This is a genomic window from Hymenobacter terrenus (assembly GCF_000972495.1).
Classification (GTDB): domain Bacteria; phylum Bacteroidota; class Bacteroidia; order Cytophagales; family Hymenobacteraceae; genus Hymenobacter; species Hymenobacter terrenus.
This window is the reverse complement of the sequence record NZ_LATM01000025.1, coordinates 1-57,354: the sequence shown is the minus strand read 5'-3', so window position 1 is coordinate 57,354 and position 57,354 is coordinate 1. Positions and strand designations below refer to the sequence as shown.

51 protein-coding genes, 2 pseudogenes and 2 riboswitches (1 of these 55 only partly in view) are annotated in these 57,354 nt (G+C 57.7%); of the genes and pseudogenes, 33 read left to right on the top strand and 20 right to left on the bottom strand.

Going from position 1 to position 57,354, the window contains the following annotated elements:
* Together aroC and WX88_RS21255 are read right to left on the bottom strand one after the other, a co-directional pair.
* A protein-coding gene (aroC, locus tag WX88_RS21260) for a chorismate synthase (RefSeq protein WP_046246429.1) crosses the window boundary here: on the bottom strand, positions 1-1,066 show its 5' portion. The gene continues 14 nt to the left of window position 1, outside the view; 1,066 of the gene's 1,080 nt are visible here — the first part of the coding sequence; its start codon is at positions 1,064-1,066; its stop codon lies off the left edge, out of view.
* A 95-nt stretch (positions 1,067-1,161) separates the two neighbouring features.
* Positions 1,162-1,518, bottom strand: a complete 357-nt coding sequence (locus tag WX88_RS21255) for a winged helix-turn-helix transcriptional regulator (RefSeq protein ID WP_197076887.1) — start codon at positions 1,516-1,518, stop codon at positions 1,162-1,164.
* Between the two features lie 395 nt (positions 1,519-1,913).
* Between WX88_RS21255 and WX88_RS21250 the strand changes: the two genes are divergently transcribed.
* Positions 1,914-4,661 carry a TonB-dependent receptor gene (locus WX88_RS21250; protein ID WP_046246428.1) on the top strand — a complete coding sequence of 916 codons (2,748 nt, stop codon included), beginning with the start codon at positions 1,914-1,916 and terminating at the stop codon, positions 4,659-4,661.
* 227 nt (positions 4,662-4,888) lie between these two features.
* A complete protein-coding gene (locus tag WX88_RS21245) occupies positions 4,889-5,443 on the top strand; it encodes a hypothetical protein (RefSeq protein WP_156176326.1) in 555 nt (184 codons plus the stop codon).
* On the opposite strand, the gene WX88_RS21240 is transcribed toward WX88_RS21245, so the two are convergent.
* Positions 5,440-6,888, bottom strand: a complete 1,449-nt coding sequence (locus WX88_RS21240; RefSeq protein ID WP_046246426.1) for a BatD family protein — start codon at positions 6,886-6,888, stop codon at positions 5,440-5,442. The two genes, WX88_RS21245 and WX88_RS21240, sit on opposite strands and share 4 nt — an antisense overlap.
* A gap of 336 nt (positions 6,889-7,224) precedes the next feature.
* Here WX88_RS21240 and WX88_RS21235 point away from each other — a divergent pair, with 336 nt between their 5' ends.
* The 7 genes from WX88_RS21235 (at position 7,225) to WX88_RS21205 (ending at position 13,176) form a co-directional block, all read left to right on the top strand.
* Positions 7,225-7,953: a ferritin-like domain-containing protein gene (locus WX88_RS21235; RefSeq protein ID WP_082116201.1), complete on the top strand. Its 729-nt coding sequence runs from the start codon at positions 7,225-7,227 to the stop codon at positions 7,951-7,953.
* 32 nt (positions 7,954-7,985) lie between these two features.
* The gene (locus WX88_RS21230; RefSeq protein ID WP_046246425.1) at positions 7,986-8,816 is read left to right on the top strand and encodes a ferritin-like domain-containing protein; all 831 of its coding nucleotides are present in this window, start codon (positions 7,986-7,988) and stop codon (positions 8,814-8,816) included.
* Between the two features lie 412 nt (positions 8,817-9,228).
* A complete protein-coding gene (locus tag WX88_RS21225; RefSeq protein WP_046246424.1) occupies positions 9,229-9,978 on the top strand; it encodes a ferritin-like domain-containing protein in 750 nt (249 codons plus the stop codon).
* Positions 9,979-10,004: 26 nt separating this feature from the next.
* On the top strand, positions 10,005-10,904 hold the full coding sequence (locus WX88_RS21220; RefSeq protein ID WP_046246423.1) for a ferritin-like domain-containing protein: 900 nt from the start codon (positions 10,005-10,007) through the stop codon (positions 10,902-10,904).
* A 269-nt stretch (positions 10,905-11,173) separates the two neighbouring features.
* On the top strand, positions 11,174-11,908 hold the full coding sequence (locus WX88_RS21215) for a ferritin-like domain-containing protein (protein ID WP_082116200.1): 735 nt from the start codon (positions 11,174-11,176) through the stop codon (positions 11,906-11,908).
* Complete coding sequence (locus WX88_RS21210) at positions 11,905-12,762, top strand: ferritin-like domain-containing protein (protein WP_052732943.1); 858 nt, start codon at positions 11,905-11,907, stop codon at positions 12,760-12,762. The genes WX88_RS21215 and WX88_RS21210 overlap by 4 nt, the downstream gene beginning before the upstream one ends.
* Before the next feature lie 159 nt (positions 12,763-12,921).
* Complete coding sequence (locus WX88_RS21205) at positions 12,922-13,176, top strand: hypothetical protein (RefSeq protein ID WP_316932341.1); 255 nt, start codon at positions 12,922-12,924, stop codon at positions 13,174-13,176.
* Positions 13,177-13,244: 68 nt separating this feature from the next.
* Here WX88_RS21205 and queG read toward each other — a convergent pair whose 3' ends face one another.
* The 4 genes from queG to WX88_RS21185 all read right to left on the bottom strand — a co-directional run bounded on the left by queG (position 13,245) and on the right by WX88_RS21185 (position 16,252).
* A complete protein-coding gene (gene queG, locus WX88_RS21200) occupies positions 13,245-14,177 on the bottom strand; it encodes a tRNA epoxyqueuosine(34) reductase QueG (protein ID WP_046246421.1) in 933 nt (310 codons plus the stop codon).
* Positions 14,178-14,195: 18 nt separating this feature from the next.
* Positions 14,196-14,678, bottom strand: a complete 483-nt coding sequence (locus WX88_RS21195; protein ID WP_046246420.1) for a YdeI/OmpD-associated family protein — start codon at positions 14,676-14,678, stop codon at positions 14,196-14,198.
* A 63-nt stretch (positions 14,679-14,741) separates the two neighbouring features.
* Positions 14,742-15,794 (bottom strand): Holliday junction branch migration DNA helicase RuvB, encoded by a 1,053-nt coding sequence (gene ruvB, locus WX88_RS21190; RefSeq protein WP_046246419.1) that lies wholly within the window; start codon positions 15,792-15,794, stop codon positions 14,742-14,744.
* Between the two features lie 98 nt (positions 15,795-15,892).
* A complete protein-coding gene (locus tag WX88_RS21185) occupies positions 15,893-16,252 on the bottom strand; it encodes an HIRAN domain-containing protein (RefSeq protein WP_046246418.1) in 360 nt (119 codons plus the stop codon).
* Between the two features lie 780 nt (positions 16,253-17,032).
* On the opposite strand from WX88_RS21185, the gene WX88_RS21175 reads away from it, so the two are divergent.
* From WX88_RS21175 to WX88_RS21165, 3 genes are all read left to right on the top strand, one after another.
* Positions 17,033-17,977, top strand: coding sequence for a hypothetical protein (locus tag WX88_RS21175; RefSeq protein ID WP_046246416.1), 945 nt, complete (start codon positions 17,033-17,035; stop codon positions 17,975-17,977).
* Between the two features lie 119 nt (positions 17,978-18,096).
* Positions 18,097-19,092, top strand: a complete 996-nt coding sequence (locus WX88_RS21170; RefSeq protein ID WP_046246415.1) for a hypothetical protein — start codon at positions 18,097-18,099, stop codon at positions 19,090-19,092.
* A gap of 79 nt (positions 19,093-19,171) precedes the next feature.
* Positions 19,172-19,492, top strand: a complete 321-nt coding sequence (locus tag WX88_RS21165) for a hypothetical protein (protein WP_046246414.1) — start codon at positions 19,172-19,174, stop codon at positions 19,490-19,492.
* Positions 19,493-19,593: 101 nt separating this feature from the next.
* Here WX88_RS21165 and WX88_RS30360 read toward each other — a convergent pair.
* From WX88_RS30360 to WX88_RS21145, 5 genes and pseudogenes are all read right to left on the bottom strand, one after another.
* Positions 19,594-19,746 (bottom strand): annotated as a pseudogene (locus WX88_RS30360) (acyl-CoA dehydrogenase family protein); the annotation flags it as partial.
* A 3-nt stretch (positions 19,747-19,749) separates the two neighbouring features.
* Positions 19,750-20,100 carry a type II toxin-antitoxin system RelE/ParE family toxin gene (locus WX88_RS21160; RefSeq protein WP_046246413.1) on the bottom strand — a complete coding sequence of 117 codons (351 nt, stop codon included), beginning with the start codon at positions 20,098-20,100 and terminating at the stop codon, positions 19,750-19,752.
* Entirely contained in the window at positions 20,100-20,324 is a 225-nt protein-coding gene (locus tag WX88_RS21155) for a hypothetical protein (protein ID WP_046246412.1), read from the bottom strand. The genes WX88_RS21160 and WX88_RS21155 overlap by 1 nt, the downstream gene beginning before the upstream one ends.
* A 62-nt stretch (positions 20,325-20,386) precedes the next feature.
* On the bottom strand, positions 20,387-20,659 hold the full coding sequence (locus WX88_RS21150) for a hypothetical protein (RefSeq protein ID WP_046246411.1): 273 nt from the start codon (positions 20,657-20,659) through the stop codon (positions 20,387-20,389).
* 66 nt (positions 20,660-20,725) lie between these two features.
* The gene (locus tag WX88_RS21145) at positions 20,726-21,961 is read right to left on the bottom strand and encodes an acyl-CoA dehydrogenase family protein (RefSeq protein ID WP_046246410.1); all 1,236 of its coding nucleotides are present in this window, start codon (positions 21,959-21,961) and stop codon (positions 20,726-20,728) included.
* Between the two features lie 206 nt (positions 21,962-22,167).
* Positions 22,168-22,284: riboswitch (SAM riboswitch) on the top strand.
* Positions 22,285-22,442: 158 nt separating this feature from the next.
* Between WX88_RS21145 and WX88_RS21140 the strand changes: the two genes are divergently transcribed.
* Together WX88_RS21140 and WX88_RS21135 are read left to right on the top strand one after the other, a co-directional pair.
* The gene (locus tag WX88_RS21140) at positions 22,443-23,636 is read left to right on the top strand and encodes a trans-sulfuration enzyme family protein (protein ID WP_046246409.1); all 1,194 of its coding nucleotides are present in this window, start codon (positions 22,443-22,445) and stop codon (positions 23,634-23,636) included.
* 90 nt (positions 23,637-23,726) lie between these two features.
* Positions 23,727-24,974 (top strand): homoserine dehydrogenase, encoded by a 1,248-nt coding sequence (locus tag WX88_RS21135; RefSeq protein WP_046246408.1) that lies wholly within the window; start codon positions 23,727-23,729, stop codon positions 24,972-24,974.
* Positions 24,975-25,127: 153 nt separating this feature from the next.
* On the opposite strand, the gene WX88_RS21130 is transcribed toward WX88_RS21135, so the two are convergent.
* Positions 25,128-27,611, bottom strand: coding sequence for a TonB-dependent receptor (locus WX88_RS21130; RefSeq protein ID WP_046246407.1), 2,484 nt, complete (start codon positions 27,609-27,611; stop codon positions 25,128-25,130).
* 60 nt (positions 27,612-27,671) lie between these two features.
* A riboswitch (TPP riboswitch) is annotated at positions 27,672-27,777 on the bottom strand.
* 174 nt (positions 27,778-27,951) lie between these two features.
* Here WX88_RS21130 and WX88_RS21125 point away from each other — a divergent pair.
* Positions 27,952-28,176, top strand: a complete 225-nt coding sequence (locus WX88_RS21125) for a hypothetical protein (RefSeq protein ID WP_156176325.1) — start codon at positions 27,952-27,954, stop codon at positions 28,174-28,176.
* Positions 28,177-28,194: 18 nt separating this feature from the next.
* Here the strand turns inward: WX88_RS21125 and WX88_RS21120 are convergent, their stop codons facing one another.
* From WX88_RS21120 to pnuC, 3 genes are all read right to left on the bottom strand, one after another.
* Positions 28,195-28,629: a GNAT family N-acetyltransferase gene (locus tag WX88_RS21120; protein ID WP_046246406.1), complete on the bottom strand. Its 435-nt coding sequence runs from the start codon at positions 28,627-28,629 to the stop codon at positions 28,195-28,197.
* A gap of 62 nt (positions 28,630-28,691) precedes the next feature.
* Positions 28,692-30,125, bottom strand: coding sequence for an aldose epimerase family protein (locus WX88_RS30975; RefSeq protein ID WP_231590763.1), 1,434 nt, complete (start codon positions 30,123-30,125; stop codon positions 28,692-28,694).
* 169 nt (positions 30,126-30,294) lie between these two features.
* Positions 30,295-30,954, bottom strand: a complete 660-nt coding sequence (pnuC, locus tag WX88_RS21110) for a nicotinamide riboside transporter PnuC (RefSeq protein ID WP_197076884.1) — start codon at positions 30,952-30,954, stop codon at positions 30,295-30,297.
* A 66-nt stretch (positions 30,955-31,020) separates the two neighbouring features.
* On the opposite strand from pnuC, the gene WX88_RS21105 reads away from it, so the two are divergent.
* From WX88_RS21105 to WX88_RS21085, 5 genes are all read left to right on the top strand, one after another.
* On the top strand, positions 31,021-31,353 hold the full coding sequence (locus WX88_RS21105; protein ID WP_072053070.1) for a rhodanese-like domain-containing protein: 333 nt from the start codon (positions 31,021-31,023) through the stop codon (positions 31,351-31,353).
* A 96-nt stretch (positions 31,354-31,449) separates the two neighbouring features.
* On the top strand, positions 31,450-32,238 hold the full coding sequence (locus tag WX88_RS21100) for a YqjF family protein (RefSeq protein ID WP_197076883.1): 789 nt from the start codon (positions 31,450-31,452) through the stop codon (positions 32,236-32,238).
* 9 nt (positions 32,239-32,247) lie between these two features.
* Positions 32,248-34,956 carry an ATP-dependent helicase HrpB gene (hrpB, locus tag WX88_RS21095; protein WP_231590762.1) on the top strand — a complete coding sequence of 903 codons (2,709 nt, stop codon included), beginning with the start codon at positions 32,248-32,250 and terminating at the stop codon, positions 34,954-34,956.
* 109 nt (positions 34,957-35,065) lie between these two features.
* Entirely contained in the window at positions 35,066-35,797 is a 732-nt protein-coding gene (locus WX88_RS21090) for a DUF2490 domain-containing protein (RefSeq protein WP_046246405.1), read from the top strand.
* 96 nt (positions 35,798-35,893) lie between these two features.
* Entirely contained in the window at positions 35,894-36,805 is a 912-nt protein-coding gene (locus tag WX88_RS21085) for a fatty acid desaturase (protein ID WP_052732939.1), read from the top strand.
* Between the two features lie 14 nt (positions 36,806-36,819).
* Here WX88_RS21085 and WX88_RS21080 read toward each other — a convergent pair whose 3' ends face one another.
* Together WX88_RS21080 and WX88_RS21075 are read right to left on the bottom strand one after the other, a co-directional pair.
* On the bottom strand, positions 36,820-37,659 hold the full coding sequence (locus tag WX88_RS21080; RefSeq protein WP_046246404.1) for an FRG domain-containing protein: 840 nt from the start codon (positions 37,657-37,659) through the stop codon (positions 36,820-36,822).
* 220 nt (positions 37,660-37,879) lie between these two features.
* Positions 37,880-38,731: an oxidoreductase gene (locus tag WX88_RS21075; protein ID WP_046246403.1), complete on the bottom strand. Its 852-nt coding sequence runs from the start codon at positions 38,729-38,731 to the stop codon at positions 37,880-37,882.
* Positions 38,732-39,374: 643 nt separating this feature from the next.
* On the opposite strand from WX88_RS21075, the gene guaB reads away from it, so the two are divergent.
* The 8 genes from guaB to WX88_RS21035 all read left to right on the top strand — a co-directional run bounded on the left by guaB (position 39,375) and on the right by WX88_RS21035 (position 49,796).
* Positions 39,375-40,853, top strand: coding sequence for an IMP dehydrogenase (gene guaB, locus WX88_RS21070; RefSeq protein WP_046246402.1), 1,479 nt, complete (start codon positions 39,375-39,377; stop codon positions 40,851-40,853).
* Positions 40,854-41,035: 182 nt separating this feature from the next.
* The gene (locus tag WX88_RS21065) at positions 41,036-43,135 is read left to right on the top strand and encodes a PP2C family protein-serine/threonine phosphatase (RefSeq protein ID WP_156176324.1); all 2,100 of its coding nucleotides are present in this window, start codon (positions 41,036-41,038) and stop codon (positions 43,133-43,135) included.
* A gap of 15 nt (positions 43,136-43,150) precedes the next feature.
* The gene (locus tag WX88_RS21060; RefSeq protein ID WP_052732937.1) at positions 43,151-43,480 is read left to right on the top strand and encodes an STAS domain-containing protein; all 330 of its coding nucleotides are present in this window, start codon (positions 43,151-43,153) and stop codon (positions 43,478-43,480) included.
* Between the two features lie 81 nt (positions 43,481-43,561).
* The gene (locus WX88_RS21055) at positions 43,562-43,975 is read left to right on the top strand and encodes an ATP-binding protein (protein WP_046246400.1); all 414 of its coding nucleotides are present in this window, start codon (positions 43,562-43,564) and stop codon (positions 43,973-43,975) included.
* A gap of 292 nt (positions 43,976-44,267) precedes the next feature.
* Positions 44,268-46,583 carry a peptidylprolyl isomerase gene (locus WX88_RS21050; protein WP_046246399.1) on the top strand — a complete coding sequence of 772 codons (2,316 nt, stop codon included), beginning with the start codon at positions 44,268-44,270 and terminating at the stop codon, positions 46,581-46,583.
* 235 nt (positions 46,584-46,818) lie between these two features.
* Positions 46,819-48,210, top strand: coding sequence for a peptidylprolyl isomerase (locus WX88_RS21045; protein WP_046246398.1), 1,392 nt, complete (start codon positions 46,819-46,821; stop codon positions 48,208-48,210).
* 127 nt (positions 48,211-48,337) lie between these two features.
* Positions 48,338-49,294, top strand: a complete 957-nt coding sequence (locus WX88_RS21040) for an AAA family ATPase (protein ID WP_046246397.1) — start codon at positions 48,338-48,340, stop codon at positions 49,292-49,294.
* Positions 49,295-49,328: 34 nt separating this feature from the next.
* Entirely contained in the window at positions 49,329-49,796 is a 468-nt protein-coding gene (locus tag WX88_RS21035) for a hypothetical protein (RefSeq protein WP_156176323.1), read from the top strand.
* Positions 49,797-49,936: 140 nt separating this feature from the next.
* On the opposite strand, the pseudogene WX88_RS21030 reads toward WX88_RS21035, so the two are convergent.
* Positions 49,937-50,836 (bottom strand): annotated as a pseudogene (locus WX88_RS21030) (SDR family NAD(P)-dependent oxidoreductase).
* A gap of 174 nt (positions 50,837-51,010) precedes the next feature.
* Between WX88_RS21030 and WX88_RS21025 the strand changes: the two are divergent.
* Positions 51,011-51,565 carry a GNAT family N-acetyltransferase gene (locus WX88_RS21025; RefSeq protein WP_156176322.1) on the top strand — a complete coding sequence of 185 codons (555 nt, stop codon included), beginning with the start codon at positions 51,011-51,013 and terminating at the stop codon, positions 51,563-51,565.
* 69 nt (positions 51,566-51,634) lie between these two features.
* Here WX88_RS21025 and WX88_RS30970 read toward each other — a convergent pair whose 3' ends face one another.
* Positions 51,635-52,744 carry a hypothetical protein gene (locus WX88_RS30970; protein WP_197076882.1) on the bottom strand — a complete coding sequence of 370 codons (1,110 nt, stop codon included), beginning with the start codon at positions 52,742-52,744 and terminating at the stop codon, positions 51,635-51,637.
* Between the two features lie 318 nt (positions 52,745-53,062).
* Between WX88_RS30970 and recA the strand changes: the two genes are divergently transcribed.
* The 4 genes from recA (at position 53,063) to WX88_RS21000 (ending at position 57,317) form a co-directional block, all read left to right on the top strand.
* The gene (gene recA / locus WX88_RS21015; protein WP_046246394.1) at positions 53,063-54,160 is read left to right on the top strand and encodes a recombinase RecA; all 1,098 of its coding nucleotides are present in this window, start codon (positions 53,063-53,065) and stop codon (positions 54,158-54,160) included.
* A 188-nt stretch (positions 54,161-54,348) separates the two neighbouring features.
* The gene (locus tag WX88_RS21010; RefSeq protein ID WP_072053069.1) at positions 54,349-55,167 is read left to right on the top strand and encodes a DUF3108 domain-containing protein; all 819 of its coding nucleotides are present in this window, start codon (positions 54,349-54,351) and stop codon (positions 55,165-55,167) included.
* Positions 55,168-55,443: 276 nt separating this feature from the next.
* Positions 55,444-56,139 (top strand): response regulator transcription factor, encoded by a 696-nt coding sequence (locus WX88_RS21005; protein ID WP_197076881.1) that lies wholly within the window; start codon positions 55,444-55,446, stop codon positions 56,137-56,139.
* A gap of 122 nt (positions 56,140-56,261) precedes the next feature.
* Positions 56,262-57,317 carry a sensor histidine kinase gene (locus WX88_RS21000; RefSeq protein WP_046246393.1) on the top strand — a complete coding sequence of 352 codons (1,056 nt, stop codon included), beginning with the start codon at positions 56,262-56,264 and terminating at the stop codon, positions 57,315-57,317.
* Positions 57,318-57,354 lie beyond the last annotated feature (37 nt).

Here is a 57,354-nt window from a genome sequence, read left to right as displayed (position 1 = left end):
CCCGGCCACGCAGCAACAAATCAGCCAGCACCAGTTGGGTCATGGCTTCCACGATGGGTACGGCGCGGGGCAGTACACAAGGGTCGTGGCGGCCCCGGCCCACCAGTATCACAGCCTCGCCTTGGTCATTAATGGTTTGCTGGGGCTGGAGCAGCGTGGCCACCGGCTTGAACGCGACCCGGAAATAAATATCCTGACCGTTGCTGATGCCGCCCTGGCTGCCGCCGCTGTGGTTGGTGCGGGTGCGCACGGTGCCGGCTTCGTCGGTATAAAATTCGTCGTTGTGCACCGAGCCCGGCAGCTTGGTGCCGGCAAAGCCCGAACCGAATTCAAAGCCTTTCACAGCGTTGATACTCAGCAAGGCATGACCCAGCACGGCTGGCAGCTTATCAAATACCGGCTCACCAAGCCCGGCAGGCACGTGGCGTGCCACCCCGGTTATCACGCCACCTACCGTGTCGTGCGCCGCCTGGGCCGCGCGGATGCGGGCCTCCATTTTAGCAGCGGTTGCTGAATGGGGGCAGCGAACAAGGTTGCTGTCAATGATGCTCAGATCCAACTCCTCATAGCCAACGGGCACTTCTACCTCCCCCACTGCGGAGACATAGGCGGCTACTTCAACTCCAAAATGACCTAATAGTCGCGCTGCTACGGCGCCGGCTGCCACACGGGCCGCCGTTTCGCGGGCCGAACTGCGGCCGCCTCCGCGGTAGTCGCGGCGGCCGTACTTGGCATCGTAGGTATAGTCGGCGTGGCTGGCGCGGTAGGCGTGGGCAACGTGCGAGTAGTCATCGGAGCGCTGGTCGGCGTTGGGGATGAACAGGCTGATGGGCGTACCGGTGGTGATTCCTTCGAACAGGCCCGACTGGATTTGCACGGTGTCGGCTTCCTTGCGGGGCGTGGTGAGGTCCGACTGCCCGGGTCGGCGCCGGTCAAGGGCAGTCTGAATGTAGGCCGCCTCGACCGCTACGCCCGCCGGGCAGCCGTCGATGATGACGCCAATGCCCGCCCCGTGCGATTCGCCAAACGTGGTAATGCGAAAGAGAGAACCAAAAGTATTAGACATAAAAGACGGAGAAAGTGGGCGCAGGCCGAAACCCGAATAAGCCACAAAGGTCGGTACAGTGCCCGGCTTATGCACCCATTAATTTCATCCTGCCACTAACCCGGCTGAGCAGCGGCTGGCCCCATCTTCTCGCCCCATTCTTTCAGGCCAAAGAGAATCGGTTTTACTTCCATACCATAGGCAGTCAGAGCGTAATCAACCCGGGGCGGCACTTGCGGTAATACGGTGCGCGTCACGATGCCATCAGCTTCCAAGGCTCGTAGCTCCCGCGAAAGCGTGTTTTCAGTAGCTTCCGGGATAAGAGCGCGAAGCTCGCTGTAGCGCTTGCCCCCACCCAGCAAATAGGCAATGATAAGCAGCTTCCACTTGCCCGCAATAGCATCAACGGTGCGCCGGATGGTGCAGTAATTAACCGTCTGCCCGACGTTAGAAGAGGAGTCGGGCAGAACCACATTGCGAGGGGAGATTGGATTATGTTTTTTCTTCATTCTTTTTTTATGCTGCTATTTTTCAGTGAATCTATCACAAATGATAGGTGCTACCTTATAGCATAGGGGTGGTTTCGTCACCTTGATAAGTTGCAAATTTGCCCATGTACCTCGGATCCTTAAACCAGAAAATCCCGTAGGTTGTCCGCCATTAGCCAAGATTGAGCTAATATATGCGGCCTACTGGGCATTCAATCCGTTATTTCGCCCACTTCTAAGTCAGCTGTGTTTAGTGAAAATTTGTTTTCGCTATAACCATCATCGCTGGCAATGTTGCCACAAGTGAGATAATCTCTTACCTCAGTAAATGGGGTCCAGGATTAGGAGAGTACTATTTTTCTATAAGTTTCCTTTCTGTTATGAAAAAAAATTACCTGCTAGCGGCATCAGTCGCCGGGCTATTGGCTGGGCACACCGTCCGAGCCCAAAGTGCTTTCAACATTACCGGCACCGTGCACACCGACATTGGCGACCCACTACCGGGTGCCACCGTGCTACTAAAGGGCTCCTATGTAGGGGCAGGCACTAATAGCGAGGGTCAGTTTATCTTGGTAGCCCCACCGACGACAAAGTCTGAACAGGTGCTCAGTGTGAGCTATGCGGGGTTCGAAACGCTGGAAGTAGCCCTGCCCGAAGGCCCCAACACTCCGCTTGACATTACGCTGGTGCCCGCCCTGGCGCCCCTCACGCAGGTGGTATCGGCAGCGTCGAGGGTTGAGGAGCGGATTTTGCAGGCTCCCGTCACGGTAGAGCGGCTCGGAACCGAACCCGTACTACGCTTGCCCGTACCAGATTTGGAGCGTAGCCTGTCCCTGCTCAAAGGCATTGATGTCAGTTCGACGGGGCTGCTCTCCACCAGTCTCAGCACGCGGGGCTTCAATTCGCCTACCTCCGAGCGCCTCATTCAGCTCACCGACTATTATGATACCCAGCTGCCCAGCCTGAGCACCAGTATTGGCAACCTGCTGCTGGGCCTACCCGAGCTAGATGTAGAAAGCGTGGAGGTACTGCAGGGCCCGGCTTCGGCCCTGTACGGCGCCAACGCCTTCAATGGCGTGGTGCAGCTCGCGTCGCAGGACCCGTTCACGCGGCAGGGACTGACGGTGCGGCTACGCGGCGGAACGCGCAGCCTGCTCGACGGCCAGCTCCGCTTTGCCCAGAAACTATCGGAGCGAATAGCTTTCAAAGTGGTCGGTTCGTACGTCGTGGGCCGCGAATTCGAAGTCAATAACTACGAGCCTACCAACTCACAGATAAATCTGGTGAACAACCCAGCTGGCTCGGTGCTGGGCTACGAGGCTGTGAACCGCTACGGCAGCGCGTTTTTGACCCTTTCCCCAGCCGTGGCAGCAGCCATTCCGAGCGGCGTCAACCGCGAGCTATATGGTAAAACCATCTACCAGACCGGTTTTACGGAGGAGCAGCTATTAGCCGACGATACCCGCGCCCGCACCTACCGCGTACTACCCACACTGTCCTATCTGCTCACTAGCCAGGTAAAGCTGACCTTGGGCGCCAACCTAAGCTGGGCCGATGGCAACTACCAGAGCAGCAGCAGCCGCTACCGCCTGCAAAACTTCGCCGCCCAGCAGTACCGAGCCGAATTGGCCAGCCAGAAATGGTTTGTGCGGGCCTCCACCACGCGTGATGCTGGCAACGACTCCTACAACCTGAACTTCCTGGGTAATTACCTTCAGAACATACCCGCCGTGGGCTCGCCAATACCCGGCCTAACCTATAACCGAGCCTACATCGGCACGTTTATCAACACCTACGGCAGGCTGCGTGACTCTAGAAACCCGCAGATGCTGCCCCCCGATATGGCGTTGCAAGCCGCCGCCCAGGCAGCTCGCTCCACTGAACTGGAACCCGGCTCGCCCACTTTCAACGAGCTGCGCCAACAGGTAATTGCCAATGCTGCCCCCGGCCAGGGCGCGCGTTTCAACCCCAGCTCGCTGCGCCACGACCTCACCACGCAGTATACTCTGCCCCTCTCCAGGCATACCGACCTAGTGGTGGGTGGGGCGTACCGTCAGTACCGGCTGGGCTCACCCGACAACAACCTGTTTGCCGAAACCGATGCGCGACGCATCGTCAATTATGAATACGGGGGCTATGGCCAGCTCATTCAGCGGCTACTGCCTCAGGAGCGCCTGAAACTGGCAGCTGCCGTACGGGTTGATGATTTTCGGAACTTTAAGCCAGCGGTTTCGCCCCGGCTCTCGGCAGTGTATTCGCTCGGAGGCAAGTTGGAGCACAACTTCCGCGTAAGCTACGGCCGCGCCTTTCGCTCACCCACGCAGCTCGACCAATATGCCTACCTCGAACAGGGTACGGTGCTGCAACTGGGTAACATCGGGAACGGCTATCGGGGCTTTCTGGCCGACTTCACCCGGCCTACCCCGGCTGGCACTCCTACGCTCATACCTGTTAGTTTTGATGCGCTGCGCCCCGAACAAGTCAGTACCTACGAAGTTGGCTACAAGGGGGTAATAGCTAACAAGCTGTTTGTGGACCTGAACTACTATCGGAGCTATTACAACGACTTCATTGGCACGCGCCGCCTGATTAGCAACGTTGACGGTACTGCTCCCAGTGAGGACCAGCTCAGCACCCTCAACCTGGCCGTGCCTGGTGCAGGCCAATTCACGCGCATCGTCCAAATTCAAACCAATGCTGACCAGGAAGTACGTACGCAAGGTGTCACTGGTGGCCTAAGCTACTCCCTGGTTCCGGCCCTGACCATCAGCGGCAACTACAGCTTGAGCTTGCTCGACCGCAGCAATCTACCCGATGATTTCCAGTCCTTCTACAACACTCCCCGCCACAAGTTCAACGTGGGTGCCAACGGCGCTGTGACCCGCCGCTTCAGCTACGCACTGAACTACCGCTGGGCCGAAGGACACCTGTACGAAACCCCTTTCGCCGTCGGCAACCTGCCTGAATACAGCTCGTTCGACGCCTATCTGGGCTACAATGTGGCCCGGCTGGGCACCACCATCCAGGTGGGTGGCACCAACCTGTTCGACGCAGCCAACACCCAAGTGTACGGTGGTCCCCAAATTGGGCGCATCGTGTACGCCGGGCTGTTGGTTGATATTAAATAATGCTAGTCACAGAATAATCTTTAATTGACGACCGTCAGGCCAACTCTACCAACAATACACTTCAGGCGGTTGTTGGTAGAGTTGGTTTAAAAGACGCGAAATTCACCCTCATTAAGTCCATAGCATCAACCATCGACTGTTTGTAATTAATAATCGGCATTGGTTAAGAAGGTCAGCCCACGCTCGCTGTAACCCACTCGGAATCTTACCCGTATGGTTTGTTTCTTATGAAATTACTTTGTTTCGCTCTGCTCTTATTGGTTCAGCTCATCGTGAGACCGTCGGCTATGGCCCAGTGCCTCGACTTAGCCGACCTTACGGCGCTGGCGGCCGTTGGGGAGTCGGCTAACCCCAGCGCGGCGCTACTACCAGAAGCGTGGCGTTATGAAAAACCCACCGAGCCTTCCCGCGAGCAGCGCTGGGCCTGGGACCGTGCCGATACCACGCGCGCTCCCCTGGCCACTCTCGCCGTCCGCCCCAACGCCCTGGCGCCCGGCCACGCCGATGTGGTGCTTCGCACTACACAGGGAGCCTGCATGCGGCAGCTGCGCACCGCATTAGAGCAGCGCAAGTACGAGCCCCAAGCAGTGACCTGCACCGATTGCGAGGGCCAGCGCTATCAAGCCGACGGCTACACCGTTAGCATTTACAACTATACCTATAGCCTCAAAAAGGCACCTTACCAGTTTGTTGTTGTCCTGCACTTCGCTCCCCAGCCGCTGCCGGTAGGCATCGGCGCGGCACCGGCGACTGCCGATACCATCAAACGACTGGGTAACTAGCCTCGTCGCTCAGCTCGCCACCAACCAAACCCAGCCACAGCGGCCAGTCCAATCAGCAACCAATTGGCGTAGCGAAGTACGTCCCGATACACATTCAGTGATTGCATGGTGGTGTCGGCGCTGGCCAGCGCAGGACCGTAGAATGGGTCTTCTTCGGGCTTAGGCAGTGGGGCTGGAGCCGCCAACGCTCCGCGTACCTGCGGCCGTAGCTTGGGCCGAAGGGTATCGTAGCGAGCCGTGCTAGGGTTGAAAACCACAAGTTGTAAAAGACTATCAAGTGGCAACGCGCCGGGACGTTGGGCCACCATCCGGTAACGAAACAGCTTGCGCCCCCCACCAGGCACACGCTCCTCCCGCACTTCCGGGCCGTACACTTCCAAACCGGGTAGCGCGGCCAATGGCGGCGCTAGTAAGCCCGATAGATTACCCCGGCCGTCCACCACAAACGTGTAGGCAAACGACTGCCCCACCCGAAGCACGGAGCGGCTAATGGCCTCCCGAGCCTGGTAATTACCCACGGCCACTGGTCCGTACTTAGCAGCCTGTGGCAGGGCCTGTACCTGCACGGCAACGCCAGCTGAGTAATACGTTTTGTAGCCTGCCAATCGGTTATCCTGGCCTGGCTCTGGCTTCTTGAGGAGCTTGAATTTCACCATGGTCAAAGCCAGGGGTGGAAACTTCAACGGCTGGGTAGTGAGGGGGTAATACACGTTTTCGGCCAGCCGGAAGCGGAGGTAGCGCTGGCCCCGATAGCGCACGCTGTCAGGGGTGACGCTGGCCTCCGGACCGGGCTCTTGCCAGGCCGTCGGCTGGTGCAGTTCGTGCAGCAACGGGGGCAGTTGGTCATTGAAATCGTGAAAGGCGAGCAGCGCTTGGTCAGCCGGCGTGAGGTAAAAATAGAGCCCCACCCGCACGCCTTCGCCCACGAACACCCGAGGCCGGTCGGCTACTACCGCCAAAAATGCCCGGTCGGGCACGTCTTGGTAGAGCGCGGGCTTGGGCTTGCCAAACAGCTTGTCGAGGTCGCCCACTGCTTGCAGTGGCGCAGTTGGATTGGCAGGCTTGGTTAAGGCAGCCAGGTTGACGGGCGGAGCGGGGCCCACGCGCACAGTGGTGCCGCTGCTGCGTAATACCACGCCATTCACCGTCAGCTGAAAGGGCTTGATGACGTACTCGCCCTCGCCGTAGGGCATGTAGCGCTGGGTAATGGTGAGGTCGGTGAAACGACGGCCCTGCACGATGCGCGTAGTGGTGGTACTAGTCTTGCCGCTTTTCTTGAATCCTTCCAACTCAGGAAACTCTGAGTACTTCTCCAAAGTCCCGCCCCGCAAGCGGAAAGCCAACGTGAACACACCCGTGACGGGCAACGTGGCCGGAGTTGGCAGCAGTACGACATCGGTCGGGGTGGCGCTACTGGGCTGAGGTGGTACGACGGGTTGGGCCATCCCAACTCCTGCTGCCAGTATTTCCATTAGAAAAGCCATCCACCAAAAAAGTCTTCCCATAATCTCCAGCGCTTTAGCGGCCCCTAAAATTAGCGCTAAACGCTAGAATCCATCTTTTCCACGGGAATTGCAATTCAGCACTGTGATGGGGCCTAATCATTCACTGTGAAAAAATACAGCCTTGGTAAATCCTCTTGCCCCACTACTGCCGTATCTGCCCACAAATCACCATTACTGTTCTGGTTCTCCCTTGAAAAACGGGCTACTGGCGCCGTATAGTACCCTATTGCCTTTTCCCAATTAGTTTCTATTTCTCAACTTAATCAAATCCCCATCATGTCTGACAAAATTCAGCCCCGCGGTTCTGACGATACCTCGTTTGCCCAGCCGCTGTACATGCCCATCAAGCGGCGCTCCTTTTTCATGTATGCTGGGGCCACGGCGGGCGCCACTGCCCTCGTGTTGGCCGGCTGCTCGGATGATGACAACGACTCACCGGTTGCTCCCGGCGCTATTAGCCTCGGCACAGGTGACTTGGGCGTCCTCAACTACGCCTATGCTTTGGAACAACTGGAAGCAGCATTCTATGCGCAGGTAGTGAAAACACCTGCCTCAGACTTCCAGGCGAATGAGCTGGCTTACTTCACACAGGTAGCTGCTCACGAAGCCATCCACCGCGATTTTCTTAAGGCAGCCATCAACCGGGACGTTCCTGGAAAACTACTGCAGGATCTAACCCCTAATTTTTCGAGCATCGACTTTACTAAGCGTACAGCAGTGCTCGGAGCAGCCAAAACATTTGAAGACTTGGGCGTAGCGGCTTACAATGGCGCGGGCAAGCTCCTCAAAACGGCTGCTTACTTAGTAATTGCTGGTCAGATTGTGTCAGTAGAAGCCCGCCACGCTGCCTACGTCCGCGACCTGATTACCCCTGGTTCGTTTGCCGCCGATGACCAAGTAGATGTGGCATCCGGTCTCGATAAGGCAATGGCACCTGTAGATGTCATCAAAGCGGCACAATCGTTCGTGACGCAACAGCTCGACGCTAGCTCTGTCGGTAAATAATCCCTCCTCTTCACTTGTAATCAACCGTTGTTATGAATTTCTTCAAAATAATTGACCAACTGGCAGAAGTGGACCCCGATGTATTGGGCCGCTTAGATTCCCGACGCGCCGTATTCAGCTCGCTGACCAAGGTCAGTAAACGGGCTGCGATGGCCTCGGCACCGGCCCTGCTGGCTTCATTCTTTTCGAAAGCATATGCTGGCACAAACGCCGGTGATCCAATCGAAATTTTCAACTACGCTCTGACATTGGAGCAGTTGGAAGCTGACTTTTATGCTAAGATGACCAATTCGCCCGTATTCGGGCTGCAAACGCCAGCAGCGCAGGCGGCCATTAATCAAATCAAAAAGCACGAGGACGCTCACGTGAAGCTGCTAACTGCCGTCATCAAAGGCATCAACGGTGTACCGACTACGGGCAATACTTTCAAAACGACCACCTTCGCTACTCTTACTACTTTCGCAGAGCAGCTAAAGGTTGCGCAGCTGCTGGAAGATACTGGCGTGCGTGCTTACAAAGGCCGCGCCGGCGATTTGCTCGGGATTCCTGATGTGACCATTACGGGAATTGGTACTATCAACCCGCTCCAGTCGGCCCTCCAGATTCACTCTGTAGAAGCTCGTCATGCAGCCCACATCCGCTACATGCGTAGCCAGACACCTTGGATTAGCGGTACTGGCGACCTAGACGGTGATAATACCTACAAAGGCTCCATCCCTGAAAGCACCATCATCCAGTCGAAAGTAGATTTGACTAAGCAGCTTGGATCTTCTTACGCCCCTGCTGATGCACAGGCTTCATTCGACGAAATCCTGACCAAAGCCGAAGTACTGGCACTGGCTGGTCCCCTGATTGGGGCGTAATCCAGCGAGTCAGTAGATGATGCCTGGTTTCGGGCAATAATAGCAAAAAGCCGGTCCTGCTAGTGCAGGGCCGGCTTTTTGCTGCTCACCGGTTTCATAGCGCGCCGCAACTATTATTACAGCAGCTTATTTATTTCCAATACCTGTTCGCTTGTCCCTAGAGCAGGAATTTATTCTAATTTTAAGGTAAGCTTGTTTTTAGAATGTCGGAGTGGATAACTCAACTAACAGGCAACTATTTTCTGATTTAGGGCCTCTCGTTTTTGAGTTTCGCGTTCTCCAAAGAAGCTCATTCTGCTCCTATTGCGGTTCGATAGCTTTTCCATCGCCAGTTTTGTATTCCCGTTGAGTTAAAGCTTCTGATAGGAGCGTGCAACTTTCTGTTTTCCTGTTCACCTCAATTCCTTTGCTCATGTCCGATACTTCTCGGTCTGTTGTTTCCGATAGCCCACCGCTTGCGCAGCCTCTTTACGCGCCCATCAAGCGGCGTTCGTTTTTTATGTATGCAGGCGCCACGGCAGGTGCCACGGCCCTCGCGTTGGTTGGCTGCTCCAAGGAAAGCGACCCCGTTGTGACCGATGGCCCCACTAGCCTGGGCGCGGGCGATGTGGGCGTGCTCAACTACGCTTACGCCCTCGAACAACTCGAAGCTGCTTTCTACGCCAAGGTAAAGGCATCGACCGTTGCTGGGTTTACAGCCGACGAAACCGCTTATTTCGCTGATATCTCCGACCACGAAGCCATTCACCGTGACTTCCTGAAGGCGGCCATCAGCCGTGACTTTTCCGGCAGACTTTTACCGGAACTCACTTTCAACTTCGATACCATTGACTTCACCAAGCGCGTCAAGGCCGCCAGCGATACCAAGCTTGGGGTGCTCGATGCGGCAAAGGCCTTCGAAGACTTGGGCGTGGCAGCGTATAATGGTGCGGGCAAGCTCCTCAAAGTACCTGCTTACCTTGTAATTGCCGGACAGATTGTATCGGTAGAAGCCCGCCACGTCGCCTACATCCGCAACCTACTAGTGCCCGGCTCATTCGCGGCCGACGACCAGGTCGAGCCCGCCAGTGGTCTTGACAAGACCCTGTCACCCACCGAGGTAATAGCCATTGCGCAGGCTTTTGTGGTGCAACAGTTGGACGCTAGCTCCGTCGGTCAATAATCCTTTCCTTCAGTAACTACGGTTCTATGAATTTCTTTGAGATAATCGACCAGCTTTCGGAAGTGGATGGCGACGTGCTGGGTCGTTTCAATTCGCGCCGGGCCGTGTTTGGCACGTTGGGGGGAGCAGCCAAACGGTCGGCATTGGCTGCCACGCCTTTGTTTTTGAGCGCGCTGTTCCAAAAAGCCTATGCCGGGACAAAATCGCTGCCGGTCGAGGTGTTACAATACGCGCTGACGCTCGAATTGCTTGAGCAGGACTTCTACGTTAAAGTCATTGGTTCGGCCCCCTACGCTGCCGCCTCGCCAGCGGACCGCGAGGCTATTCAGCAGATTAAGCGACACGAAGACGCTCACGTCAAGCTGCTCGGCACAGCCATTTCTGGTCTCGGCAGTTCTCCAGTAACGGGGGTTAGATTCCAACAGGGCAAATTTGATTCGTTAACTTCCTTCAATGGATCCGTGGCAACTACCAGCCAGCTCGCGGTAGCCCAATTGTTGGAGGATACTGGCGTACGAGCCTACAAAGGCCGCGCTGCCGAACTCGTCGGTACCGATTTGCTAACCACAGCCCTGCGCATTCATTCGGTTGAAGCCCGTCACGCGGCCCATATCCGGTTCATGCGCGGGCAAAAGCCTTGGGTGAACCCTGCTGATGACCTGGCGGCGGATGCCGTCTACGGCAGCGGCGTGACGGCGGGCACCAGCCCCACCACCATAACGCCTTTTGGTTATGGCGTTCCGGCCTTCACCGTGGCCAGCCCGATTGAAAATAGCCCTGCCCCGAGGCAAGCCGGAGTAGCTATTCGTTCAATTACTTCTGGAGTCACCTATCCCCTCGCCACTGCCGCCGCCGCCTTTGACGAAGTCCTGCAGCCCGCCGAAGTACTCGACGCTTCTCGCGCCGGTGGTTTGGTTGGAGCTTAGTTTTTAAAGTCGAGACAGAAAGTTTAACCCCAAGCACTAAGCTTGATAGCATCCTCAAAGTCAAAGTATCGCATCAAGCACAGCGAAGCACTTTTATCGTAGCAGCAATAATTTACGCTGGTGCTAGAGATGCTTCGCTGTGCTCAACGTGGCGCTCTCGCAGAACGCGGTTTTTTAGGGCTTTGCAACCAATGGATGGGTAGCGAGTACCTTTGTAATGGCTGGAGCCCGGCGTTTCGGGCTAGCGGGCTGGCTTGAATAACTAACAAATGTCTGACCACTCATATTTGCCCGCCTGGCGGGAGCAGTCGCTGGGGCGACGCTTGTTTTTGCGGGTTTCGGCGGCTTCAGCTGCCTCAGTAGCCTTGGTGGCGGCTGGTTGCTCCAGCTCGACTCCCGAGCCCGTAGCCCCGGACCCTTTCCAATTAACGTTGCCTTCCGGTGACCCGGGCTTGCTTTACTACGCCTATCTGCTGGCGATAGCGCAGGCCACTACTTATCAGAAGGTAGTGGATGCCCCGCCCACTGACCTGACCCCAGCCGAGCGGGCTATTTTTGCGGACCTCCGCGACCACGAAATCGTGTACCGGGAAATGCTCAAGTACGCCATCGACCCCACCGGGGCAAACGCACTTTTGCCCACCGACTTTGCTTTTAAGCTGACGTCGTTCACGCTCACCACCCGAGCGGGCGTACTGGCCGCTGCCCAACAGCTCGAAGACTTGGTGGCAGCAGCCTATCCGGCGCTGCTGCAGCTGGTCACCAGCTCCAACCCGCAGCAGCGCACCCTGCTGCTGAAGATGTCGACGGTACACGCCCGCCACGCAGCAACAGTGCACGACTTGCTGGTTCCCGGTTCGTTTGCTAACAACGACATAGTAGAAAGCACCGGTACGCTGGCAGGCCAGCTCCGCACCAAAACCCCCACCGAAGTACTGGCCGCGCTGGCTCCCTTCTTCGCTCCCTTCGTTATTTCCGCCGCCAATCTGGCCACTCCCATATGAAGCTGATTTCCCTTCTCGACCACTTGGCGGCAGCTCCGGCAGACCAGAGCGCGGCGCCGCGCCGGGCAGTGCTGCGGCAGGTCGGCAGTGCTGCTCTGGCGGCGTTGCCGCTGGGCCTGGGGGCAAGTCTGCCCGCCGCCGCCGACACCAAAGACACCTCGTATGATGCCGTGACGCAACTGCTGCTACTCGAACGCTTGCAGCGGGCGCTTTATACCCGGGCGCTAGCGGCACCCGGCCTCATTCCACTTACGCAGCTGGCCGACTTTCAGCGGCTTCGGTTGCATCAGGACCAGCACGTTGCGTTTCTCACGGAGGCCTTGCAAGCGGCTGGCGCTATTGTACCCACCGAGCCAGCCTTCGATTTCAGTGGCCGGCGTGGGGTGGTGACCAATCCGGTGCTTTTTCCGAATGTGCTGAGCAATTTCGACGATTTTCTCGCCCTGGCCCAGCAACTTGAGGACCTTGGGGTGCGGCTGTACAAAACGCAAGCCTTCAACATCACCAATGATTCTCAGCTCTTGAAGGCCGTGCTACGCATTCACGCGGTTGAAGCTCAGCACTCGGCCCATGTGCGCAGCCTGCGCCGCGGGCGGGGTGTCGCGGTTAAGAACTGGCCCAGCGATACCGATGCTGCTATTGTGCGCCCAGCGGCAGCCCAGGTGCTTACCACGGCTGCTACTGGCGGCGAAGAAAACCCAATTCAAAACCTCAAAGCCGGAATGCCGATTCCATTCGCCAACTTCCTGCTCATCCGCGATAATACCGCTGTTCGCGACTCTGCTCTCTCCGAAGCATTCGATGAACCCTTGACTACCACCGTAGCTCAGGCTGCACTAAACCTCTTTGTGTAAGCGGCAACAGAATTTTTTCTGACTTTTTTCGAAAAAGAGCAGCCTTGGCTGCTCTTTTTGCGTATGGGGGCACCCAGGCAGCTTGCAATGGCCATTTCCTCTTGCGAAGCCCCGCCTAATTGTTGTATCTTTCTACCACTTTGGTAATCAAGCTCCTCCATGAGTCACGTTGCCACCACACCGGTTCTTTCACTGTCCTACTCCCACCCTCCAATGTTAGACTACGTGAAACTGATACTGACGAAAGTCAGCTTCAACAAGGCTTTGTTCGAAAAAGAACTCCGCAAAGCGCTCAAAATGCTGCTGCCGACCGAAGTGCCGGATTTCCGCGCTTGGTGCTACCAGCAGTTCGCCCGTATTTATCGTCGGGTGTTGAAACGGGTCTTCGGCAGCCTTGAGTTAGCGGGCAGCTAATTGCTGGATGTGGGTTGCTGGTACCATTGTGTGACTGGTCGTTGAGACGAATAGCCGGTAATCAGCAACTATTCTTCGGTTACAAACTTGATGTTGCGCTTCAGGCCCTCGTAGCCGGTGCGCTTCACGGCCGATTGGCGGAATAGCTCCGTGAATAATTCGTGGGTGATTTCGCGCCAGTCGCCGGGCGTCAGGTCTTTTAGGCTGGGGTGCGCCTGGAACTGTGGCTCGTTGTGCGGCTTCGAGAAACGGTTCCAGGGGCACACATCCTGGCAGATATCGCAGCCGAATACCCAGTTGCCAAACTGCCCGGCTACCTCGGTTGGAATCTGGTCCTTGAGTTCGATGGTGAAGTAGCTGATGCACTTGCTGCCGTCCACGACGTAGGGCTCGGTGATGGCTTGGGTCGGGCAGGCGTCCACGCACTTGGTGCAGGTGCCGCAGTAGTCCCGAATGGGCCCGTCGGCGGGCAGCTCCACGTCCACAATCAGCTCGGCGATGAAGTAGAACGAACCCGTGCCGGGCGTGATGAGATTAGAGTTCTTGCCCACCCAGCCGAGGCCGGATTTCTTGGCCCAGGCCTTGTCGAGCACCGGCGCGGAGTCGACGAAACAGCGCCCGCCAATCTGGCCAATCTCGGCTTCCATGTCGGCTAGCAGCGTCTTAAGCTTGTCCTTGATGACGAAGTGGTAGTCGCGACCGTAGGCGTATTTGCTGACTTTGAGCGTGTCGTCGGGTTGCTGGTCTTCGGGCGCGGGGTAGTAATTCAGCAGCAGCGAAATCACGGATTTGGCACCATCCACGAGCAGGCGCGGGTCGAGGCGCTTGTCGAAGTGGTTTTCCATATAGCCCATGCGGCCATTCATACGGCGGGTAAGCCAGGTTTCGAGGCGCGGGGCTTCTTCTTCCAAAAACTCAGCTTTGGAAATGCCGCAGGCCATGAAGCCCAACTCAGCGGCGCGGCGCTTGATGAAAGGGGCCCATTCGGCAGGCGACAGCATAAATCAGTGTAGCTAAATTTAGGGCGCGTTGCGGCCAAGAAATCGATTCTTGCCCAGCAGAAATCCAATGGCGCGCTCAAGGTTGCGGGCCAGGCCATCTTCCGTTTTCAGGTTTATCAGATGGCGTAACAGTTCGTGTTGCCGCGAGGGCGACAGGCGGTCAAACACCTGACGGGCTTCGGGGGTTTCGGCCAGCGCCTTTTCGAAGGCCGGACATGTCAGTACCGGCGGGGCCGCTGCATTGTAGCCGAGCGTGATGGTCAGCACCTCACCAATTCGCCGGGGCGAATTGGTGAGCATCATCAGGTTGATGTATAGGCGCCATTTGCCGGCGTAGCGCACCAGGGTTTGCTGGTAGGGCTGGTCATTAACGGTTCCGTGCACTCGTATCGGCCCTTTGCTACGGCCAGCCTGGACAAACACGTTAGCGAGTATGTCATCGGGCACCTGCACGAAAGGATTTATACCAATCAGCTCAAGTACAGCGGTAAAGGTGTCCATAGACGGGAGGTATCATGCAAAAACGCACCGCCGATGGCGGTGCGTTTCAGGGCAAACAGCATTTTACGACGTAATCTCAGCGAACAAGTCGCCGCTGTTGCCGCGCAGGTGCTGGGGCAGCAGGCGGCCCAGGTGCTGGTAAGCGGCTTCGGTGGCCTCGCGGCCGCGTGAGGTGCGCTTGATGTAGCCTTCCTGGATGAGGAAGGGCTCGTACACTTCCTCGATGGTTTCGCCTTCCTCCCCCACCGCGGTGGCAATGGTGCTGATGCCCACGGGACCACCCTTAAACTTGTCGATGATGGTGGTGAGGATGCGCTTGTCCATGTCGTCGAGGCCACGAGCGTCTACGTCGAGGGCATTGAGGGCAAACTGCGCGATTTCAACCGTGATGGTGCCGTCGCCCTTGATTTGGGCGAAGTCGCGGGTGCGGCGCAGCAAGTTGTTGGCAATGCGCGGGGTGCCGCGCGAGCGGCGGGCAATTTCAAACGCCGCATCCTCGTGAATGGGCGTGCCCAAAATCTCGGCCGAGCGCTGCACGATGGTGGTCAGCAGCTTCGAGTCGTAGTATTCGAGGCGGGCGGAGATGCCGAAACGGGCTCGCAACGGCGCCGTGAGCATGCCGGAGCGGGTGGTGGCCCCCACGAGGGTGAAAGGCGACAGCGAAATCTGCACCGAGCGGGCATTGGGGCCCGAATCGAGCATGATGTCGATGCGGTAGTCCTCCATGGCCGAGTAGAGGTATTCTTCCACCACGGGGTTGAGGCGGTGAATTTCGTCGATGAAGAGGACGTCATGCGGCTCCAGATTGGTGAGGAGGCCGGCGAGGTCGCTCGGCTTATCGAGCACCGGGCCGGAGGTCATCTTGATGCCCGCGCCCAGCTCGTTGGCGATGATGTGCGAGAGGGTGGTTTTGCCCAGGCCGGGAGGGCCGTGCAGCAACACGTGGTCGAGGGCATCGCCGCGCTGCTTGGCGGCGGCGACGAAGACTTTCAGGTTTTCCAGAATCTTTTCCTGGCCCGTGAAGTCGTCGAAAGAGAGCGGCCGGAGGGCCTTGTCGATGTCCTTATCGGTGGCGTCGAAATTGTCGGTGCCGCCGGTGAGATAGGCTTCGCGCATAAGGATACTTACTAAAATTATTGGTCGCTGCTTGCTAACCGGATGAGAAACCGCAGCACCGGCAAAAAAGCTCCTTCACCAGATTAAAAAACAGCTTTCTATTCGTGCAACAGCACTTCGATGTCGAGGTGCAGCCAGTCGGTTTCCCAGGACTTGTGGTTGAGGCGGGCAGAGAGGTGTTTGCCGGCGTCGAGCAAGCGAGCGACGGTTTCGTTGCGGCCTTCGGGCAGGTAGCCGAGCCAGACGTTGGCGGGGTCGGTGGCGGGGGCGGTGTGCACCTGCACGGCCCAATCGTCGTAATGACTGTCGGCTTCGCGGGTGAGCAGCAGGGCTTGGCCGACCTTCAGCTCGGGCTCGTATTTTTCGAGATTGGGGCGGTGCGAGGTCCCGGCCACGAGGCATTCGAGCAGCACGAGGGGTTCGGGAGCGGTTGAGGCAGTGGCGGCGGAAATCTTCATTAGAGCAAATTACGGCGCCCAAGCGGTTTATGCCACCGCATCATGCTTCGACAGCAGCGCTTCTGCCCCGGCGTTTTGCTATTGGGATTGGTATATGCTCCCAGAGCCGCCGCCCTTTTGAATCATCATGTACGGCTTTTGCGTGGTCTATTTTAGAGCAATTTCGGCATGAGTGTACCGCGAGCCGTAGCGCGGACTCCGAAACCGCACTAGCCTGCTGGTGGAAAGCATTCTGCTTCGGTACTCCATTTAGCAAGGTCGTATTTCAGCCTTACTTCTGCCCGATGCCGGGCTATTATCAGCTTTGCTACCGCCGCTTTTGCCTTGGCTGCCGTCGGCGAGGGGTTTTGGGCCGGGCTCAACCTTAGAAAAGGCCTTTTCCAGCGACATGTGGTGACTTAGGACCGCGAGCGGGGCATTTGGGGGCGCGAGCCGGGCATTTGCCAGGGCGAGGAGGGGATTTGCCAGGGCGAGGAGGGGATTTGCTGGTACGAGGGGAATGCTTGGGGCTGCGGGGAGGCTTCTTATTGCTCTGAACCGGGCATTTGGGGACGCGGGGAGGGCGCTTGCCGGGGCTGGCGGCCCATTTGAGGCGTCGGGAGGCGCCCTGCGACCGGCTGGGCAAGGGCTTGGGGCTGCGGGATTGGCGGCGAACAGCAGTGATGAATGCCCCACGGCCAATGACTGGTTGACCGGAGGACGTTATTACCATTTATTTTTCTACATTTCAGGCAGTAACGTCCCCTGAATGTTCAGGAACTACCGCTTTTTTCTGTTTCCATGATTCAAGACCAAAAAAACCACCGCAAAATGTATGGCAATGTCCTGACTTGGTTTGGCCATGCGGGGGCGCCGCTGCTGGGCATTAAGTTACTGGCGCGCATTGTGGGGCAGGTGACGGAGGACGTGGCCGAACTCGATGTGCAGGCGGCCCGGCAGATAGCCCCCACCACCGGCGTGACGCGCACCCGGACAGCCGTGAAAATCGAAGCTGCCGAAAAGGCCGAAGTACTGCGCGGCCTGACGCTGGTGCTCACAACGGACAGCAAGGTAACCGCCGCCCTGGCCAAGCCCGTGAGCAGCTACCTGCGTGGCCAGGATGCGGCGTTTGGCACTTATTGCCAGGCCATTGTCGACGGCATTGATGCCTTCAGCAAGCAGGAGTTGGAAGATGCCGGGTATCAGCCCGCCGTGCGAGACACCCTGCAAGCCGACCTATTGAGCCTGACCGCCACCAGCGGCGAGGCCGCCCTGATGCAGGCCAGCTCCAAGACGGCCACCGACAGCCTGATTCCCCTCTTCGCCGCCGTGGACGCCCAGCTCACGCGGCTCGACCAGCTGGTGCAAGCCCAGCGCTTCACCCAGGCCGAACTCGTGACCCAGTACGAAGCCCTGCGCCGACTGCCCAAAACGCCCACCGGGCACCGCTTCCAGGCCAAGGGCCTCACGCCCTACGACGTGCCCCAGCTGGCCTTCAACATCCTGGAAGAAAGCGTGCCCACGCCCACCCTCTACAACACCGGCGGCCGGGGGCACGAGGTGGTGTTTTACCTGGGCGCCACTGCTACCAGCCGCCCCCTGCCCGGCCAGGGCGTGCTGGTGAAGAACGGCAAAAAAGTAACCCTGAGCGACTATTCCAGCCTCGGCGACGCCGCCACCGCACCCTTCCTGCTGGTGATGCAAACCAGCCAACTGGCCGCCGGCGGCTGGCGCGTGCGGGGGTAGGCTGCGGCGCGGCGGCCCATGATAAGGCAGGCTGCCCCACGGGGCGGCCTGCCTTTTTTGGCGACCTGGGCGCACGGGCCTTACCTTGCCGGCGCAGGCTACCAGGCCTGCTCCCTGCCATGCTTGAGCCTTCTACCGACGGTGCCCCCGACCAATCACTCAGCCTCCCGGCGATTCTCGGGCCGGTGCTGCTGCTGCCGAAACTGGCCGTTCAGCAGCTCTTTGCCCTGCCCGGCGATGCCCTGCCGCAGGCCGTGACGCGCCTGACCGGGCTTAGGCAGGACGACATGATGCGGCTGACGAACCTGCACGACCCGGCGGACTATGACCACGCGCTTCAGCACGAGCCGGCGGCGTTCTACTATTACGTTCTGGTGGGCGTGCTGGCCTACGACAGTCCATTGGGAGAAGCCATCCGGGCCCGCGTGCCAGGCAGAGAGGGCCTGTTGCTCAGGGTTATGGAGGTGCTGAGCGAAATCATTCTGCCGCTGCTGGCTGAGCAGGTGCCCACCCCCACCGCCGAGGTCAGCGAGGCGCTGCGCGCCCTGTTTGCGCAGGAGAAATACGGGTTGGAGGCCTGCTTGCCCGCGCTGGTGTCGCAGCCGGAGCCCGCCCCAGCCGAGGCCCCTACCCCGGCCGAGGAGTGGCTCACCATGCAGCCGAATCCGAACGAGTGCCATTTATTCAGCTTCGCGCTCTACCTCACCCACGCGGCTTTGTATGGGGTGAAGCACCCGCTGGCCGAGGCCCTGCCCACGGTGGCGGGCCTCGGCACGCCGGCCGAGCTGGTGGCCCTGGCTCAGCGCTTCCGAAACGCTGCCCCGGCAACCGAATTCGCGCTGGATGGGTCCGACGTTATCCGCCTCTACCTGAGTTTACAAGTGCTGGCCCTGCTGTTTGTGGCCGATTTGCAACTGACCCTCATGGCCCGGCTCAACCCCGTACCCGACGACCTGACCGCCCCCTGGCTCGACCCCGACCAGCAGCACAACATGCTTCATTGGGTATGCACGCAGGTCGAAGCCTTCGGGCTACTCTTCGACGACTATTTTGGCGAGGAGCCCGCTTACCAGGCCGCCAAAGCCGACGCCCGCCGCTTGGCCGCGCTGGTGTAGCGGCAGAACCCAGGCGGGTGTGAGACACAACTGCCGTAGGTTGCGGCGCTTATCTCCTTATTATTTCTTCTCTTCTCTTATGAAAAAAGTGTTCCTCTCTGCTGCATTGGCGCTGGCTGTGGCCGGCTCGTGGGCGTTCTATCCGAAGCAAGGACCTTCTGGCACTTATATGCAACTCGTTTTCATAAATACTGTGGGCAGAGGTGAGATTAACTTGATTCCCGACAATGGACTGGCTACAGAAATAAAGGTGAAGGAAACAAATCTTTCCCAGGCCAGAGTGAAGGCCATGATAAAGCTGACAGAGCTACGGCACGAAGGCTGGCGGGTGACGCAGATGACCAGCACGTCCTACAATGCTAATTCTGTTATTGAGACTTACTTGCTGGAAAGAATGTAGCCTGTCCCCGAAAGGCGAAACGTCCGACTCATTGTTGGGGCGGCCGTTTTTCGTTGCTACGCGGCACAAACCAAAGCATGTGGCATGTGCTAAAGCATGTGCTACTTGAACGCCTGAATACCGGTAATGTCGGCCCCCGTGATGAGCAGGTGGATGTCGTGGGTGCCTTCGTAGGTAATCACCGACTCCAGGTTCATCATGTGGCGCATGATGGGGTACTCGCCCGTGATGCCCATGCCACCGTGAATCTGGCGGGTTTACTCGGGGGTAATTTCCTGGAGCAGCCGGGCAATTTCCTCCTTGCCGATGGAGGCAGTTTGGGACTTGTCGTAAATGGAAAGCAGGAACAGTTTGACAGTTTGGGTGGCCCCGTCTACCACGCGGCGGTAGGTGATGATGCGGGCACCGCCGCTTTTGCCCCGGCTCTTGCTGGCAATAGCCAGGCGGATTTTGTAGCAGTCCTGGCCCAGCGGCTCGCCGTGAGCAGCGTCTGCTTCTAACACGCCGACCAGGCGGGTTAACTCGGGCTTTAGGGAGCGGTACTTTTTCAGCAGCGGCTTGGCCTCGCGGCGGAAGTTGGCCGTAGTGATAATGATGACGGGCGGCATCAGGACCCGGCCAGAAAGTCGGCCAGAGTGATTTCGGGCTGGCGGCTGGCCAGGATTTCGGGTACCTCTCGCAGGGCTTCGCGCATGCCGCTCAGCACCAGCTCGCGGCCTTGCAGCTGGCGGTAGTAGTCTTTCAAGGCCAGCCAGTCGGCAATGGGCAATACTACGGCTTCGGGCTTGCCGCTGGCGTCGGTGAGGTAGTGCAGGGAATCGGGGGCGGACATACAGTTAGGTTTTCGCTGATTAACAACGGAGATGTGATAGGCTCTGGCTTATTGAGCATGGGTTAAAAAACGCCAGTCAACAACCAGTAAAGCAGCGCCAATAACAGAAGAACAGGGAAGCCCCGCCGAAAGGTCGCGCTGGTCATCAAATTATACACCACCAGCAGCCCAACGCCGACGGCGCCCCAGGAGCACACCAGCATAAAGGGCCCAAGAATGCACAAGCCACCGTCGCATCCCCCACTTTTGGGCAGATGCAGGAACCACATTAGCGAGCCGACACAATAGACGAGCCAAAGGCTTACTGTAATCTGGCGAGCTAGTGCTTTGTCCATTATCAAATATAACAAAAAGAGCGGCCGCTAGTGGGGCCGCTCTTTTTACCAAGCAGTGACTATGCCTTATTTAAACGCCTGAATGCCCGTAATGTCGGCCCCTGTGATGAGCAAGTGAATGTCGTGGGTGCCCTCGTAGGTAATCACCGATTCGAGGTTCATCATGTGGCGCATGATGGGGTACTCGCCCGTGATGCCCATGCCGCCGTGGATTTGGCGGGCTTCGCGGGCTACGTGCAGGGCCATTTCCACGGAGTTGCGCTTGGCCATGCTGATTTGGGCGCTGGTGGCTTTGCCTTCGTTTTTGAGCACGCCCAGGCGCCAGGCCAGAAGCTGGGCTTTGGTGATTTCGGTAATCATCTCGGCCAGCTTCTTCTGCTGAAGCTGGAAGCTGGCAATGGGCTTGCCGAACTGTTCGCGTTCGAGGCTGTACTTCAGGGCCGACTCGTAGCAGTCGATGGCCGCGCCGATGGCGCCCCAGGCGATGCCGAAGCGGGCCGAATCGAGGCAGGACAACGGGCCGCGCAGGCCTTCGATGTTGGGCAGGATGTTCTCCTTGGGGATTTTTACGTCCTCAAACACTAGCTCGCCGGTGGTGCTGGCGCGCAGGCTCCACTTGTTGTGAATTTCGGGCGTGCTGAAGCCTTCCATGCCGCGCTCCACGATGACGCCCTTGATGCGGCCCTGCTCGTTTTTGGCCCATACCACGGCCACCTGGCACTCGGGCGAGTTCGAAATCCAGAGCTTGGCGCCGTTCAGCAGGTAATGGTCGCCCTTGTCCTCAATTTTGGTGGTCATGCCGCCGGGGTTCGAACCGTGGTCGGGCTCGGTGAGGCCGAAGCAGCCCAGCCACTCGCCGCTGGCCAGCTTGGGCAGAAACTTGCGGCGCTGCTCCTCCGAACCATACTGGTAGATGGGAAACATCACCAGCGAGCCCTGCACCGAAGCAGTGGAGCGCATGCCCGAGTCGCCGCGCTCGATTTCCTGCATAATGAGGCCGTAGCTGATATAATCGAGACCGCCGCCGCCGTACTCCTGCGGCACGGTAGGACCAAACGCGCCCACATCACCAAACTTCTTCACGATTTCCGACGGGAAGTGCGCATCCTGCGCCCACTTCTCGATGTTCGGGCTGATTTCCTTCTTCACGAAGTTTCGGATGGACTGGCGGATGAGCAAGTGCTCTTCAGTAAGTAGCCCGTCGAGGTCAAAATAGTCGGTAAAGCCGTTGGCGTTGGTGCTGCCTTTCTGGGCAGTATGGGCTTTGGATTCGGGCGAGAGAACGTCGGCGTTGGAAGACATGGGCGGGGGTTGGGGGTGGGAGTTTCGGAAGTAAAGATACGCGGCGCGGGCACCTCTGCTTGCAGCCAAGTCCTTGGGGGTGGGCTCCACTCGTGCCAATAACAACGGAAGGAGACCTTTTTATTTTTTTCAATTTTTTTTCATCATCTCTTGCAAGATTATTTTTCGGTTGTACTTTTGTGCCGCTCCTGGGTCACACCTGGGGCACCTTATCAAGAAAGGCGGAGGGACAGGCCCTACGATGCCTTAGCAACCAGTGGTTTACTACCAGGTGCTAAATCCTGTTCGAAGACGATGCAAGTCGGATTCGGAGAAGATAAGTTGAAAGAGATACATCGGTTGAAAACGATGCTGCTCTTCTGACTTGTCGGAAGGGCTTTTTTTATGCCCTTTCGGTGAGCGAACTTGACTCTTGAAAGGTGCCGCGGTGTGAAAGGGGGCGTTTCCTCTAATAATCTTAAACGCCAATACCGCCACCGTCATGCAATTCAGCACCCGCCTCCTCCACGCCATCCCTTCCGACCCACAAACCGGCGCCATTGCTGTGCCGATTTATCAAACGTCGACTTTCGTCCAGGAGTCGCCGGGGGTGAACCTCGGCTACGACTACGCCCGCTCCGGCAACCCAACCCGTAAGGCACTGGAAGACCTGGTGGCCAACCTGGAAAGTGGGCACGCCGGCTTTGCCTTTGCCAGCGGCTTGGCGGCAATTGACGGGGTAGTGAAACTGCTGTCGGCTGGCGACCAGATTGTAGCTATCGATGACATTTACGGTGGAGCCTTCCGGCTATTTGAGCACGTGTATCGCCGTTTGGGCATCGACATCGTGTATTGCGACACCACCGACGCAGCCAATGTGAAAGCGGCCCTTACCGAGCGCACCAAGCTGATCTGGCTCGAAACACCGTCGAACCCCACGCTGAAAGTGTCGGACATTTCCGCCATCGCGGCCATTGCCAAGGAGAATAACATCCTGCTGTGTGTCGACAATACCTTCGCCTCGCCGGTGTTGCAGCGGCCACTGGAACTGGGTGCCGACATCGTGGTGCACTCGGCAACAAAGTACCTGGGCGGCCATTCCGACCTCATCGCTGGAGTGGTGGTAGCGGGCAACGCCGAACTGGCGGCGCAACTCAAATTTATCCAAAACGCTTCGGGCGGCATTCTGGGGCCCTTCGATTCCTTTCTGGTTATCCGGGGAATCGAGACCTTGACCCTGCGGGTGAAGCAGCACTGTAGCTCGGGGCTGGCCGTGGCCAAGTTCCTGCAGGCCCAGCCCGAAATCAGCCGCGTATTTTATCCCGGCCTCGAAGACCACCCCAACCATGAGGTGGCCAAGCGCCAGCAGCCGGGCGGCTTCGGGGGCATTGTGTCCATCGCCCTGGCCGACGATTCGGTGGAAGCGGCCACCCGCTTCGTCACTTCTACGCGCCTCTTCAAGCTGGCCGAGAGCCTGGGCGGGCCAAAAAGCCTGCTCTGCCACCCCGCCACGATGACCCACAAATCGACTCCGGCCGACCAGCGCCGCGCCGCCGGCGTAGCCGATGGCTTGGTTCGCCTGTCGGTGGGCCTGGAAGATGCCGAAGACCTGATTCAGGACCTGGCCCAGGCCCTGGCCCTGGTTCGCATTGGAGCAGAGGCGCGCGAGGAAACGCGCGAACAAGTAGAAGCTTAATTCCTGATTTCTGTCTTTCTGAGCTATAAAACCTTTTTTCTGGGCGACACCCGGTCTTTCTGAGCTATAACACACCCGTCTTTCTGAGTTATGACCCGCACTAATATTTCCATCGGCTTATTCGGCTTCGGCTGCGTGGGACAGGGCCTGTACACCGTGCTGGAACGTTCGCCCGGCCTGCGCGCCCGCATCGGCCGCATCGGGGTGAAGGACCGGAATAAGGCCCGCTCCCTGCCGACGGAATTATTCACCTTCGACCGCCACGAGCTGTTAAATGACCCCACGATAAACGTTATCGTGGAGTTGATTGACGATGCGGACGAGGCTTACACCATTGTGAAGGAAGCCCTGCAACTGGGCAAAGCTGTGGTGACGGCTAATAAAAAAATGCTGGCCGAGCACCTGCCCGAGTTGATTGCCTTACAGCGCAGCACTGGCACCCCACTGCTCTATGAAGCCGCAGCCTGCGCTAGCCTGCCCGTTATCCGTAACCTTGAAGAGTATTACGATACCGACTTGCTGGAATCGGTAGAAGGCATCATCAACGGCTCGACTAACTACATCCTGACGGCCATGGACCGTGATGCACTGTCCTTCGCCGAGGCACTGGCCAAGGCACAGGAGTTGGGCTTTGCCGAAAGTAATCCGGCCCTGGACGTGCAAGGCCTCGACGCCCGCAATAAGCTGGTGGTGCTGCTGACTCATGCTTTCGGGCTGGTGACGGCGCCGGAAAATTTACTAACCATCGGCATCGACCGGCTGAGCCCGCTGGCTACCACTTATGCCCGGGAGCACGGCTACGCCCTCAAACTGGTGGCCGAAGCCCGCCGTTTGCCCGAAGGTGGCTTGGTTGCTGCCGTGCTGCCGACGCTGCTGCCACCCACGCACGAGCTGGCCCGCGTGCAGGACGAATACAACGGCCTCATCACCCAAAGCGGTTTTGCGGATCGGCAGTTCTTCCTGGGGCGCGGCGCGGGAGCTTTCCCCACGGGTTCGGCTGTGCTCAGCGACCTTTCGGCCCTCACTTACGGCTACCGCTATGAGTACAAAAAGCTTCATCAAAACCAGGAGCTAATCCTGCGGCCCGATGCGGCCGAGCTGGATGTGCTGGTCACGTACACAGACGAAATCGAGGGCTTGGCGGATGATTTTACGCAGGTCCACGAGCAATTTCGCTCCCGCGCCCACGGACATTACCTGACGGGCACCATTGGGCTGGCCCAGCTGGCGCAGGCAACGTGGCTGCACACGCCCGGTGTGTGCGTGGTGCGGCTGCCGGGGCCACTGCGGGCGGCCGTGGCGGTGGGGGCCGAAGTAGCAGCGGTGGCAGCGTACTAGGCCGGCCGATGGCACTCCACGGCAAAAAACAGCTTGACATTCATCATAATACTTAGGCAGAAGGCCACATTGCTCGTAGCAATGTGGCCTTCTAATTTATGAGCCCGGCTCACACTTTTTTAGGGCTCCCCTTTCTCCGACGATGCGACGCTGTTAGAATTTCACTCCCACTGAGACCAGATAATTCCGGGTGGCCTGGGGGAAAAACCAATTAAATGTTTCCTGGCGGCCACTAGCGCCAAGGTAGCTGTAGGTGTATCCGTTGGCCACATACTCGCGGTTGAGCACGTTGTTTACGAGCAGGCCCAGCTCGATTTCCTTCATAAAAACCGGGTGGATGGCGTAGCGCAGGCGGAAATCCAGCGTCTGGTAGGGCTTGAGGCTGCGGTTCTCGTTGGTGGAGTTGTCGAGGTGCTGGCGGCTTACGGTTTTGAGCAGAAGGGCCAGACGCAGGCCTTTCACGGGCTGGCCTTCCAGAGTGTGAGCCGATACGACCGAGGGTGAATAGGAAATGGTGGAGGTGCGCGGCGCGGCCACCACAGGCTCGTAGTTCTCGTCGTACACCACGTCGCGGTAATCCAGAATCTGGTTTTGGCTCAGCGTCAAGGTACTGCTGAGGCTGATTTTATCATTGGCCGAAATGAAGCCGGTGAGTTCCACACCCCGGCGGTAGCTGCGGGGCACGTTGGTCCGCAGCGGAGTGCCCACGTTATTGAGCTGGCCGGTGGCCACGAGCTGATTGCGGTAGTTCATGTAGAAGCCGTTGACTTCGAAGCGCACGGAGGTACTGAGCCCTAGCAAGCTAAGGCTGGCGCGAGTGAGGCGGTAGCCACCCTCGAAGTCGTGGAGGCGCTCAGCGCGTGCGGCTTGGTCGCCGGCGGGGCGGTCTGTAAAATCGGCGCGCACGGGCTCGCGCTGGCCTACGGCGAAGCTGGCGTACAGTTGCTGGTCCTCGGCGAGGGCGAAAGTCGCGCCGGCTTTGGGGTTGAAGAAGGTGTAGCGGGCGCGGGTGGTCACGTCGTTCTGTTCGTCTTCCACGCCGCTGATGCGGTAATCGATGTGACGCACCTGCACATCGCCATAGAGGCCGAGCGTGGGTAATACTTGCCAGGTGGCGCGGGCGTAGGCGTTGTAGTCGGTTTTGGTGGCATCGTTGAAATAGTAGCGCTGACCAATGCTGCTGTTGGAAGCGTATTGGGCCCAGATAATTTCGCCGTAGTGGTCGTTGTCGAAGCGGTTCCACGCGCCGCCGAGGGTGGCTTGCAGCTTGCCTTCGCGGGGCTGATAGTTGAGGGCAAAAGTGCCCCCGTAGAAATAGTTATCCAGCCATTTGCGGTCCACGAGGTCGGTACGGGTGAGGGTGTCCACGCCAATGATGACGTTATTCAAGCCGTAGTTCACGAATTTCTGGCCGGCCCGGTAGCTTTCGTAGTAGCCAAAGCCCCGGGTGAGGTGCAACGCGGCCCCAATATTCCAATCCTGGCCCAGGCCCTGCGAGAGGTGCAGTTGGTAGTGGTTTTGCTGGTAGTTATCGGTTTGGTTGTCGTAAGTATAGTAGCTGTAGCGGCGGCCTTCCCGGAGCACCCGCGCCGCGTCGGCTTCGGATAATTCGCCGTTGTCGAGGTAGGTTTGAAGCTGGGCCCGGTTGCCGGTGAGGGCAGGTTCAGGCACGCCGTTCCAGGCCTGGTAGGTTTTCTCGCGGCCCGAGAAGGTGATGAATTTCAGCAGCGTGCTTTTGGCCTGGTAGCCGGCGGCGAAGTAGTACGACTTCAAATCGGAAGCGGCCCGGTTCATGTAGCCGTCGGTGGCAATGCGCGAGAGCCGGCCATCGACCGTGAAGTGCCCGTTTATCAGCCCCGTGCCGAACTGCACGTTGCTCTTCCAAGTGTTGAAAGAGCCGTAGGTGTTCTGGCTTTCGGCGTAGGCCTCGCGACGCACGTCGAGGGTTGAGATGTTGATGCTGGCACCGAAGGCTGCGCCGCCGTTCTGGCTGGTACCTACGCCGCGCTGCACCTGCAAATTGTTGATAGAAGAGGCCAAATCCGGCAGGTTCACCAGGAACGAGCCGTGCGATTCCGCGTCGTTCAAAGGCACGCCGTTGATGGTCATGTTGATGCCCGTATTGCTCGTCCCCCGAATGCGTATATCAGTATAGCCCACGCCCGTTCCAGCGTCGGAGGTTACTACCACCGAAGGCGTCTGGTCGAGTAGATAGGGCAAATCCTGGCCGAAGTTGCGTTTAGCTAGGTCCTGGCGCCCAAGGTTGGTATAGGCGGTGGCCGTACGGTCGTTAGCGCGGGAGGCTGTCACGAGGGCCTCACCGGTAAGCACGCCTCCGGGCTGGAGCCTACCATTGAGCCGCTGCTCGGCGGCCTGCCCCTGCACCCGGCGCACCAGCGGCTCGTAGCCCAGGAACGTGATGCGTAGCTCGTGCGCCCCGGCCGGCACCACCGGCAACGAGAAAGTACCAGCGGCATCGGTAGTGCCGCCAGCCGCGGCGTCGAGAAAGATGGTGGCGCCTGGAAGCGGCTCGCCCGTGCGGGCATCAGTAACGGTGCCGGACACGGGGCCTTGCGCCCATGCCGGCGGGGCAGTCAGCGCCAGCAGCGCCGCCCCCACGAGGAGTGTGGTTTTCAAAAAAAGAGTGGGTAAAAAATGGAACGCGCCGTCGCCCCAGGGGTCGGAGCGGCAGCGGAAACGTCCGCGGATTGTTTGTTCCCTTCGCCGGCATTACCCGGTTCAGGTTCGATGGGTATCATCTCAGCCGACCTTCTTTCGAAGGGCAGCACCCCTAAACATGGCCCAAAGGTAATACCCAGATGCCATTACCGCCGTAGAGGCCACTGCCAGGGTCTAAGTGAACCAACGCGGGGCTTGCCGGTTTGCTGAACGTCAGTTAATTTAGTGACGTCGGCCGGCGCAACGCTGGGCTCAGCGCCTACGTTGTAAGTTCCCCACCGCTTCAGCTGCTTTTGTCATGTTCAGCCTCGTCTACGCCGTTGCTTTCTGCGCTTTTTTTCTGTTCGTGCTGGTGATACCGCGCCGTCGTCGTGCCATGCCTCCGCCCCCGCCACCCGATAGCGACGACGATGGCGGCGAACCGCACGACCCCGGCCTGCCCGACCTGGACCTGCCGCCCGGTATCTCGCGGCCCATCAATGATTGGGAGCCGGAGTACAATAAGCGGCGCATTGGCGTTTAACTTCTTCGCACTGCCGGCTCAAAGGTCAGGCTCAGCTACCAGGGCACGCGCCATGCGCACATACGGAATGGGGCCTTTGTAGAATGGCTCGCCCTCCGGCTGCATTCCAAACCGGGCATAGAAGCCGGCACTGTCCTGCCGAGCATCGCACCAAATTTGATGCGCACCCCGTGCCCGCGCTTCTCTGAACACCCGGCGCAGCAAGACACTACCGATGCCCTGCCTCTGACAATCGGGCCGGGTGGCAAATTTGCGAAAGCGCGCCGCCTGGCCTTCCACAAATAAAGAGATGACGGCCACCAGCTCGTCGTGACGAAAGGCCCCGAAGTGGTAGCCAGTGACGTCGTTTTCAATTTTCACATAGTCCAGCTCCTTATCCGGCCACAACACTTGGTGGCGCAAGGCGTAAGTAGCAGTGGCCGAAATAAGGCGGATATCGGGGGCACTGGTCATGGGCTTACATCAGCGGCGCGGCACATTACCACCTTCATCCAAAAATATGCGGAACTCAGGCCCTAGCCTACTTCAATAGTGTAGGATGCCGAAAAAACCTGCCCTGGCTCTAAGGTAAGGATGCCTTCTTTTTCGCTCAGCTCGCCTGGCTCACCGGCTGGACTGGCGATACCGTGCCACGGCTCGACGCAGACGAAGCCCGCTCCCTGCCCTTTGGTCCAGAGGCCGAGGTAAGGAAAGCCATCGAATTGAAAGCGTACGAAGTGCGGCGATTTGCGCGAGCGCAGGGTGAGGCTGGTAAAATCGTAGTGCTTGAATACCAGGGCGTCATCGGCAAACAGCTCGTAGCTGAGCGATAGCTGCTGCTGCTCGTTGAGCACCGGCGCGGTTTGGCCCGTGAGCAAACCGCCTTGCAGCAGGTGGCGTTCCAGAGTAACGGGGTGGTCAAATTCGAAAAAATAGTCTTCGAATCCTTCGCTTGGCAGCAAGGGGCAGCGCACGGCCGGGTGCGCACCAATGCTGAACAGCAGCGGCTGGTCGGGAGCCGGGTTGCGCACATCCCAGCGCACCGTGAGCACCGTATCGCGGAGGGTGTAGGTGATGGTAAGCTCGAAAGCAAAAGGGAAGACGGCGCGGGTGGTTTCGTCGTGCTGCAGCCGGAATACTAACTCAGTGGGGCTTTGCTGCACCACGGCAAACTCCTGGTCGCGGGCGAAGCCGTGCTGCGGCAATTTGTAGTCGCGGCCCTCGTAATAATACGCATCATCGGGCAGGCGGCCCACCAGCGGGAACAACACCGGCGCGTGACGGGCCCATACGGCAGGGTCGCCGGGCCAGAGGTATTCGAGGTTGTTGGTCGGGGTAACCAAGCTGATGAGTTCGGCGCCGTGGGCGGCAAAAGTGGCACGGCACTGCGGCGTAACCAGCGTATAATGGTCGGGGTGAGTAGGCATAGGTTTCTTTTGCGGACGAGAAGGCTGCTCGGCGGTGCGCAACAGCTCATCAATCAAGAACCGGGCTTGGGCGAAGCGGCGTTCCCCACTGCCGGAAATCTCGGCAAAATTGGTCATCCGCTCACGTAATTCCCGCTGGTAAAGGTTGTAGAACTGCTGACGCAAGTGGGGATGTTCGCGCAGGGGGTCGGGCTCCCAAGGCAGGTCGATGCCCATGAGCAGCACCAAGTCGTACTGCCGCTGCACCAAGGAATTTATTATCCATTCTGGGCAGGAGCCAAAGGAATGCTCAGCCCAGATTTTTATCACCAGCAAGTCGCTATCAAAGAAGACGATGCGACTAGCATGAGCTTCGGCTTTGGCCTCGGCCGCCAGCTGGCCGCGGGCTATTTCTTCGAGGTCTTCGATGGTGTAGTGAGGGCCGGAGCCGGCCAGATATTCGCGGGCAAACTCGGGGGCGAACGAGGTGCCGTAGTGCGCCGCCAGCTGGGCAGCCAACGTCGATTTGCCCGTGGATTCGGGGCCGGTAAGGGAAACGCGCAACAACTTGGGAGACGGAAAGGACTTTGTGGAAGGAGGTGGCATGCTAAAACGGCCCAGCAACTCATCATCGGGTAAAATAATGAGCTGCCTTACGGCCCGCTTTATTGCACAAAGGTGGCACTATTCGGCACATTTGCAGCACAGCACCAATTTTTTACTGACTTTGGTACTAATCAGCCGTCGGCGCGGGTGGGCGGGCGGCGGCCATCAGCTCACGCCGCCACTGCCAGTACCCATAGGTGGCCAGCACCAAAAACACGGCGTAGAGTGCACTGGTGAGGTACAAGTGGCGGTGCCAGTACATGCCCACGTAAGCCACATCGACCCCAATCCACAGCAGCCAGTTTTCGATGTTGCGGCGTGACAGCAGGGCCTGCGCTGCCAGGCTGATGGCCGTGGTGGTGCTGTCCCAGTAAGGTAGCGCCGCATCGGTACGACTAAATAAAAAGCCGGCGCCTACCGCATACAACAGTCCGGCGGCGCTCAGCCAGAGTGCTACCCGCCGGGGCGTGTGTGTGATGGGCAGCGTGGGGGCGGCTGGCGCATCGGGCGTGGCGGCCCCGCGCAGCCATTCTACCCAGCCATAAACTGACAATGCGATAAAAGCCAGCTGCAAGCCGGCATCTGAATAGAGCTTGACTCGCCCAAATACCACCAAATAGAGTCCGCAGCTGATAATGGCCACCGGAAAGTTCCAAACGGAATTGTGGGCTGCCAGCCACACGCAGGCTATACCGGTGACTACACCGGCCACTTCCAGCGGGTCGGCCGCTTGCGTGGCAGCCCAGGCCGCCGCCAGAAAATCGAAAACAAATAACGCAGTTACCACCAGCAAAAAGGATGAAGCCGCAAGGTAGGCGCGGCGGGCCTACTTTTGCTGTCTTACTGCATGGCAATGGAAAGCATCCCCATCGAAATCAGCGCCGAAGAACTCCACCGCCGCCTACAAGCGGGCGAAAATTTTCAGCTAGTGGACGTGCGCGAGCCCGAAGAGTACGACTACTGCCACCTGCCCGACAGCCTGCTGCTGCCCCTGGGCGAGGTGCCACGCCGTGCCGACGAAATTCGCGCCGATGGCCCAGTGGTTCTTATTTGCCACCACGGCGTGCGCTCGGCCCAGGCGCTGGGCTACCTGCGCCACCGTTTGGGCCGCACCAACGTATTGAACCTGCGCGGCGGCGTAGCCGCCTGGGCCACTCAAGTCGACCCGGATTTCCCGCGCTACTAACGCGCTTAATGGCCAGTGGCGCGGAGACTTTGCTCCGCGAAGGAACCGCAGATGTTGTTCAACCAAACACGGAGCAAAGACTCCAAGCTACTGCCGATGTCCAGCTTCTTTCTTATTGCCGATAATTTAGTGAATCCGGCCGGTCCCACGCTGGCCCAACGCCTGGCCTGGCGTGAGCGGCCGGTGGGGGCGCCGCTCCTCCGCCAGGAGTGGGGCGACTTGCTATTTATGCACTGGCCGGTACCCGCCGCACTGCTTCAGCCGCACTTGCCTCCGCGGCTGCAAATAGATATTCACGATGGCACGGCGTGGCTGGCCATCGTGCCGTTTCGGATGTCGAAGGTGCGTACTCGCGTCAGTCCGCCGGTGCCGGGGGCTGATGAGTTCTTGGAGCTAAACGTGCGTACCTATGTGCACCTGGATGGCGTGCCGGGCGTCTGGTTTTTCTCCCTCGATGCCACCAATGCGCTGGCCGTGTGGCTGGCGCGTACGTTTTTCAACTTGCCTTATCTGCGGGCGAAAATGCGGATGGAAAGTCCTAGTGCACAACTTCGCCAGTTCACGGCTGAGCGTACGCACGCAGGCTTCCCGCCCGCGCAGCTCCGGGCCACCTGGAGCATTGGCTCGCCCCTGCCTCCCGCCGAGCCCGGCTCGCTACCGTTTTTTCTCACCGAGCGCTACTGCCTTTATACTAGCAACAAGGACCAAACCAAGCTCTACCGGGGCCGGGTAGCCCACACACCGTGGCCGCTGAGTTCAGCGCAGGTGCTGCACTACGAATCGTCGTTGATTGAAAGCCACAGCCTGCCCACGCCCACCGGACCACCCGTGCTGCACGCCGGCGGCCCAGTGAGCGTGGAGCTGTGGCCAATGCAGCGGGTGTAATTTTGGTTGGTGAACCCTACTTTCGTCCTGCCGCCTCTCCCCGACTTGCCCATTCTCGCGGCGCTGCCTGCCCTGCGGGCGGCCCTTGCGAACAACGCCCGCGTGGTGCTGGAAGCCCCGCCCGGCGCGGGCAAAACCACCGTCGTGCCTCTGGAGCTGCTGGCCGCCGAGTGGCGCAACGCCGACGATAGAATACTGGTACTAGAGCCGCGCCAGTTGGCCGTGCGTGGAGCCGCCGCCCGCCTGGCCCAATTGCTGAACGAGCCCGTGGGCCGCACCATCGGCTACCGCGTGCGGCTGGATAGCAAGGTGAGCAAGGATACCCGCGTCGAGGTGATTACTGAAGGGATTCTGACCCGGATGATTCAGGATGACCCGGCGCTGGAAGGCGTGGCCGCCATCGTATTCGACGAGTTTCATGAGCGGAGCCTAAACGCCGATTTGGGGCTGGCCCTAGCGCTGGATGCGCAGACAGTACTACGACCTGAGCTGCGCATTCTGATAATGAGCGCCACGCTCGAAGCCCAACGCCTGGGCCAGTGGCTGCCAGCGCCGGTAGTATCGTCGGCTGGTTTTTTGTTTCCGATTGATACACATTATCTCGACCCGCGCCGGGCTTCGGCCCTGCCCAACAAACCTGCCGAGCGGCTCGCCGAGTTAGTGCCGGCCCAGGTGCGGGCCGTCCTGAGCACCCATGCCGAGGGCGACATTCTGGTATTTCTGCCGGGGGTGGGTGACTTGCAGCGCAGTGCCCGCAAGTTGACTGATTCGCTGGCCGATAACATCGACCTACACTTGCTGCACGGCGAGCTACCGCTCGAAACGCAGGACGCCGCCCTACGCCCCGCCCGTGGCGGTCGGCGCAAGGTCATTCTCGCCACCAGCATTGCCGAAACCAGCCTGACCATCGAAGGCGTACGGGTGGTGATTGACGGCGGCTTTGCGCGGGTGCCGCGCTTCGTGCCGCGCACTGGCTTCACCACCCTCGAAACCGTACCAGTGGCCCGCGCCGCCGCCGACCAGCGTCGGGGGCGCGCCGGCCGTCTGGCTCCCGGTACCTGCTACCGCCTTTGGACTGAAGCCGAGCACCAAAATCTCCCCGCCCACCGCCCACCCGAAATCCACACGGCCGACCTCAGCGGCCTGGTTTTGGAGTTAGCTCTGTGGGGCACCACTGACCCCACCAGCCTGCGCTGGCTCGACGTGCCCCCGGCAGCAGCGTTTGCCCAAGCCCGGGAGCTGCTGTTGCGACTTGGCGCGCTGGTAGTAATTAAAAAGGATGTAGAGAATGCCTTGGCCTTGCTTGAGGAGTCCAGCGTTAACGAATCCGCTCCTAATTTATCGCTAAAGCCTACCGGACACGGCCGGCAATTGGCAGCGCTGGGCTTGGCACCCCGACTGGGTCATTTGGTGGTGCGCGGTCAGGAATTGGGCCACGGCGCTACGGCGGCAGCATTAGCCGCCTTGCTAGCCGAGCGCGACTTGCTGCGCTGGGCCACCCCGACTGACACGCGCCCCACTCCACCCGACCTGCGTCTGCGCCTTGAAGCACTAGCCAGCGACCGGGCGCCCTTGCCCGGCCTGGCGCTGCACCACGCCACACTTCAGCGCGTGCGCGAGGTTGCCCGCAACCTCACCAGCCGGTTGAACAAGCCAAGCCAGCCAATTAGTCACTCGCTATCTGAGTCTCCCGCTGGCCTGCTCACCGCCCTAGCCTACCCCGACCGGCTGGCCCAGCGCGAAACCCACGACCGGCTGCGGCTCGTGACGGGCCAACGGGTGAGCTTGAATACAACCGATGTCGACCCCAACGCGGCCTTTTTTGCGGTGGCACACTTGGCTGGCACGGCATCGGCACCGCGTGCTATCCTAGCCGCCCCGCTGAGCCAGGACGAATTAGAGCTGGCCTTTGCCGAGCAGATTATCACCGCCGACGAAGTGCGCTACGACCCCACCGCGCAACGGGTAACCGGCCGACGCGTGCGCCGGCTGGGGGCCTTACTACTTGCCGAAACCGTCATTGGCCAGCCAAATCCTGAATTAGTAGCCAAAGCCCTGCTAGCCTATTTGCAGGAAGCAGGGTTAGGTAAACTGAACTGGACGCCAGAGGCCCGTCAGCTCCAGCAACGGCTGGAGTTTCTGCGGCAGCACTTGGCTGCGGCTGGGTCAGAAAGCGCCCCGCACCCAACAACCGACCATGATGAAGCAACCATTCTAACCTGGCCCGCCTATGACGATGATACGCTGACCCGGGAACTGGCTCAGTGGCTGGGTCCGCACCTCACCGGCTTCAAAACCCTGGCCGATGTGCAGCGCCTCGACCTGACGGAGCCATTACTGGCGCGCCTGCCGGGTGGCTGGAACCAACGCCAAACGCTCGACCGCCTTGCCCCCGCCGCGCTGGAAGTACCCAGTGGCTCGCACATTACGCTGGATTATAGCGACCCAGCCGCGCCGGTACTAGCCGTGAAGCTGCAAGAGCTTTTTGGCTTGACCGAGACGCCGACCGTGGCTGATGGGCGCGTGCTGCTGCTCCTGCATCTGCTTTCGCCGGGTGGCCGGCCGGCCCAGGTCACGCGTGATTTGCGCAGCTTTTGGGAACGAGGCTACTTCGAGGTGCGCAAGGATTTAAAAGGCCGCTACCCTAAGCATCCCTGGCCGGATAAGCCCATGGAGCATATTCCTACCAGACTTACGAAGAAGCGGCTGGGCATGTAAGGCTGAGCCTGACAGACTGTGATTCAATCCAATACTTAGCTAAACGGTACAAAAAAATATTTAGGAAACAATTTAGTAATACTAAGTAACAATTTAGTAACTTGGAGACATGAAACACGTCTCCTCACTGCTATTGTTGGTACTGCTCAGCTTGAATAGCCCGGTCCGGGGCCAGGGCGGTGGGGCTCCCGTGGGCTGGCTTAGGCTGAGCGCCGATGCTCCTCTGCGCGGCCGATGGAGCTTATACTCCGAGCTGGAAACCCGCCAGGGCAATGCGCAGCTGGGTGCCCAACAACTAGGACGCCTGGGTTTTCGCTTCCGTGTAGCTCCCAGTTTAAGCCTGACGACCGGCTACGTGCTGGCTGCCAACGAATACGACACCGCGGATAACACCACCGCTCCCGAACACCGCTTTTATCAGGAAATAGCCTTGGCCGATGTCAGCGGCTCCGTACGCGCCAGTCATCGCCTGCGCGTTGAGGAACGTTGGCTACGCCTCAGACCCGAAACCGCCTTTCAGTTTGCCCCGCGGCTGCGTTATCAGTTGCGGCTGGTGGTACCGCTGCACTCGGGCGGGCGGCTGCCAATTGGCGGATTATTTATTGTGGCAGCCAACGAAATATTTGCGGAATTGGGCTCCCGTGAAGGCCAGAATTTCCTGGAAGAAAACCGGGCCAGCGCCGGCTTTGGCTACCGCATGAGCCGCCGTGCTACCGTGGAAATGGCTTATCTTCATCAGAGCCAAGCTGCCGGAGTAGCTGGGCAGTCGCTAACCCGCAACGCGGTGCAGGTGAGTGTAGCGGTGGCTACCCCCAGCCACCTCTGCCTTGTGCGCCGCTAGCCCGCCAGGAGACAAAAAGCTGGAAAATAGCCCGACTTTGCTAGCTGACTTTCTGCGATATAACTTTGTATAGAAAGCAGAAATTTCAACCCTCATATGCAAGATTCTACGCTGACTTCCTCCGTCATCCCCGGCGACAGGCTTACACCGGGCTGGCTCAAAATTGTCTGGCTTTACTTGATGCTGACCCCAGCCCTGATTTGGGGCTGGTCCAGCTTGTCGGGCTCGCGCAGCCTAGCCTCGGTCCTGCTTACTGTGATTACGGTGGGGTTTGGGCACTCCATTGGCTTGCATCGGGGTATCATTCACCGCTCATACCGCTGCGCACGGTTTACGCGGGGGCTGCTGGCGTACTTGTTTGTACATACAGGGTTGGGCGGCCCGCTGTCGTGGGTACGGGTGCACTACTTCCGCGATTATTGGCAGAACCGCATCGACTGCCCTGCTTATTTCCGCTACGACCACTCCATGGCGAAGGACTATTACTGGAACTTGCACTTCGCCTTGAAATCGGGCGACATCGGCCGCTATGAGATTCCCGACGAAGACCTGCACGACCCCTGGCTCGTTTTTTTGGAGAAGACCTGGTACTTGCATGTGTTGGCCGCAGCGGGCCTCATTTGGGCATTTCTCGGATTCGAGGCCATGATAGTCTGCGTGCCCTTGCGCATCAGCATCACCATCCTGGGCCATTGGTTCGTAGGCTTCGTGTCGCACAAATACGGCTATGCTCGCTACGATATCGACGACGCCACCGAGCACGGCTACAACAACTGGGTGCTGGGCGCGCTCTCATTTGGCGAGGGCTTCCACAACAATCACCACGCTCACCCTAGCTCTGCCAAAATGAGCACCGCTTGGTACGAGTTGGATTTGGGCTGGTACTTAGTGGCCATGCTACGCGCCGTTGGCTTGGTGTGGGACGTGCAAGTAGTCGGCCAAACACCCACCCAAAAAGCACGGGCCAAGGAGCGCACGTTCCGCTGGCACTGGCCCTGGCAGGACTAGTGCTGACTTTTCGGCTAGCGCATTTCGTTGTCATCCAGGAAATTTTTTCCGTCGGTGCGGGGCGAGTAGTGCCGGTGCAGCCAGCGGCTGAGGCCGCTAAGTCCCGGCAGTAACACCCGCTCAGTGATGTTAGCCTGGTCGAGCTTGTCGCGCACCTCCCACTTGAGGCCGGCAGGAATGATGATGCGGAAATACAAATCCGGCCGGTCCGTCAACCAGTCGTGCAGCACGCTTTGGGCGGTGTTCATCAGCGAGAACAGCGCGTACTGATGCACAATGCGGGCATCAAGGCTGGGCGGCTCCAGAAACAGGACGTATGGCTCGGCTTGCAGCTCTTCCAGTTCGCGCAGGCTGCTGCTCACGGGCAGCAGCAGCTCGGAAGTGAAGACGTTGGAACCTTCCTGTTGTAGTGCCTGACGTAGGCGTTGGGGCAGGTGCTCCGCCGCCTTCACGTAGTTCAAGGCCCAGATAATGCCGTCTTCATCGTAGGCATTCAAATCATCGGTGGCGAAATGCAGGGCCACGTAGGGCGAATACGTCCAGTCGAGCAAGCGGGTGGGCAGGCCGTGGTGCTGCGCCAGCGCCAGCCAATCCCAGGTGCTAGCCGTTTGTCCGGTCATGGTGGTATCGCGGGCATACTTCCGAAAATTGCGCAGCAAGTGGTGCTCCAATTGATGGTATTCGCCACCAAGGCGCTGCAAGCTAGTATCGAGCTGGTAGTGGCGCGAGCGGCCCCCACGGTAAACAAACGGCGACCGGAACCGCTCGATACGCCCATCCCAGGTACCCTGGAACAGCAGCCGCTGCAGGTCTTCCCAGGAGGTGGCTTCGTGGTCGTTGACGGAAAGAGGCATGAATGAAGACGGAAATGAGGACGCAAGAACGGCAAGCTTCCCTCCTTACCAAGGAGTCGCGCCAGCGACAATAGGCGCGGTTGCGGGCGCTGAACGATGCGTGAACGTCGTAGTAATCATCGTTCGGGCATTGTTCAACGATTCAACCACCCCAATTTTCGCGGCGCGAAAATATCCCCTCCTTGGTAAGGAGGGGAGTTTATTGTTCTTACGGCTCTACTTACTCGCCGGCTGGAAAGTCGGCGGCGTCGCCCATCTCGGCATACTGTTCCAACTCTTTGCTGAGAGCCGCAAACTTCTCACGGGCACCTTTCACCGCTGCTTTTCCGAGGGGTAGGTGCAGGGGCGGCTGCTCCATTTGCACTACTTCGTACATGGCATGGGCTGCGCGCACGGGGTCGCCGGGCTGACGGCCGCTGTAGCCCTGAATAGCGCGGATGTTTTCGCCCACCGTAGCCTGGTAATCCTCAATCTGCGTGTTGGCAATAGTGGCCGACTCGCCTGCCCACTTGGTCCGGAAGCCGCTGGGCTCAATATTAGTGACGCGAATCCCCAGCGGTGCCAATTGTAGCGAAAGGCTTTCACCAATAGCTTCCAAGGCAAATTTCGACGCATTATAAATGCCCACGCCCGGAAAAGCGCGCAGCCCACCAATGCTACTGATATTCAGAATATGGCCACTACGCCGCTCGCGCAAGTGCGGCAGCACCGCCCGCAGCACGTGCAACGCACCAAACACATTCACGTCGAACTGCCGCTGCACTTCTTCGGCGGGCACTTCCTCAATGCTGCCCATGGAGCCGTATCCCGCATTGTTTACAACGACGTCGAGGTGGCCAAAATGGGCAATAGCCTCGGCCACGGCCGTTTTTACCTGGGGCTCATTGGTCACGTCGCACACCACGCCCAGCGTGCGCCCGGCTTCTTTGGCAGTGAACTCGGTAGCTTGCTCGGGCTTGCGGAAGGTGGCGGCCATGCGGTCGCCTTTTTCGAGCAGATAGGTAGCCAGGGCCTCGCCGAAGCCGGATGATGCGCCGGTGATGAACCAGGTTTTAGAGGTAGAGTCAGCCATAATTGAAAGAATTGAATTTAGGCTGTTAAGACTGTGAGAATCCAGAAAATGTTTGGCCAGAAAATGCACTATCAAGTTTAATAACTTCTCACCGCTTCGAGTACCAAAGCGGTGAGAAGTTGGCAATCTGTCGTTTATTCTATTGTAATATTTTGCGTACTTATGCCTTCAGTACCCACGGCTTGCAGAACATAGCGGCCGGGAACCAAGCCGGTAGTGGACAATGTGGCCGTAGCGGAGTGCGCCGGCACGGCAGCCCAGCTGATACCAGATTGAGCCGAAGCTGTGTGGGACCCTACTGCATTAGCTGACAGGAATAGCCAAAGGCTAATTTTTTTCACTGAGGGAAACTGGGGTGAGGTCTGAAAAAATTTAAAATCTACTTTGAGTGGATAGGCCTAAACACCCGCTGGCTGATTGACCGATACTTTTATATCAAGCTATAACCAGATTACTCAACAGAGCCGCCCGTTATCTAAAGGGTTGCCAGTTCACACATCCATAATATGCTCAGATAGGCTCAGGAGGGATAGATTCGTGCTGCCAGTGTCGCACACTGTCATTGATGTGTATTTTCTCTGAACTGTGCCGTTTTTCAACGTAACTTTGCCCGGCAATAGGTTTTACCCCAAAACTTCTTGCTATGGCGGATTCCGCACTTCCCAAAATTGCCTTCGAGGCCCTCACCTACGACGACGTACTGCTGCTGCCGGCATACTCCGAGGTTTTGCCCCGAGACTGCGACACCGGCACCCGCCTCACCCCCAACATCCGGCTGCAAACCCCGCTGATTTCAGCTGCCATGGACACCGTTACGGAGTCGGACATGGCCATTGCCCTAGCCCAGGAAGGCGGCCTCGGCATCATCCACAAAAACATGTCCATCAAGTCGCAGGCCGAGCAGGTGCGCCGCGTCAAACGCAGCGAGTCGGCCCTGATTCAGGACCCCTTCACCCTCCCGCCCACCGCTACCCTGGGCGACGCCCGGCAGCTCATGCGCAAGCACGGCATCGGCGGCATACCCATTATTGCCGATGACCGCCGCCTTGAAGGCATCCTCACCAACCGCGACCTGCGCTTTGAGCGTGACCTCAGCTTACCGGTTACCACGGTCATGATTCCGCTGGCACGCCTCGTCACAGCCCCCGCCGGCATCGACCAGGCCGAAGCCGAGCAGTTGTTGCAAGACAGCAAAGTAGATAAGCTGCCCTTGGTTGATAGCCAAGGGCACCTGGCCGGCCTGATGACCTACAAAGACATTCGCAAGCGCCGCCGGGCTCCGCACGCCAGCAAGGACCGTCAGGGCCGCCTGCGCGTGGGGGCCGCCGTGGGCGTCACCTCCGACTTGCTCCACCGCGTAGCCGCGCTGGTCGAAGCCGGGGTCGACCTTGTCAGCCTCGACACAGCCCACGGGCACTCCAAAGGCGTAGTGGATGCCGTGCGCAGCATCAAAGCCGCCTACCCCAACCTTGATGTGATGGCGGGCAACGTAGCCACCGCCGCGGGCGCTCGCGCCCTGGCCGATGCCGGAGCCGACTGCGTAAAGGTGGGCGTGGGACCGGGCAGTATCTGCACCACCCGCATCATTGCCGGCATTGGCGTGCCACAACTCTCCGCCGTGCTCGAAGCGGCGCGCGGCCTCGCTGGCACGGGCGTCACGCTGGTGGCCGATGGCGGTATCAAGTTTTCGGGCGACATCGTGAAAGCCCTCGCTGGCGGGGCGGCCGCCGTCATGGTGGGCTCGCTGCTCGCCGGCACCGAGGAAGCCCCCGGCGAGCTCATCATTTACGAAGGCCGCAAGTATAAATCGTACCGCGGCATGGGTTCGGTGGAGGCTATGGAAGACGGCAGCAAGGACCGCTACTTCCAGGATGCTGAGGACGATGTGAAGAAGCTGGTGCCTGAGGGCATCGTAGGCCGGGTGCCGTTTAAGGGGAATGTTTCGGAGGTGATCTACCAGCTGGCGGGCGGACTGCGGGCGGGCATGGGCTACGTGGGCGCCACCAACATAGAGGCCCTGCAAGCGGCGCAGTTCGTGCGCATCACCGGCGCGGGCCTGCGCGAGTCGCACCCCCACGACGTGCAAATCACTCGTGAGGCCCCAAATTATTCGAGCCGGTAGATTTGGAAAAAGGATGGTTTGTGGCTCAGCGAGTAGCGTCGGTTTAAGGCCGAATTTGCTAGCTGGGCCCAACCCTCATCCGGGCAGTTAGGTTTAGGTAGCCGATTGTATCTTGCATGCCGATTGAGCGTCGAAGAAGACGCGGCGGGCTGGTACGCTTGCGATATCCCTAGGTTCTATCTGTGCCTCAACGCTTTACCTTATCATTAATATCGCTTAGCCTGCTTAGTTGGGCTCTGCTGTTGCTCAGTGCGCTCAGTCACTCGGGGGCTGGCCCTTGGCTAGGCACTTGGCCGGAATGGGCCACTCAACTGGCTCAGGGTGTCTTTGTGCTGAGTATTTTTCTGTATTATCGCTACCGGCCCACGCCGCTGGAGGGCCAGGCTTTCGTTCGGCTGCTGCGGCAACTGTTGATGGGACCGGGCCTGCTGGCGCTGGCCTGCGTGGGCCTGCATTTGCTGGAGCGGCTAGCAAAAGACCAGCCCGTCTTTGGCAGTAATAGCCTGTTTTTCAGCAGCGTTTACACGCTCAATCTGGGATTATTTGTCATCTTTCTAGCCCGTACCAATTATGCGTGGCGGGCCTTGGTGCTGTTCCGGTCCTCGGCCCGGCTGCAGCGCGAATGGACCGTATTTGAGATACTACTCGGGGCCACCCTTTTGTTTCGACTGGGCGGCATCAATCCTCCCGGCTACATCGGTATCCCGATAGTAGTGGGGCTGGGTTTGTATGGCATTTACCTCAGTGGACACCAAAAATGGGTGGCTTATCTCAGCCAGCGCGAGAAGTGGCGGGCCGTACTCCTGCAGGCGGGCCTGTTGCTGGGGGTACTGATATTCGTGCAATACTTCCGCCTTACGCAGGCTGACCCGCAGCTCATCGCGCCACAGCCGCAGCACGCTTTCTTGCTGCTGACGGCTTTCTTCTCGGCGTTCTATGCCCTGATGGGCCTGCTGGTCACGTTTTTCAATTTGCCCATTGCGGATATCATCGAGCAGCGGCGCAATGAAATCCTGCGCTTACAACGCCTCACCCAAATCATTCAGCGCGGCCAGACTTCGGTGGAAGTCTACCATATTCTGCTCGAGTCGGCGGTGCAAACCGTGCAGGCCGATGCCGCCTGGCTCGACCTCGACCCCAGCCACGCCCGTGTCGATGTTAACGAGGCCACTTTCTACTTCAACTTAATGCCTGATCAGGCTGGTGAGCTGCGTGAGCGGTTGGGAGAGAACAACTTGCCCGAAGGCGACTTCATCACCAACGACTTGCAGCTGCGGCCTGGTTTTGTTGGTTCTCCACAGCGGTTCCGCTCATTGCTGCAGCTGCCTATGCGCGGCCTGCACTACAACTACGGGATGCTGTACTTGCTCAAGATTGAGCCCCACACCTTCGACCGCGAAGACCTCAATATTCTCCAGACCTTTACCAGCCAGGCTGTGCTCAGCATCGAAAACCTGGAGCTGGTGCGCACTTCCCTGGAGAATCAGCGCACCCAGGAAGAGCTGAAAATTGCCTCACAGGTGCAGGAAAGCCTTATCCCAAAGAATCTGCCTACCGACAACTGGTTCGAAATCAGCTCGCACTCGTTAGCGGCCAAAGAAGTGGGTGGCGATTTCTACGACTTCCTGCACCTGCCGGGCCGACGCTTGGCCGTCATCATTGGCGACGTGAGCGGCAAGGGCGTGACGGCCGCCTTCCACATGGCCCAGATGAAAGGAATCTTTCATTCGCTGATGCAGGAAAACCCGCTGGCCAAGAACGAGCGCGACAAGTTCCCGGCACCCAGCAAGTTTATGGCCCAGGCAAACGCCGCCTTAGTTCACTGCCTCGAAAAGTCGTCGTTCATCACGTCTTCACTTTACATCATTGATTATGAGCAAGGTGGATTTGTGTACGCTCGCGCCGGTCATTGCCACACCCTGTATTACCACGCCCTGCGGGAGGAAGTCTTTTACTTTGACTCGGCCGGCCTGGGCCTCGGCATCATTCGCAACGAGAGCTACGAAAAGCACATCAAAAACCAGTTTTACGATTATAGCCCGGGCGACGTAATGGTGATTTACACCGACGGCATTGTGGAGGCTCGCGGCGAAGGCGGGGCCGAATACGGCGAAGACCGCCTCAAGCTGCGATTGGAAGAAAGCTACTTCCAGAGCGCTGAGGACATCAAATCCTTTATCCTCGCCGACCTCAACGCCTTTACGTACGGCTATCCTATCCACGACGACCAGACTTTGCTCGTCATTAAATTCAAGTCGGCTCAACCCCTTCCGTTGCCCTGACGTATCGCCCTCATTATGAAAGTCACTGCCCAACCCTCCGCCGATACCCTCACCCTCTTACTCGATGGCGAGCTTGATGCCAGCTCTGCTATCGTACTTGATACCGAACTGGCCAAACCAGACATCCTTGAATATCGTAAAGTACTGATTGATTGTGCCAAACTCAGCTATATTTCCTCAGCTGGCTTAGGCGTATTTATTTCGCACCTTCAGCGTTTTCAAGATGCAAATGTGAAGCTGGTTTTCTTCAACATGCAGGAGAAAGTGTTTAATGTGTTTGAGATACTGGGCCTAGATGCACTGATGACCATTGTGCCCAGTGCCACCGAAGCTGAAGCCGCCTGATAATAATTATGAGTTATGAATTAGGAGTGGGCTCTTTACCTCGCCACTTAACGGTTCATAACTCATAACTCTTAATTCAACATGGAATCTACCCTCCGCATTGCCTGTTCACGCAGTAGCCTTCAACAGGTGCGTGACTTCGTGCGGAGCTACCTCAGTAGCCGGCAGCTGCCCGATATCACAGTAAACCAAGTCGTACTGGCTATCGATGAGGTGGTGGCTAATTTCATTATCCACGCTAATGGGGAAAATGAGAGCCAGTTCCTCGACCTTCAACTGACCCTCGATAAGCACGACCTGAACGTGGAAATTGCAGATTATGGCGATACCATTTTCCTGCCCGCTCCCCACCAAAGCCCAGACCTGCGCGATTACATTCGTCAGGGCCGTAAAGGTGGCATGGGCATGGCCCTAGTGAATCGCCTCATGGACCGGGTCGAATTTTTTACCCGGGGCAACCATACCGTTTGCCACTTGAGCAAGCATTTAGCTTAACCCCCAAATTAGCGGTACAAGCCCCTAGCCTCTGCCCTACATCAGCGCTTCAATTGCCCGACAAGCCCCCTCTTGGTACATCCGGGAGGGGGCTTGCTCTTGCTTGGGCCAGTAAACTTCTCCTTGATTTCTATTGATTAAAGGCCCGGCAGTGTCCCAGAGCCTTGCTCATGGGCTCTGCGGAAATTACTTGCTTATTTCCCCCCGGAAATTAGTTAATTTCGCACCGATAATTTCATGCCCGCGCTATTGATTTCTTTCGGCGCGGTGTTGTCGTCTCCTTCTTTTTACTATGCACAAACGCATTCTGTACGTCGGCGCTGCCGTCGTTACGCTGCTGGCAGGCTGCCAGACTTCTAAACCGGCTACCACGGCCAGTACGAGTTCTACCGCCGTCGGCCCCGCCGTCGAAACGCTGGGTGACTACCCGGTTCCGGCCAATGAGTTTGCCTACGTGTACCGCAAAAACAATAGCTCAGCCCCCGACTATGGCACTCGCCAGAGCGTGACCGATTACCTGGACCTGTACACAAACTTCCGCCTCAAGGTGCTGGAAGCCGAGCAGAAGGGCCTCGATACTACCCAAGCCTTCAAGCGGGAGCTGGACGGCTACCGCCAGCAGCTCGCGCAGCCCTACCTGACCGAGAAAAGCGTGACCGACCAGCTGGTGCGTGAAGCCTACGACCGCATGAGCCAGGAAGTCAATGCCTCGCACATCCTCATCCGGATAGCGCCTGATGCCGCGCCGCAGGACACACTGGCCGCTTACCAGAAAATTGAGAAAATCCGCCAGCAAGTACTGGGCGGGGCCGATTTTGCCCAACTTGCCCGCACTGAAAGCGAAGACCCGTCGGCCAAGGAAAACGCTGGTAAGCTGGGCTACTTCACCGCCATGCAAATGGTGTACCCCTTCGAGTCGGCAGCTTACAAAACGTCTGTGGGTCAGGTTTCAGCGCCCATCCGCACCCGTTTTGGCTACCACATTATCAAGGTAAACGACAAGCGGGCCGCGCAGGGCGAAATCAAGGTGGCTCACCTTATGATTCGGATGAACGCCAACGCCGCCAAGGCCGACTCGCTCACCGCCAAGAAGAAAATTGATGAGTTGTACAACCGCCTGAAGAAAGGTGAAAACTGGGACAAGCTCGTGGCCCAGTTCTCGGAAGATGCCGGCTCGGCCGCCAACGGGGGCGAGTTGCCGCCCTTTGGTACAGGCCGCATGATTCCTTCTTTTGAGGAGGTAGCCTTTAAGCTCCAAAAGCCCGGCGACATTGCCGCTCCGGTGCAAACGCCCTATGGTTGGCACGTTATCAAGCTGATTGAGCGCCAGCCACTGGCCAAGTTCGCCGATGTTGAGTCGACCCTGAAGAGCAAAGTAGCCAAGGATTCGCGTTCAGAGCTGAACAAGGCCGCCTTCCTAAAGCGCGTGCGCCAAGAAGACCAGTTCGTGGAAGTTCCAGCCGTGAAAACGTATGCTTTCAGCAAGGCGGATACTACCCTGGTAGCTGGCCGCTATAAGTACACAGCTCCCACGGCAGTAGCGAAAGGCAGTAAAACGCCCACTGATAACTCGACCCTGTTCACTATCAAGGGCAAGCCTTACTTAGTAAAGGACTTCCTGACCTACGTGCAGCAAAACCAGCGGCCCCGCACCGGCGCGCAGCCAGCTTTTGCCATGCAGCAACTCTACGACCAATACGTAGACCAGTCGCTGACCGAGTTCGAGAAAAATAGCCTGGAAACCAAGTATGAGGATTACCGCATGCTGGTGAAGGAATACCGCGACGGCATTCTCCTATTTCAGTTGATGGATGAGAAAGTATGGAGCAAAGCCATTGAGGATACGGTCGGACTCAAGAAATACTTCACCGCTAATCAGGACAAATATCAGTGGGACAAGCGCGTGCAAGGCACTGTGATAAACGCAGCTACCCCCGCACTGTTGGCTCGCGCTCAGAAAGAGGTGAAAGCTGCTCGTTTCCCGATAACCAAGAACGTCCCGAAGTCTGTAGGCTTTAGTTCTGATAAAGCCCTTTTTACTAAAGTAGGTAACTTGGCGATAAGTGACTTAGCCAAAACCATGCTCCAAGACACGCTTTCCCGTGTTACGCTTACTGGCCGGGTGAAGAAGGGCGAAAAAGCCAGTCTGGCCCGCGCCCGCACCGACTCCGCCGCTCGCTACCTGCGGGGGCGGGGTGTGGCTGCCCGCCGCATCAGCAAAGTGGTGCAAGCAGCTCCCGCCGCTGATGGCAGTGTGCAGATTGCGCTGGTAAGCGGTAGCCCCACCGCCATTGAAGCCGGGCTGAACGAGCAAAATCCGCTATCGGTGCAAATCAGCCAGCGCATTTTCCAGAAAGGTGACAATAAAGTGGTCGATGACTTAATGGACAAGACTCCGGGTACCTACAACGTGCAGAAAGACGGCCGCTACTACGCCGTGACCATCACCAAGGTCCTTCCCGCGGGCCCGAAAACCCTCGCCGAAGCCCGCGGCCAAGCCACTTCCGACTATCAGACTTATCTGGAGAAAGAGTGGATTACGCAAATGCGCGCTGCTCGCCCAGTGAAGGTGAACGAGGCTGAAGTAAATAAATTAGTCACCAAGTAAATAGGCTATAGCACAAAGCCTTTGCTTCGCGGGCCCACGCCGTTGAAACCACCTTTCGACCGATGCGGGCCCACGAGGCAAAGGCTTTGTGCTACTCTGCAACCATCCGAACCTGACCAGACTCCTTGTTTTTGTCTGCCAACGGATTTATGGTGAAATTTGTGGGCTCGTTCGTGTGTTATGCGGCGTGTTCCAAGCTCCGGCACCTAGCCATTGGGCTTTACATTATTACTCTATGCTTTTTAAAGTGAATCGCACTGCGGCGTCGGCCCTGCTTACGCTGCTGCTACTACTGGGCTTTGCCCGCACTTCCCAGGCCCAATTGGGCATCAGCCGGCCCAAGGGGCAGCAGTTGCTCGATGGTATTGTGGTGAAAGTGGATAACCAGATTGTTCTCCGCTCCGATGTGGAGCTTATCTACGGTCAAGAAATAGCTCGCGCCGAAGGCAAGCCCGTTCCGCCGGATTTGAAGTGCAAAATTCTCCAAAGTCTGGTACTCAATAAGCTGATGCTGGCCCGGGCTGAAGTAGACTCTGTAACTGTGACCGACCAGCAGGTGAATGGCGAGGTAGACCGTCGCATGGCATATTTTGTGCAGCAAATCGGCTCAGAAAAACGGCTTGAGGAGCAATACAACAAGCCCATCAAGGCATTGAAAGATGACCTGCGCCCACAGATCAAAGACCAGCTCACGCAGCAAAAAATGCAGGAAACCATCACCGGCAAGGTGGCGGTGACGCCCCGCGAAGTGGCCCAATATTTCAGCAAAGTGCCCAAAGACAGCCTGCCATACTTCAGCACCGAAGTGGAAGTAGGGCAAATTGTGATACCGGCTCAGGTAAATGATAAGGCCAAGCAGGCCGCCATTGCCAAGCTCAACGACATCCGGGCGCAAGTACTGGCCGGCGCCGATTTTGCTACGCTGGCCAAGCAATACTCCGAAGACCCTGGCTCGGCTAAGGAAGGGGGCTACCTCGGCTTCTTTAAGCGTGGAGAATTGGTGCCGGAGTATGAAGCTGCTTCGATGAAGCTGGAGCCCGGCCAGATGTCGCCGGTAGTGCAGTCCCAGTTTGGCTTTCACCTCATCCAGTTCATTGAGCGCAAGGGCAATACGTATTCCACGCGTCACATCCTGCTCAAACCTGAAGCTGGCGCCGCTGACGCCAGTGAGGCTGCCAAAACCCTAGCTAAGCTGCGCCGTCAGATTCTGACCGATAGCGTCAGCTTTGCCAAGGCAGCTAAAGAAAACTCTTCCGATAAAGCCAGCAGCGGCAACGGCGGCCTGCTTCAGAACCGCCAAGACGGCAGCTCGCGCCTGCCCCTCGACAAGCTTGACCCAGCCATCTTCTTCACCATTGATACCATGAAGGTGGGCCACATCACCCCGCCCCTGCCCTACCGCACCGACGACGGCAAGGATGCGATGCGTATCCTGTGGCTAAAATCGAATACCCCGCCTCATCAAGCCAACTTGCAGGAAGACTATCAGAAGATTGCCGCCGCTGCCCTGAACGAGAAAAAGAACAAGGCCTTGGACGAGTGGTTTCTCAAGAACCGCGGTACAGTCTACCTGGAAATTGCCCCCGAATACGCTCAGTGCAAGGTGCTGGACGTAGCGGAAAAGTAGATTTTTGAGCTGCTGGCGGACCGCTAGCAGTTTCTGTCGGCACAGCTAGAGTTGCTGGCCGACTCCCCGTCAAAATTAGAATTTCTGCTGGCTAAGAGCTGGCAGCTACTAGCTAAGAGCTTTATACATGACCAACGACAAAGAAGCCGCCGATGCCTTGGCCGCCTCCTTCCAGAAGCTGCGCCAAGAGATTGGTAAAGTCATCGTAGGACAGGACGAAGTGGTTCGGCTAGTGCTTACCGCCGTGTTTTCGCAGGGCCATAGCCTACTTGTGGGTGTGCCCGGCCTCGCCAAAACCCTGCTCATCCAAACCATTGCCGACTCGCTGGATTTGTCGTTCAATCGCATCCAGTTCACTCCCGATTTGATGCCTAGCGACATCGTAGGCTCAGAGACAATGAATCAGCAGCGGGATTTCCACTTTGTGAAAGGTCCTGTGTTTGCTAACATCATTCTAGCCGACGAAATCAACCGGACACCGCCCAAAACCCAGGCGGCCCTACTGGAATCGATGCAGGAATATGCCGTAACCGTGGCCGGGCAGCGCTACGCGTTGGCCCGCCCATTCTTCGTGCTGGCCACCCAAAACCCCATTGAGCAAGAAGGTACCTACCCGCTGCCCGAAGCCCAGCTCGACCGGTTTATGTTCAATATCGAGTTGGGCTACCCGACCTACGCTGAGGAGTTGAACATCGTAAAAAACACGACCTCCGACCGCAAACAGACGGTTAACAAGGTGTTGCACGCGGCCGATATTCAGGCCTTTCAGGAGTTGGTGCGCCGCGTGCCGGTAGCCGACAATGTAGTAGAATACGCGGTTAATCTGGTGCACAAAACCCGCCCCAATACCGAGCGCGCCGCTCCCCGCACTAATCAGCTGCTGGAGTGGGGCGCTGGCCCCCGCGCCTCCCAGCACCTTATTGTGGGAGCCAAGTGCAACGCATTGCTCAACGGCAAGTATTCGCCCGATATTGAAGACGTGCGCGCCGTAGCCGTACCTATCCTGCGCCACCGCCTCGTGCGCAACTTCAAAGCTGAAGCTGAAGGCATCGGCGTAGAACAGATTGTGAAAGAACTTTTATAGTCCCTGGTGCTTGGTTGGTGGTGCTTGATTTTCTTTGGCATCAATTTCCAAGTACCACCAACCAAGCACCAATAGAGTGGAAGCCCAAGCCTACTACCAGCAATTTGAGCGCAACGTGCGCATCATCCTCGACGCATTGGCTGCTGGCCTCAGCCTACGCACGACCGCCCTTGAAACCAGCCTGCCCATTGAAGTATACGTGCTGTGTGAGGTGCTAAATCAGGGCGCCGGCGAAGAATTCCGCCTTACCGCTAGCGGCGTGGCCCGGCTAGCAGAGTTCCAGCAACAGTTTATGCGGCACGAAGGCCAGACGCTGGCTGCCATGGAACGGGTGCTGGCCGACAAGCGCGGCACCATGCGCACCCCCGAGGGCCGCGTCTTAGTGAAAGAAATGCTCATCCGCCGGCTAGAGTTTTTCAACGAGGCGGCTCGGCAAGTGAATGTCATGCGGACACAGCAGGCTCTAGGCAGCCCGAGCCAGTATGAGGGTGTGAATAAGTAATCAGGCATCAAAATGCTTTGCAAACAGGTCCGCTCCAGTTACTTGAGGCGGACCTGTTTGCACTTATTCCAGCTTATGAGAATAAATCTTACAATGTGGGTAGGTAATGCGCCTTCAGCTCAGCATGAAGCCGGTATTACTCACTGCGCACCGTGGCCTACCATGCGGCCAGCATTATCGTGACGCACTTCGGTATGGCCGTCCTTGCTGTGTAGAAGCAACAATTCGCCTTCGGGCTCTTTTTTAAGGTCGCTGGGTACTTCCGCGCCGTGCGCGCCTTTTGAGTTTGTGACGCCGCCATCAACGAAATAAATGGCGCCGGTTACGTAGCTGGCCTCATCCGAATCGAGGAAGAGATATACGTTGGCTACTTCCTCGGGAGTGCCGCGTCGGCCCAGAGGCACGCCGTCCACAGTTTGCTTCTCCATTTTGGCGGTCATCGGGCCGGTTTCCTTATGGGTCCAGGCCGTGTCGATGGGGCCAGGACCGACTGCATTCATCCGCACGCCCTATTTGGCCTGCTCGGTCGCCACGCCTTTCATGAAAGCGTGCATGAAGCCCTTGGTGCCGCCATAGGGCGTGTTCATGGGCTCACCCATCTGCCCGGCTTCCGAGCCGGCCATGATGATGTTGCCCCGCGTCTTCTTCAATTCCGGCAGGGCCACGCGGGTCATATGAAAAGCCGTGTAGATATTGTTTCTAACCATGTACTCGAACGCCTCCACCGGGTACTTATCCAACTCTTCGGCGGCAGGAAAGGCCCCGGCATTGTTCACCAACACGTCGAGCTTTCCATAATGTCCCACGGCAGTTTGCACACAGGCTTGGGCAGTGGCTTCGTGCGAGAGGTCGCCGGTAAAGGCTACGGCTTGGCAGCCGGCAGCCGTAATTTCCTCGGCCACCGCCTGTACGGGGTCTTCGGGGAGCCCGGCCACTATCACGGCGGCACCCTCGCGGGCAAATTTTTTAGCAATAGCTTCGCCAATGCCCGCGCCAGCACCGGTTATGATGGCTATTTTTCCTGTGAGTCTGCCTTGCATGGGTTCTGTTAGTTTAGTTAGCCGCCAAGTGCTAGCTTGGCGAATGGAAAGGATAAAACCGAGGCCACGCCACGCATTCAACAGAGCTGGACGCTGAAGTCAGGCCGTTTTGGTTCTTACTTTCCAACCGAAGCCCTGGTTACTACGGCTGCATTTTTTCCGTATTTCTGCGTCATGTTGCCCCGCGCCCCGCTGCTCACCGCCCGCCTCTGCTTGCGCCCTTACGAACTCACCGATGCCGGGCCTTTTTTCACCCTGCTTCATGCCGACCGCCCCCGGTTCCGTGCCTCTTTCCCCGACCGCCTCCAGGCTGTGCGCGTCCCCGCCGATGCCACCGTGGCCCTACGCGCATTTGCGCAAGACTGGCAATCGGGTCGGTTCTACGTGTTTGGCATCTGGCACCGCACCACCGATGCCTACCTCGGTGACATCTGCCTCATGCCCCAGGCTAAAGCCCAAGCCGAAATCGGCTATTATCTGGCCGCTGCCGCCGAAGGCCACGGCTACGCTCGCGAAGCGTTAGAGGCCGTGGTCGCCTTTGGTTTCGGTACGGTGGGCAGCCAGCGCCTGCTCATCCGCTGCTTTGCCAATAACACCCGCGGCCAGGCAGTTGCTCGCGCTATCGGCTTCCAGCTCGAAAGCTCGCCCAAGCGCCCACTCTGGTTCCGCAACGCGGATACGCCGAGCAACATCCGCCGCTTCTGGCTCACGCGAGACAGTGATACCTGATGAAACGGGAAAATTACCTTACTCGAATTATCAGCAGGAAATATTTATCGCCTTAGTTGGATAGCCGTGCTACTGCCCCACACGCACGCGCCGGCCCACATTGCCCAGCAACCATTCCTGCCGGAAATTCAGATACACCCCAAACGAGAAATCCAGGAGATTGGCATTGAAATCGTAGACTGGCTCCACGCGCACGGTGAGGGCCGCCGCGTCCGAAATGCGGAAGTCGCGCAACAGGCGCACCATTAAAATTTGCCGGTTACGGTCGGTAAAATCTGGATTCGATACCGTACGCGAGACGCTTTGATAAAAGTCGCCTCCCAACGGCGACACAAAACGTTGCCCCTGCCAATAGCTCAGCATCACGTCGGCATAGCGGGTTTCGAGTGTGGTATTTAGGTACAGGCTACGACCGGACTTATAAGGGAGTCGGGACGTAAAAGAATTATCTTGGAAGCCAAGAAAGTAACCATTGAAGCGGAACCCTCGCACGTTCGAACCATCAAAAGCGCGTCGGGCGCTTAGTCCGGCGGCGGCGTTGAATAAGGTTTGCAGCGGCTTATTGAGCGTGTCAATCTGCCCTCCTTGGTGCGTGGCCGTAAACTGAAACGGCACGGAGACGTGCCAGTTACTACCGTCGCCACTAAGGCGGTAGCTGCTGCTAATGCCACCAGCAATTTCCTCCTGGTAATTGCTGTAGCGATACTGCTGGCGCTGCCAGTCTACCCACACATCCGCAAACAGCCGGCTACCGAGGTAGCGGTACTGCAAGCCCTCTTCCAAGGGGTTTAGAATTACCCGCTCAAAATTGAGCAGCGGCTCGATATATCCGTGGCTAAGATTAGGACGGATATTACCCAAAATGAACTGATGATGGCCCGTTGTCCAGGTGGCCCGGTACGTGGGTCGCACCTGTTGCAGCACTGGGTTGCCGAAATCTTTCCAGAGAAATACCCCCGCCTCCAAACGCAACTCTTTAGTTGGATAATAGACAAGCTGGGGGTTAAGCTGCGAGCCAAACAGCGTGTACCCATCCACAATCTTATTAAAATACTCGTTGTCTTTGAAAAAAGTGAATGAATTCAGAGACAGTCGCAAGTCACCAGCATCAACCCTGTTAGATAATGCCCGTGCTACATTAAAGCCACTGTTATCACTGTCCACAGAGTCAGTCAGCATTTCAGTAGATACCGCAGCATCGGCAGCACGGAGGTGCCTCAGGGCACCGGGCTCGGGCGAAATGAATGCTTGATTATTCAACTGCGCCTGCGCTTCTCCCACCCTAATTAGCACAAGCCCAACGAAAACTAAAATTTTTAGAAAATTTCTCATAAATTTCCCCCTTCTCCGGCACGAAACCACGGGGTGTGCTGTTACAAAAAGCCGACTGAAACGGGCCAGGTGCTGATTTCTCAGGCCATCTAATTCGTTTGCCATATTTGGCTATTTATCGGTTAACTTTACCAAACCTAACTCCTTTTTTATAACCCAACCCCAATGGCAGTAGCTACCGAAAAGGCCTCGAAAGCCGATAAGGCTGAAACCAACGTCGCCGCCGAGAAAATGAAAGCCCTCCAGCTCACGCTTGATAAGCTGGACAAGGCCTACGGCAAAGGAACCGTGATGAAGCTCAGCGACAACAAAGTTGGCGACATTCCGAGCATTAGCACTGGTTCCCTCAGCCTGGATATTGCCCTGGGCATTGGCGGCGTACCACGTGGCCGTGTGGTCGAAATCTACGGTCCGGAATCGTCGGGTAAGACGACCCTGACCATGCATATGATTGCCGAAGCGCAGAAGAAAGGTGGCATGGCCGCCTTCATCGATGCCGAGCATGCCTTCGACAAATCGTATGCTGAAAAACTTGGTATTGATACTACTAATCTCCTCATCGCGCAGCCCGATAACGGCGAGCAAGCCCTAGAAATTGCCGACCAGCTGATTTCTTCCGGCGCCATCGACATTATTGTTATTGACTCCGTGGCCGCCCTTGTGCCCAAAGGCGAACTCGAAGGCGATATGGGTGACTCGAAAGTAGGTCTTCACGCCCGCCTCATGAGCCAAGCCCTGCGCAAGCTCACCGGTACCATCAACAAAACTGGCTGCTGCTGTATCTTCATCAACCAGTTGCGCGAGAAAATCGGCGTTATGTTCGGCTCGCCCGAAACCACCACAGGTGGTAATGCTCTGAAATTCTATGCTTCCGTCCGTCTCGACATCCGCCGCATCGGCCAAATCAAGGAGGACAAAGACAATGTGACCGGCAACCGTACCAAGGTGAAAGTGGTGAAGAACAAAGTAGCGCCGCCCTTCAAAGTAGTGGAGTTTGACATCATCTACGGTCAGGGAATCTCCAAAGTCGGGGAAATCGTGGACCTCGGCGTCGACATGGGCATTATTGCTAAGTCGGGCTCGTGGTTCAGCTACGGCGACCAGAAAATTGGCCAGGGCCGCGAAGCCGTGAAAACCTTGCTGCTCGACAACCCCGAGTTGGCGGAGGAAATCGAAGGCAAAATCCGCACCATGGCTAAGGGCGACGAAGATGTTATCCCCGTGGATATGAGTGGCCCCGAAGATGGCGACGACACGTTGTAACCAGTTAAGAGTTACGAGGCAAGAGTCAAAACCTAAGTGACCTTAATTCCTGACTTCTAATCTTTAACTTCTTATAAAGAAAGCCCATTGCAAACCGTAATGGGCTTTTTTACGTCCGTATCTTTGAGCAATATCAGGCTGGCATTTCGTTTGTCTATGCTCTGCTTGAATCTTTTGCTGCTCTGTTTATGAATCGCCGCTGGCTTTTATTTACTCCTGCTATTTTGTTGCTACTGGCTGCCGCGCAGTCACCTTTGGGTCCTGGCGATGCCGTCCGGAGCGTTCCACAGTCCAGTTTCGGACGTGGCGAAACCATCAAGTATACTGTGCATTACGGGCTCATCAATGGTGGCGAAGCTACCGTTGAAACTGCTGGCAGCTTGGAACGCATAAACGACCGGCCTTGCTACAAAGCCACCGTGAGTGGGCGTACTACCGGCTCGTTCGATTTTTTCCTACGCATCCGCGACCAATGGCGGGCTTACATCGACACAACCAGCATTCTGCCCATACGCGCCCAGCGCGACATTGCCGAGAAGAATTACCGCAAGAAGGAAACGGTCGACTTTGACCACATCCACGACATTGCGGAAGTGCACGAGCAGAGAAAGGACAAGGATAAGCGTAGCAGTGTGAAGATAGCCAACAACTCTTTGGAGTTGGTAAGTGGCTTTTATTACCTCCGTACCATCAACTTCGACCGCATGAAAGTAGGCGAGGTTATTAAGATACCAGGCTTCTTTGATGGTGACAACCTTATGCTCGAAGTAGCCTATAAGGGTCGCGAAACCGTGGCGACCAAAGCCGGCGACATCCGCACCTTCAAACTAGTGCCCAAAATGCCGAACAACAAGCTCTTTCGTGGTGAGAACTCCATTTCGGTGTATCTCTCTGATGACCGGAATAAGATTCCGGTGTTATTTCAGGCCGAAATGTTTGTGGGCACCGTGAAAGTTGATATGGTAAAGTATCAGGGCCTGAAGTACAAGATTAACATGGCAAAGTAGCAACGAATTGTACCCTAATAGCCGGTAACTGCTGATAAACTATTTATTGAGGTTCTCCCTCTCTACACAAAATAGAAGGCAAATTATAATTGCTTTGAAGAGCTGTTTTCTCAAAAAGTGTTTCAAGGCGAAGTGAGTGAAACTAGCTTTATCTCAATTCCTTCTTATCCATCAAATCCCTTAAATTGACGGTCACACAAACGTAACATAGCCAGGGACGCGGACGGCGGTACTTTTGTGGAAGCAAAGCTCTGCTTCACTTAAGCCCTTAACGCCGTGACTGCTTCCAAATCGCCCGTGTACAAGATTCTCGTAGTTGACGACGACCCGGATATTGTTGAGCTACTGGAATTTAACTTAAAGAAAGAAGGCTACCAAACGGCTTCTGCTTCTGATGGACGCAAGGCGCTGGATATCGCCGCTGAGTTCAATCCCGACATCATCTTGCTCGATGTGATGATGCCCAACCTTGATGGCATCGCCACTTGCCGCCTCTTGCGCGAGCAACCTAAGTTTAAGGATACCTACATTTTGTTCCTCACTGCCCGCGCTGAAGAATTCTCTGAAGTAGCTGCTTTTGAGGCTGGTGCTGATGATTTTATTGCCAAGCCGATCAAGCCTCGCGCCCTGCTCGGCCGCTTAGCCGCCGTAAAACGCCGCGACCAAGACCCACACGCCACCGTCGATGCCATTGATATCAATGGCTTGCGTATTGATCGGACCGGCTTTGCCGTTTACCAGGAAGGCCGCAAAATCACGCTACCCAAGAAGGAATTCGAACTGCTGGCTTTCTTGGCCGCCTCGCCGCATAAGGTATTTAACCGCGAAGAACTGCTCCAAAACATCTGGGGAAATGACGTATTCGTGCTGGCTCGCACTGTGGATGTACACGTACGCAAAGTGCGCGAAAAAGTGGGCGACCACCACATCCAGACCATTAAGGGCGTAGGCTATAAGTTCAACGCCGATTAATTTTCCATTTACATTTAACAGTTATCATTTAACATCCTTGCGCGCTGTTTCAACTCCTGGCCGTACTTTTCCGGTCAGGGGTTTTCGCCTATTTAAATGCTAAATGTTAATTGCTAAATGTAATGAATCTTTCTTCTCGCACCATTGCCATTCTTATTGCGCTGCTGGTGGCGGGCGTGCTCACGACTTACGCCCATTTTGGGCCAATGCTGCCCTTTCGGGAAGCTTTTCTGGCGGCGGGTATCACGGTAGCCGCATGCTTCCTGCTGGTTTACTTATCATTTGAGGCGCTGATTTTCCGGGAGATTAACGGTATCTATGCCGGTCTGGAGCACATCAAGCGCAAGGAGTTCAAGAAGCTCAGCAACAAGTTTCTCTTTCGCCCCGAGCCGGTGAAGCGGGTGCGCGATGAAATTCTGCTCATGGCTGAGCGCCGCCAGCAGGAATTGGACGAACTGGTGCGCCTGCAAGCCCTGCGCCGCGAGTTTCTGGCCGATGTTTCGCACGAGCTAAAAACACCTCTCTTCGCTGCTCAAGGCTTTGTGCACACTATTCTTGACGACGAAGACGACGAAATTGACTTAACCACCCGTCGCAAATTCCTGAGCAAAGCCGCCGCTAGCCTCGATACACTGGATGCGTTGGTGCAAGACCTTGTCACCATTGCCCAACTCGAAAAAGGCGTGGTGCGGATGCGACGCCAGCGCTTCGACCTAATAACACTGGTACGAGAAATCTTCGAGTTGCTGGAGCAACAAGCCGCTCGCCGCGGGACTGCTCTCGAATTATTTCCGCCCTCGCTGCCGGAGAGCGGCATCTCGGTTGTGGCCGACCGCAACCGCATTCGCCAAGTGCTGGTGAATCTGATTGATAACGCTATCAAGTATGGCCGCGACCACGGACGGGTAGTGGTCGCACTTGTCGAAACCAGCCGTTTCGTGCGCATTGCTGTGCGGGACGACGGTGCGGGCATTGCTCCCGAACACCAGGGTCGCATCTTCGAGCGGTTCTATCGCATCGACAAAAGCCGCTCGCGCGACTCGGGAGGTTCGGGGTTGGGCCTGGCCATCAGCAAGCATATTGTGGAAGCCCATAAGTCCAATATCAAAGTAAAAAGTACAATGGGCGAGGGTACCACTCTGGAATTTAAACTGAGCAAGCCCAAAGCTGGCACTTAGAGCGGTTCTCAGGTTGATTTAGGGGTCAGGGTATATC

Excerpts from the sequence above, each read along its gene's own strand:
- WX88_RS21245 (WP_156176326.1), top strand. The coding sequence starts at position 4,889 with ATGAAATTACTTTGTTTCGCTCTGCTCTTATTGGTTCAGCTCATCGTG.
- WX88_RS21010 (WP_072053069.1), top strand. The coding sequence starts at position 54,349 with ATGAATCGCCGCTGGCTTTTATTTACTCCTGCTATTTTGTTGCTACTG.
- WX88_RS21120 (WP_046246406.1), bottom strand. The coding sequence starts at position 28,629 with ATGACCAGTGCCCCCGATATCCGCCTTATTTCGGCCACTGCTACTTAC.
- WX88_RS21025 (WP_156176322.1), top strand. The coding sequence starts at position 51,011 with ATGTTGCCCCGCGCCCCGCTGCTCACCGCCCGCCTCTGCTTGCGCCCT.
- guaB (WP_046246402.1), top strand. The coding sequence starts at position 39,375 with ATGGCGGATTCCGCACTTCCCAAAATTGCCTTCGAGGCCCTCACCTAC.
- recA (WP_046246394.1), top strand. The coding sequence starts at position 53,063 with ATGGCAGTAGCTACCGAAAAGGCCTCGAAAGCCGATAAGGCTGAAACC.
- WX88_RS21050 (WP_046246399.1), top strand. The coding sequence starts at position 44,268 with ATGCACAAACGCATTCTGTACGTCGGCGCTGCCGTCGTTACGCTGCTG.
- WX88_RS21235 (WP_082116201.1), top strand. The coding sequence starts at position 7,225 with ATGTCTGACAAAATTCAGCCCCGCGGTTCTGACGATACCTCGTTTGCC.
- WX88_RS21160 (WP_046246413.1), bottom strand. The coding sequence starts at position 20,100 with ATGCCGCCCGTCATCATTATCACTACGGCCAACTTCCGCCGCGAGGCC.
- WX88_RS21150 (WP_046246411.1), bottom strand. The coding sequence starts at position 20,659 with ATGGACAAAGCACTAGCTCGCCAGATTACAGTAAGCCTTTGGCTCGTC.
- WX88_RS21170 (WP_046246415.1), top strand. The coding sequence starts at position 18,097 with ATGCTTGAGCCTTCTACCGACGGTGCCCCCGACCAATCACTCAGCCTC.
- WX88_RS21225 (WP_046246424.1), top strand. The coding sequence starts at position 9,229 with ATGTCCGATACTTCTCGGTCTGTTGTTTCCGATAGCCCACCGCTTGCG.
- WX88_RS21230 (WP_046246425.1), top strand. The coding sequence starts at position 7,986 with ATGAATTTCTTCAAAATAATTGACCAACTGGCAGAAGTGGACCCCGAT.
- WX88_RS21185 (WP_046246418.1), bottom strand. The coding sequence starts at position 16,252 with ATGAAGATTTCCGCCGCCACTGCCTCAACCGCTCCCGAACCCCTCGTG.
- WX88_RS21195 (WP_046246420.1), bottom strand. The coding sequence starts at position 14,678 with ATGGACACCTTTACCGCTGTACTTGAGCTGATTGGTATAAATCCTTTC.
- WX88_RS21075 (WP_046246403.1), bottom strand. The coding sequence starts at position 38,731 with ATGGCTGACTCTACCTCTAAAACCTGGTTCATCACCGGCGCATCATCC.
- WX88_RS21175 (WP_046246416.1), top strand. The coding sequence starts at position 17,033 with ATGATTCAAGACCAAAAAAACCACCGCAAAATGTATGGCAATGTCCTG.
- WX88_RS21155 (WP_046246412.1), bottom strand. The coding sequence starts at position 20,324 with ATGTCCGCCCCCGATTCCCTGCACTACCTCACCGACGCCAGCGGCAAG.
- WX88_RS21085 (WP_052732939.1), top strand. The coding sequence starts at position 35,894 with ATGCAAGATTCTACGCTGACTTCCTCCGTCATCCCCGGCGACAGGCTT.
- WX88_RS21060 (WP_052732937.1), top strand. The coding sequence starts at position 43,151 with ATGAAAGTCACTGCCCAACCCTCCGCCGATACCCTCACCCTCTTACTC.
- WX88_RS21145 (WP_046246410.1), bottom strand. The coding sequence starts at position 21,961 with ATGTCTTCCAACGCCGACGTTCTCTCGCCCGAATCCAAAGCCCATACT.
- WX88_RS21240 (WP_046246426.1), bottom strand. The coding sequence starts at position 6,888 with ATGGCCCAACCCGTCGTACCACCTCAGCCCAGTAGCGCCACCCCGACC.
- WX88_RS21205 (WP_316932341.1), top strand. The coding sequence starts at position 12,922 with ATGAGTCACGTTGCCACCACACCGGTTCTTTCACTGTCCTACTCCCAC.
- WX88_RS21090 (WP_046246405.1), top strand. The coding sequence starts at position 35,066 with ATGAAACACGTCTCCTCACTGCTATTGTTGGTACTGCTCAGCTTGAAT.
- WX88_RS30970 (WP_197076882.1), bottom strand. The coding sequence starts at position 52,744 with ATGCTGACTGACTCTGTGGACAGTGATAACAGTGGCTTTAATGTAGCA.
- WX88_RS21055 (WP_046246400.1), top strand. The coding sequence starts at position 43,562 with ATGGAATCTACCCTCCGCATTGCCTGTTCACGCAGTAGCCTTCAACAG.
- ruvB (WP_046246419.1), bottom strand. The coding sequence starts at position 15,794 with ATGCGCGAAGCCTATCTCACCGGCGGCACCGACAATTTCGACGCCACC.
- WX88_RS21165 (WP_046246414.1), top strand. The coding sequence starts at position 19,172 with ATGAAAAAAGTGTTCCTCTCTGCTGCATTGGCGCTGGCTGTGGCCGGC.
- WX88_RS21105 (WP_072053070.1), top strand. The coding sequence starts at position 31,021 with ATGGAAAGCATCCCCATCGAAATCAGCGCCGAAGAACTCCACCGCCGC.
- WX88_RS21045 (WP_046246398.1), top strand. The coding sequence starts at position 46,819 with ATGCTTTTTAAAGTGAATCGCACTGCGGCGTCGGCCCTGCTTACGCTG.
- WX88_RS21135 (WP_046246408.1), top strand. The coding sequence starts at position 23,727 with ATGACCCGCACTAATATTTCCATCGGCTTATTCGGCTTCGGCTGCGTG.
- queG (WP_046246421.1), bottom strand. The coding sequence starts at position 14,177 with ATGCTGTCGCCTGCCGAATGGGCCCCTTTCATCAAGCGCCGCGCCGCT.
- WX88_RS21100 (WP_197076883.1), top strand. The coding sequence starts at position 31,450 with ATGTCCAGCTTCTTTCTTATTGCCGATAATTTAGTGAATCCGGCCGGT.
- WX88_RS21250 (WP_046246428.1), top strand. The coding sequence starts at position 1,914 with ATGAAAAAAAATTACCTGCTAGCGGCATCAGTCGCCGGGCTATTGGCT.
- WX88_RS21125 (WP_156176325.1), top strand. The coding sequence starts at position 27,952 with ATGTTCAGCCTCGTCTACGCCGTTGCTTTCTGCGCTTTTTTTCTGTTC.
- WX88_RS21220 (WP_046246423.1), top strand. The coding sequence starts at position 10,005 with ATGAATTTCTTTGAGATAATCGACCAGCTTTCGGAAGTGGATGGCGAC.
- WX88_RS21210 (WP_052732943.1), top strand. The coding sequence starts at position 11,905 with ATGAAGCTGATTTCCCTTCTCGACCACTTGGCGGCAGCTCCGGCAGAC.
- WX88_RS21140 (WP_046246409.1), top strand. The coding sequence starts at position 22,443 with ATGCAATTCAGCACCCGCCTCCTCCACGCCATCCCTTCCGACCCACAA.
- WX88_RS21040 (WP_046246397.1), top strand. The coding sequence starts at position 48,338 with ATGACCAACGACAAAGAAGCCGCCGATGCCTTGGCCGCCTCCTTCCAG.
- WX88_RS21080 (WP_046246404.1), bottom strand. The coding sequence starts at position 37,659 with ATGCCTCTTTCCGTCAACGACCACGAAGCCACCTCCTGGGAAGACCTG.
- WX88_RS21215 (WP_082116200.1), top strand. The coding sequence starts at position 11,174 with ATGTCTGACCACTCATATTTGCCCGCCTGGCGGGAGCAGTCGCTGGGG.
- WX88_RS21000 (WP_046246393.1), top strand. The coding sequence starts at position 56,262 with ATGAATCTTTCTTCTCGCACCATTGCCATTCTTATTGCGCTGCTGGTG.